59 protein-coding genes (2 of these 59 cut by a window edge) are annotated in these 54,471 nt (G+C 72.5%); 21 read left to right on the plus strand and 38 right to left on the minus strand.

The window, feature by feature from the left end:
* A protein-coding gene (locus tag OG867_RS30635; protein WP_406281429.1) for an ISAs1 family transposase crosses the window boundary here: on the plus strand, positions 1-510 show its final stretch. Its footprint begins 537 nt before the window's first position; the window shows 510 of its 1,047 coding nt (coding positions 538-1,047); the start codon falls outside the window, past its left edge; it ends in the stop codon at positions 508-510.
* On the opposite strand, the gene OG867_RS30640 is transcribed toward OG867_RS30635, so the two are convergent.
* From OG867_RS30640 to OG867_RS30650, 3 genes are all read right to left on the minus strand, one after another.
* Complete coding sequence (locus tag OG867_RS30640) at positions 511-1,434, minus strand: ABC transporter substrate-binding protein (protein ID WP_406290303.1); 924 nt, start codon at positions 1,432-1,434, stop codon at positions 511-513. It abuts the gene before it with no gap.
* Between the two features lie 90 nt (positions 1,435-1,524).
* Positions 1,525-2,544, minus strand: coding sequence for a LacI family DNA-binding transcriptional regulator (locus OG867_RS30645; protein ID WP_328898704.1), 1,020 nt, complete (start codon positions 2,542-2,544; stop codon positions 1,525-1,527).
* Positions 2,545-2,668: 124 nt separating this feature from the next.
* The gene (locus OG867_RS30650; RefSeq protein WP_406290305.1) at positions 2,669-3,349 is read right to left on the minus strand and encodes a ScbR family autoregulator-binding transcription factor; all 681 of its coding nucleotides are present in this window, start codon (positions 3,347-3,349) and stop codon (positions 2,669-2,671) included.
* Between the two features lie 387 nt (positions 3,350-3,736).
* Between OG867_RS30650 and OG867_RS30655 the strand changes: the two genes are divergently transcribed.
* Positions 3,737-4,417, plus strand: a complete 681-nt coding sequence (locus tag OG867_RS30655) for an HAD family phosphatase (protein WP_328898702.1) — start codon at positions 3,737-3,739, stop codon at positions 4,415-4,417.
* Positions 4,418-4,429: 12 nt separating this feature from the next.
* On the opposite strand, the gene dhaL is transcribed toward OG867_RS30655, so the two are convergent.
* On the minus strand, positions 4,430-5,092 hold the full coding sequence (dhaL, locus tag OG867_RS30660; RefSeq protein ID WP_406290307.1) for a dihydroxyacetone kinase subunit DhaL: 663 nt from the start codon (positions 5,090-5,092) through the stop codon (positions 4,430-4,432).
* Between the two features lie 43 nt (positions 5,093-5,135).
* Positions 5,136-6,134, minus strand: a complete 999-nt coding sequence (locus OG867_RS30665) for a dihydroxyacetone kinase subunit DhaK (RefSeq protein ID WP_406290309.1) — start codon at positions 6,132-6,134, stop codon at positions 5,136-5,138.
* A 159-nt stretch (positions 6,135-6,293) separates the two neighbouring features.
* Here OG867_RS30665 and OG867_RS30670 point away from each other — a divergent pair, with 159 nt between their 5' ends.
* Positions 6,294-6,848 (plus strand): hypothetical protein, encoded by a 555-nt coding sequence (locus tag OG867_RS30670; RefSeq protein WP_406290311.1) that lies wholly within the window; start codon positions 6,294-6,296, stop codon positions 6,846-6,848.
* Positions 6,849-6,872: 24 nt separating this feature from the next.
* Positions 6,873-7,385: a tetratricopeptide repeat protein gene (locus tag OG867_RS30675; RefSeq protein ID WP_406290313.1), complete on the plus strand. Its 513-nt coding sequence runs from the start codon at positions 6,873-6,875 to the stop codon at positions 7,383-7,385.
* Between the two features lie 45 nt (positions 7,386-7,430).
* On the opposite strand, the gene OG867_RS30680 is transcribed toward OG867_RS30675, so the two are convergent.
* From OG867_RS30680 to OG867_RS30690, 3 genes are read right to left on the minus strand one after another with little or no spacing between them, the layout of a single operon-like run.
* Entirely contained in the window at positions 7,431-7,985 is a 555-nt protein-coding gene (locus OG867_RS30680; RefSeq protein ID WP_406290315.1) for a cysteine hydrolase family protein, read from the minus strand.
* A complete protein-coding gene (locus OG867_RS30685) occupies positions 7,982-9,424 on the minus strand; it encodes an MFS transporter (protein ID WP_406291229.1) in 1,443 nt (480 codons plus the stop codon). The genes OG867_RS30680 and OG867_RS30685 overlap by 4 nt, the downstream gene beginning before the upstream one ends.
* Before the next feature lie 8 nt (positions 9,425-9,432).
* Complete coding sequence (locus tag OG867_RS30690; RefSeq protein ID WP_406290317.1) at positions 9,433-9,882, minus strand: MarR family winged helix-turn-helix transcriptional regulator; 450 nt, start codon at positions 9,880-9,882, stop codon at positions 9,433-9,435.
* Positions 9,883-9,985: 103 nt separating this feature from the next.
* Between OG867_RS30690 and OG867_RS30695 the strand changes: the two genes are divergently transcribed.
* Entirely contained in the window at positions 9,986-10,492 is a 507-nt protein-coding gene (locus OG867_RS30695; RefSeq protein WP_406290319.1) for an ArsR/SmtB family transcription factor, read from the plus strand.
* 38 nt (positions 10,493-10,530) lie between these two features.
* Positions 10,531-11,385, plus strand: coding sequence for a M23 family metallopeptidase (locus OG867_RS30700; protein ID WP_328898695.1), 855 nt, complete (start codon positions 10,531-10,533; stop codon positions 11,383-11,385).
* Between the two features lie 61 nt (positions 11,386-11,446).
* Here the strand turns inward: OG867_RS30700 and OG867_RS30705 are convergent, their stop codons facing one another.
* The gene (locus OG867_RS30705; protein ID WP_406290321.1) at positions 11,447-11,629 is read right to left on the minus strand and encodes a hypothetical protein; all 183 of its coding nucleotides are present in this window, start codon (positions 11,627-11,629) and stop codon (positions 11,447-11,449) included.
* 482 nt (positions 11,630-12,111) lie between these two features.
* Here OG867_RS30705 and OG867_RS30710 point away from each other — a divergent pair, with 482 nt between their 5' ends.
* Positions 12,112-12,660, plus strand: coding sequence for a YciI family protein (locus OG867_RS30710; protein ID WP_406290323.1), 549 nt, complete (start codon positions 12,112-12,114; stop codon positions 12,658-12,660).
* An 87-nt stretch (positions 12,661-12,747) separates the two neighbouring features.
* On the opposite strand, the gene OG867_RS30715 is transcribed toward OG867_RS30710, so the two are convergent.
* Positions 12,748-14,217 carry an MFS transporter gene (locus tag OG867_RS30715; RefSeq protein ID WP_406290325.1) on the minus strand — a complete coding sequence of 490 codons (1,470 nt, stop codon included), beginning with the start codon at positions 14,215-14,217 and terminating at the stop codon, positions 12,748-12,750.
* A 156-nt stretch (positions 14,218-14,373) separates the two neighbouring features.
* Here OG867_RS30715 and OG867_RS30720 point away from each other — a divergent pair, with 156 nt between their 5' ends.
* The gene (locus OG867_RS30720; protein WP_406291231.1) at positions 14,374-15,021 is read left to right on the plus strand and encodes a TetR/AcrR family transcriptional regulator; all 648 of its coding nucleotides are present in this window, start codon (positions 14,374-14,376) and stop codon (positions 15,019-15,021) included.
* An 11-nt stretch (positions 15,022-15,032) separates the two neighbouring features.
* Here the strand turns inward: OG867_RS30720 and OG867_RS30725 are convergent, their stop codons facing one another.
* The 4 genes from OG867_RS30725 to OG867_RS30740 form a co-directional block, all read right to left on the minus strand.
* Complete coding sequence (locus OG867_RS30725; protein ID WP_406290327.1) at positions 15,033-15,287, minus strand: DUF6332 family protein; 255 nt, start codon at positions 15,285-15,287, stop codon at positions 15,033-15,035.
* A 98-nt stretch (positions 15,288-15,385) separates the two neighbouring features.
* Entirely contained in the window at positions 15,386-16,039 is a 654-nt protein-coding gene (locus tag OG867_RS30730) for a glyoxalase (protein ID WP_406290329.1), read from the minus strand.
* Between the two features lie 5 nt (positions 16,040-16,044).
* A complete protein-coding gene (locus OG867_RS30735) occupies positions 16,045-16,533 on the minus strand; it encodes a helix-turn-helix domain-containing protein (RefSeq protein WP_406290331.1) in 489 nt (162 codons plus the stop codon).
* Between the two features lie 69 nt (positions 16,534-16,602).
* The gene (locus tag OG867_RS30740; protein ID WP_328898688.1) at positions 16,603-17,142 is read right to left on the minus strand and encodes a CGNR zinc finger domain-containing protein; all 540 of its coding nucleotides are present in this window, start codon (positions 17,140-17,142) and stop codon (positions 16,603-16,605) included.
* A gap of 154 nt (positions 17,143-17,296) precedes the next feature.
* Here OG867_RS30740 and OG867_RS30745 point away from each other — a divergent pair, with 154 nt between their 5' ends.
* Positions 17,297-18,568 (plus strand): MFS transporter, encoded by a 1,272-nt coding sequence (locus OG867_RS30745; RefSeq protein WP_406290333.1) that lies wholly within the window; start codon positions 17,297-17,299, stop codon positions 18,566-18,568.
* A gap of 135 nt (positions 18,569-18,703) precedes the next feature.
* On the opposite strand, the gene OG867_RS30750 is transcribed toward OG867_RS30745, so the two are convergent.
* The 3 genes from OG867_RS30750 to OG867_RS30760 form a co-directional block, all read right to left on the minus strand.
* The gene (locus tag OG867_RS30750; protein ID WP_406290335.1) at positions 18,704-19,357 is read right to left on the minus strand and encodes a hypothetical protein; all 654 of its coding nucleotides are present in this window, start codon (positions 19,355-19,357) and stop codon (positions 18,704-18,706) included.
* 118 nt (positions 19,358-19,475) lie between these two features.
* Positions 19,476-20,303: an SDR family NAD(P)-dependent oxidoreductase gene (locus OG867_RS30755; protein WP_406290337.1), complete on the minus strand. Its 828-nt coding sequence runs from the start codon at positions 20,301-20,303 to the stop codon at positions 19,476-19,478.
* Positions 20,300-21,799, minus strand: a complete 1,500-nt coding sequence (locus OG867_RS30760) for a DHA2 family efflux MFS transporter permease subunit (protein WP_406290339.1) — start codon at positions 21,797-21,799, stop codon at positions 20,300-20,302. Before OG867_RS30760 ends, OG867_RS30755 begins: the two co-directional genes overlap by 4 nt.
* Positions 21,800-21,937: 138 nt before the next feature.
* On the opposite strand from OG867_RS30760, the gene OG867_RS30765 reads away from it, so the two are divergent.
* The 3 genes from OG867_RS30765 (at position 21,938) to OG867_RS30775 (ending at position 24,872) form a co-directional block, all read left to right on the plus strand.
* Complete coding sequence (locus tag OG867_RS30765) at positions 21,938-22,621, plus strand: TetR/AcrR family transcriptional regulator (protein ID WP_406290343.1); 684 nt, start codon at positions 21,938-21,940, stop codon at positions 22,619-22,621.
* A gap of 123 nt (positions 22,622-22,744) precedes the next feature.
* Positions 22,745-23,461 carry a response regulator transcription factor gene (locus OG867_RS30770; protein ID WP_406290345.1) on the plus strand — a complete coding sequence of 239 codons (717 nt, stop codon included), beginning with the start codon at positions 22,745-22,747 and terminating at the stop codon, positions 23,459-23,461.
* 187 nt (positions 23,462-23,648) lie between these two features.
* Positions 23,649-24,872, plus strand: coding sequence for a cytochrome P450 (locus tag OG867_RS30775; RefSeq protein WP_406290348.1), 1,224 nt, complete (start codon positions 23,649-23,651; stop codon positions 24,870-24,872).
* 63 nt (positions 24,873-24,935) lie between these two features.
* Here OG867_RS30775 and OG867_RS30780 read toward each other — a convergent pair whose 3' ends face one another.
* The 13 genes from OG867_RS30780 to OG867_RS30840 all read right to left on the minus strand — a co-directional run bounded on the left by OG867_RS30780 (position 24,936) and on the right by OG867_RS30840 (position 37,185).
* Positions 24,936-25,775, minus strand: a complete 840-nt coding sequence (locus OG867_RS30780) for an SDR family oxidoreductase (RefSeq protein ID WP_406290352.1) — start codon at positions 25,773-25,775, stop codon at positions 24,936-24,938.
* Entirely contained in the window at positions 25,772-26,443 is a 672-nt protein-coding gene (locus OG867_RS30785; protein ID WP_406290354.1) for a hypothetical protein, read from the minus strand. The genes OG867_RS30780 and OG867_RS30785 overlap by 4 nt, the downstream gene beginning before the upstream one ends.
* 51 nt (positions 26,444-26,494) lie before the next feature.
* The gene (locus OG867_RS30790; protein WP_406290356.1) at positions 26,495-27,733 is read right to left on the minus strand and encodes an MFS transporter; all 1,239 of its coding nucleotides are present in this window, start codon (positions 27,731-27,733) and stop codon (positions 26,495-26,497) included.
* Positions 27,730-28,695 (minus strand): LLM class flavin-dependent oxidoreductase, encoded by a 966-nt coding sequence (locus OG867_RS30795; protein WP_406290358.1) that lies wholly within the window; start codon positions 28,693-28,695, stop codon positions 27,730-27,732. Before OG867_RS30795 ends, OG867_RS30790 begins: the two co-directional genes overlap by 4 nt.
* A gap of 43 nt (positions 28,696-28,738) precedes the next feature.
* Positions 28,739-29,509, minus strand: a complete 771-nt coding sequence (locus OG867_RS30800; protein WP_406290360.1) for an SDR family NAD(P)-dependent oxidoreductase — start codon at positions 29,507-29,509, stop codon at positions 28,739-28,741.
* Positions 29,510-29,511: 2 nt separating this feature from the next.
* Positions 29,512-30,696 carry an FAD-dependent monooxygenase gene (locus OG867_RS30805; RefSeq protein ID WP_406290363.1) on the minus strand — a complete coding sequence of 395 codons (1,185 nt, stop codon included), beginning with the start codon at positions 30,694-30,696 and terminating at the stop codon, positions 29,512-29,514.
* A complete protein-coding gene (locus tag OG867_RS30810) occupies positions 30,693-31,631 on the minus strand; it encodes an aromatase/cyclase (RefSeq protein WP_406290366.1) in 939 nt (312 codons plus the stop codon). The genes OG867_RS30805 and OG867_RS30810 overlap by 4 nt, the downstream gene beginning before the upstream one ends.
* A gap of 38 nt (positions 31,632-31,669) precedes the next feature.
* Positions 31,670-32,455, minus strand: a complete 786-nt coding sequence (gene fabG / locus OG867_RS30815) for a 3-oxoacyl-ACP reductase FabG (RefSeq protein WP_406290368.1) — start codon at positions 32,453-32,455, stop codon at positions 31,670-31,672.
* Positions 32,456-32,464: 9 nt separating this feature from the next.
* Positions 32,465-32,746 (minus strand): acyl carrier protein, encoded by a 282-nt coding sequence (locus OG867_RS30820; protein WP_406291234.1) that lies wholly within the window; start codon positions 32,744-32,746, stop codon positions 32,465-32,467.
* Between the two features lie 113 nt (positions 32,747-32,859).
* Positions 32,860-34,086 carry a ketosynthase chain-length factor gene (locus OG867_RS30825; protein WP_406290371.1) on the minus strand — a complete coding sequence of 409 codons (1,227 nt, stop codon included), beginning with the start codon at positions 34,084-34,086 and terminating at the stop codon, positions 32,860-32,862.
* Positions 34,083-35,372 carry a beta-ketoacyl-[acyl-carrier-protein] synthase family protein gene (locus OG867_RS30830; RefSeq protein ID WP_406290374.1) on the minus strand — a complete coding sequence of 430 codons (1,290 nt, stop codon included), beginning with the start codon at positions 35,370-35,372 and terminating at the stop codon, positions 34,083-34,085. The genes OG867_RS30825 and OG867_RS30830 overlap by 4 nt, the downstream gene beginning before the upstream one ends.
* Positions 35,369-35,695 (minus strand): TcmI family type II polyketide cyclase, encoded by a 327-nt coding sequence (locus OG867_RS30835; protein WP_406290376.1) that lies wholly within the window; start codon positions 35,693-35,695, stop codon positions 35,369-35,371. Before OG867_RS30835 ends, OG867_RS30830 begins: the two co-directional genes overlap by 4 nt.
* A 26-nt stretch (positions 35,696-35,721) precedes the next feature.
* A complete protein-coding gene (locus tag OG867_RS30840; RefSeq protein WP_406290379.1) occupies positions 35,722-37,185 on the minus strand; it encodes an FAD-dependent monooxygenase in 1,464 nt (487 codons plus the stop codon).
* A gap of 359 nt (positions 37,186-37,544) precedes the next feature.
* Between OG867_RS30840 and OG867_RS30845 the strand changes: the two genes are divergently transcribed.
* The 6 genes from OG867_RS30845 to OG867_RS30870 all read left to right on the plus strand — a co-directional run bounded on the left by OG867_RS30845 (position 37,545) and on the right by OG867_RS30870 (position 43,577).
* Complete coding sequence (locus OG867_RS30845) at positions 37,545-38,228, plus strand: response regulator transcription factor (protein WP_406291237.1); 684 nt, start codon at positions 37,545-37,547, stop codon at positions 38,226-38,228.
* The gene (locus OG867_RS30850) at positions 38,221-38,301 is read left to right on the plus strand and encodes a putative leader peptide (RefSeq protein ID WP_365677897.1); all 81 of its coding nucleotides are present in this window, start codon (positions 38,221-38,223) and stop codon (positions 38,299-38,301) included. Before OG867_RS30845 ends, OG867_RS30850 begins: the two co-directional genes overlap by 8 nt.
* 107 nt (positions 38,302-38,408) lie before the next feature.
* The gene (locus OG867_RS30855) at positions 38,409-40,040 is read left to right on the plus strand and encodes an ABC transporter substrate-binding protein (RefSeq protein ID WP_406290383.1); all 1,632 of its coding nucleotides are present in this window, start codon (positions 38,409-38,411) and stop codon (positions 40,038-40,040) included.
* A gap of 2 nt (positions 40,041-40,042) precedes the next feature.
* Positions 40,043-40,999 (plus strand): ABC transporter permease, encoded by a 957-nt coding sequence (locus OG867_RS30860; RefSeq protein ID WP_406291240.1) that lies wholly within the window; start codon positions 40,043-40,045, stop codon positions 40,997-40,999.
* Positions 40,996-41,907, plus strand: coding sequence for an ABC transporter permease (locus OG867_RS30865; protein ID WP_406290385.1), 912 nt, complete (start codon positions 40,996-40,998; stop codon positions 41,905-41,907). The genes OG867_RS30860 and OG867_RS30865 overlap by 4 nt, the downstream gene beginning before the upstream one ends.
* The gene (locus OG867_RS30870) at positions 41,904-43,577 is read left to right on the plus strand and encodes a dipeptide ABC transporter ATP-binding protein (protein WP_406290387.1); all 1,674 of its coding nucleotides are present in this window, start codon (positions 41,904-41,906) and stop codon (positions 43,575-43,577) included. The genes OG867_RS30865 and OG867_RS30870 overlap by 4 nt, the downstream gene beginning before the upstream one ends.
* Here the strand turns inward: OG867_RS30870 and OG867_RS30875 are convergent.
* From OG867_RS30875 to OG867_RS30900, 6 genes are all read right to left on the minus strand, one after another.
* On the minus strand, positions 43,545-44,219 hold the full coding sequence (locus OG867_RS30875) for a 4'-phosphopantetheinyl transferase family protein (protein ID WP_406290389.1): 675 nt from the start codon (positions 44,217-44,219) through the stop codon (positions 43,545-43,547). The genes OG867_RS30870 and OG867_RS30875 overlap by 33 nt on opposite strands.
* Positions 44,220-44,248: 29 nt before the next feature.
* The gene (locus OG867_RS30880; protein ID WP_406290391.1) at positions 44,249-45,169 is read right to left on the minus strand and encodes an alpha/beta hydrolase; all 921 of its coding nucleotides are present in this window, start codon (positions 45,167-45,169) and stop codon (positions 44,249-44,251) included.
* A gap of 151 nt (positions 45,170-45,320) precedes the next feature.
* Complete coding sequence (locus OG867_RS30885; RefSeq protein ID WP_406290393.1) at positions 45,321-46,151, minus strand: ABC transporter ATP-binding protein; 831 nt, start codon at positions 46,149-46,151, stop codon at positions 45,321-45,323.
* Entirely contained in the window at positions 46,148-47,227 is a 1,080-nt protein-coding gene (locus tag OG867_RS30890) for a FecCD family ABC transporter permease (RefSeq protein ID WP_406290395.1), read from the minus strand. Before OG867_RS30890 ends, OG867_RS30885 begins: the two co-directional genes overlap by 4 nt.
* The gene (locus tag OG867_RS30895) at positions 47,224-48,234 is read right to left on the minus strand and encodes a FecCD family ABC transporter permease (protein ID WP_406290397.1); all 1,011 of its coding nucleotides are present in this window, start codon (positions 48,232-48,234) and stop codon (positions 47,224-47,226) included. Before OG867_RS30895 ends, OG867_RS30890 begins: the two co-directional genes overlap by 4 nt.
* Before the next feature lie 36 nt (positions 48,235-48,270).
* The gene (locus OG867_RS30900) at positions 48,271-49,314 is read right to left on the minus strand and encodes an ABC transporter substrate-binding protein (RefSeq protein ID WP_406290399.1); all 1,044 of its coding nucleotides are present in this window, start codon (positions 49,312-49,314) and stop codon (positions 48,271-48,273) included.
* A 223-nt stretch (positions 49,315-49,537) separates the two neighbouring features.
* Here OG867_RS30900 and OG867_RS30905 point away from each other — a divergent pair, with 223 nt between their 5' ends.
* A complete protein-coding gene (locus OG867_RS30905; RefSeq protein WP_406290401.1) occupies positions 49,538-50,326 on the plus strand; it encodes a hypothetical protein in 789 nt (262 codons plus the stop codon).
* 64 nt (positions 50,327-50,390) lie between these two features.
* Here OG867_RS30905 and OG867_RS30910 read toward each other — a convergent pair whose 3' ends face one another.
* Both OG867_RS30910 and OG867_RS30915 read right to left on the minus strand, forming a co-directional pair.
* Complete coding sequence (locus OG867_RS30910) at positions 50,391-51,107, minus strand: type 1 glutamine amidotransferase (protein WP_406290404.1); 717 nt, start codon at positions 51,105-51,107, stop codon at positions 50,391-50,393.
* Between the two features lie 24 nt (positions 51,108-51,131).
* Entirely contained in the window at positions 51,132-51,341 is a 210-nt protein-coding gene (locus OG867_RS30915; protein WP_328898679.1) for a hypothetical protein, read from the minus strand.
* Positions 51,342-51,539: 198 nt separating this feature from the next.
* Between OG867_RS30915 and OG867_RS30920 the strand changes: the two genes are divergently transcribed.
* Together OG867_RS30920 and OG867_RS30925 are read left to right on the plus strand one after the other, a co-directional pair.
* On the plus strand, positions 51,540-53,654 hold the full coding sequence (locus OG867_RS30920) for a cellulose binding domain-containing protein (protein ID WP_406290407.1): 2,115 nt from the start codon (positions 51,540-51,542) through the stop codon (positions 53,652-53,654).
* Positions 53,655-53,785: 131 nt separating this feature from the next.
* Positions 53,786-54,471, plus strand: the 5' portion of a protein-coding gene (locus OG867_RS30925) for an NAD(P)/FAD-dependent oxidoreductase (RefSeq protein WP_406290409.1). It continues 565 nt past the right edge of the window; only the first 686 of its 1,251 coding nucleotides appear in the window; the start codon lies at positions 53,786-53,788; its stop codon lies beyond the right edge, outside the window.

The raw sequence follows: 54,471 nt of genomic DNA on the forward strand, positions 1-54,471 counted from the left end.
GTGAAGAAGAACCACCCCGGCCTGTATGCGCAGGTCAGGAAGCTTCCCTGGGCGGATATCCCGCTGGACCACCGCACCCGCGACCGTGCCCACCACCGTGACGAGATCCGTCGCCTCAAGGTCGCCGCCTTCCGGCATCTCGACTATCCCGGCGCCTGCCAGGCCGTCCAGATCGTCCGGTGGCGACGGGAGTTGAGCACGGGGAAGCTGACGATCGAGCGGGTCTACGTGATCACGAGTCTGGACGTCTTCGACGCCACCCCGGCCGAACTCGCCTCCTGGATCAGAGGTCACTGGGGCATCGAGAACCTCCTGCACCACGTCCGTGACCGGACCTTCCGCGAGGACGACTCCAAGGTCCGCACCGGACACCTGCCCCGCACCATGGCCGGCCTACGCAACCTCGCCATCAGCATCTTCCGGCAGAACGGCGATACCAACATCGCCGCCGCCCTCCGTCACACCGGCCGCGACTACCGGCGGCCCCTGGCAGCTCTCGGCCTTACGTGATCAACCCGGACAGATCGCGATCACGCAATGGCCTTGGGTCGGCACCGGTGCCACACCGATGTCCACGTTGTCCTTGTACGCGGTGACCGCCCAGGGGCCGACCGTCGCCATGGCGGTCGCGCCGTCGTTGAGCGAGTCGCCCGGGTACGCCTCCTGCGGCGCCAGCTTCTCCGCGTACAGGGTGCGCCAGAAGGCCGCGACCTTCCGGCCGGCCGCCGAGTCGAACTGCGGCTTGCCGTCCTCGATCAGCTGCTTGCCACCGCTCTGCGCGGCGAACGCCGGGTAGAAGTCGTACCAGGGCTGGAAGAAGTCACTGCTCGGCGAGGGCCATATCGCGGCCTTCGCGGCGCCGCTGTGCACGAGCGTCCGAGAGGTTTCGAGGAATTCCTTGTACGTGGCCAGCTTCGGGTGCTCGGGATCGAGACCGGCCTTCGCGAACAGCTTCTTGTTGTAGAGGATCATCACCGGGTTGCTCTTCCACGGCAGCTGGTAGAACTTGCCGTCGGTGGAGCGGTACTGGTCGGTGAGGGAGCCGCCGCGCTCGGTGATGAACTTCTCGCCGTCCGGGAAGTCACTGAGGGAGACGAGGCCGTTCTGCTTCTGGAAGGTCGGCACGGCCGCCGGTGAGGTGTTGAAGGCCAGACACGCCGACGTTCCCGCGATGATCGAGGCGCTGATGGCCTCCTCGGAGGTCTTGCCGGCCGGGATCTGCTGGGCGGTGACGTGCTGCCCGGGATGGTCCTTGTTCCACGCGGCGACCATCGCCCTGCCCCACTGCACCTCCTGCCCGTTGTTGGAAAGCCAGACCGTGATCGGGCCGCGCGCCTCGGCGGCGGTGGCCGGATCGGGAGCCGATCGGCCGCAGGCCGTCGCCGTGCCCGCGAGAGCGAGCACGAGCAGCGCGTACGCCGTTCTCCTCAGCATGATTGATCTCCGAACTGTTCACGCGCGGCCTCGTCGCCGCACGGAATTCCCGGTCGGCGCGAGCACGACCGGTCGATTGCCCCCGTTACGTCACCGGCGGGGTGCCGGCCCCATCGACGCACGGGGCACGAACTGCGCCGGAGGCAGCCGCACATGGTCGGCGGCTCCCTCGGCGACGACCGCGTCGAGCGCGCGGGCCGCCGCCTCGCCCCAGCCCCGGGCGTCCGCCCGTGCGGAGGCGAGCGGCGGGAAGCTGTACCGCGTCAGGGGCGCGTCGTCGTAGCCGACCAGCGACACCTGGTCGGGCACCCGGACACCCAGCTCCTGGGCGACCGAGAGCCCGGCCATCGCGGCGAGGTCGTTGCCGTAGACGATCGCGGTCGGCGGCTCGGCGGAGCCCAGCAGCTGCCGGGTCGCCTGCGCGCCGCCCTCGGGCGTGAACCCGCCGGGCAGCACGGGCCCCTCGGGCAGGCCGAGCACGCGCAGGGTCTGCTCCCACGCCGTCCGGCGCCGGTGGGCGTGCAGCAGCTCCTGCGGCCCCTCGACGTGGGCGATGCGCCGGTGGCCCAGCTCCGCGAGGTGGCGGACGGCGGCCGTGTACGCGGGCTCGTCGTCCAGGCTCACCGCCGTCAGGCCGTCACCCCACTCGGGCTGGCCGACCACGACGGCCGGCAGACCGAGCTCCCGCAGCAGCGCGGGACGCGGGTCGTCGCGGCGCAGGTCGGTGAGGAGGACTCCGTCCACCTGCTGCTCCGACGCGAGGCGCCGGTAGACGCTCTGCTCGTTGTCCGGGGCGGTGATGTGGATCATCAGCCCGTCGCCGCGCTGCCCGATCACCGCCTCGACCCCGGCGATGAACGCCGGGAAGAAGGGGTCGGCCCCGACCTGCTCCGCGTCGCGGGCGAGGACGAGCCCGAAGGCGCCGGCCTTGCCGAGCGAGAGGGCCCGGGCCTGGCGGCTGGGGGTCCAGCCGAGCTCCCGGCTCGCCGCGAGGATCCGCAGCTTCGTCTCCTCGGCGACACCGGGCCGGTCGTTCAGAGCGAAGGAGACCGTGGCGCGTGAAACACCGGCCCGCCGGGCGACATCCGCGATGGTGGGCTTGCGTGCCATGGGCCTGGTCTTCCTTGCCGGCGGGCCGAAGACGGGCGCCTTCAAACCGGTTTGACTGCTCGAACGAGGACAACCAAACCGGTTTGGAAGAAGGGCGTCAAGAGGCAGGGGCCTGTGATGCCCGTCACCGGGGAGGGGCTGGGGCGGCCGCCCGCCCGGCGCGCGAGCCGTCCGCCTGTACGGGGATCCGGGCGCGGGCCCGGGCGAGCAGGCCCGCCGGATCGGGCTCCGCCTGGAGTGAGGCGAGGGCCAGCCGCCACCACTGCTCCAGCCGCTCCGGCCAGCCCCACTTGCCCGGCATCTCGTCGGTCAGGGTGCAGTGCCCGTAGAACCCGCACACCAGGGCCACGGCCGCCGCCGACGGATCGACCCCGTCCGCGAGTTCGCCCCGCGTACGGGCCTGGGCGAGGAGCCGGGCGCACGCGAGCGCCCAGGCGCCGAACGGTGTCGGCACGGGCGCCCCGATGGTGCGGCGCTCCGCCCACAGCCGCGCGCCGGCCCGCGCCACGACGTCCTCGCTGAGCGACTGGGCGACGCGGAAGCTGAGCGCGACCAGCTTCTCCAGCGGAGGGACGCCCGGTGCGGCGTAGGTGGCGGCGAGCTGCGGCCAGGTGGCGAACTGCTCGCGGACGACTGCCAGCGCCAGCTTTTCCTTGCTGGAGTAATGGAAGTAGATCGCGCCGCTGGTCTTTCCCGAGTGGTCACTTATGTCATTGACACTCGTGCCCACATATCCCCGTTCTACGAATAGATGTGCCGCCGATTCCAGCAGCACTTTCCGGGTTGCGCGCGCCCTGTCCTGCACCTGTTCCACCTTCGCTCATACGTGCTAGCTCCACGACGTGAAAGCCCGTCACGTCCCGTGGTGAGGGGCGCAGTCGCATCGCGCGACGATCCTATTATTCATCGCCGGGGCCGCGCAGTCGGCCGGTACTTCTTCATGTATTCCGGTGCACTCGAATTGGTGATTGCGGAATTCGGGGCCGTCGAAATAACGTAATGGTCATGATGTTTCGGACGGGCTGACCCTCGGGGTCGCGAGTCCGTCGCGGCGCCCAGCGGAATCGACCTGGCCGCCGCGCTCACGGAGCGACGCCCGCGTCCGATTCCTCCCTTCCACAGGTGTGCCATCCGGCACATGTCTGCGCCTCGTACCTCACCGGTCGGCGCAGCCTCCGAGAACGGCGGTTACATGACAGCTCATCGCATCCTTTCCTGGTCCCCGTCCGCCCTCGTCTTCGACTGCGACGGCACCCTGATGGATACCGAAAGGCACTGGCAGGAGGCCCGCACCCTCACCTTCCGGCTCTACGGGCTCACCACGCCCGCCGGGTTCGCCGACCGGGCGAAGGGCGTGCACTACACCGAGTGCGGCGCCCTGATGGCCCGGGAGACCGGGAAACCGGACCTGGCCGGCGACTTCGCCGACACCCTCCTGAGCACCTTCACCTCGCTGGTCGAGGAGGACCCGGTCACCATGCCGGGCGCCGCCGCGCTGGTCCGGCTGGCCGCCCGCCACCGCCCGCTCGCGGTGGCCAGCAACTGCCCCCGGGCCACGGTGGAGTCGTGCCTCGACCGAGCCGGGCTCCTCGGCTGCTTCCAGCATGTCGTGGTCGCCGGCGAGGAGGTACGGCCCAAGCCCGAACCGGACGTCTACCGGGCGGCCGCCCGCCTCTGCGGCGTACCTCCCGAGGAGGCCCTGGCCGTGGAGGACTCGCTGACCGGCATGGAGTCGGCGCGCCGGGCGGGCCTCCGGGTGATCGGCATCGGGACGCGCCCGCCGGACCCGGACGGCGAGCAGGCCGACCTGTGGGTGACGAGCCTGGCCGACCCCGAACTGCTCAGCTGGGCCCGCAGCCGCCTCGGCCCCTGAGCGGCGGGCGGGTCAGTCACCGGAGAGGTGGGGCGCCAGCGTCCGCACCGTGTCCGCCGCGGATGCGAAGAACAGCGCCATGCCCACGGCCCCCGGGTCCGGGACACCGGTGGCCCGCTCACCCAGGTAACTGGCCCGCCCCATGCGCGCCACCCGGGACGCCGTCTCCCGCACCCCTCGCCACGCCTCGTCCGCGGCGGCGGCCAGGGCTTCGGCGGGGGGCGCGTCCCCGGCCGCCCGCAGCGCGTCGGTGGCCGGGGCCAGCGCGTCGACCAGCGTCTTGTCACCGGGCGACGCGTCCCCGACGCGGCGGATGGCGGCCAGACCCTCGGCGGCGCCGTCGGCGAGCGCGCCCGTCGTCAGCCCCGGTCCGGAGCCGGCGGCCCGGCCCATCGCCTGGAACAGCAGGCCGAACAGCGGGCCGCTGGTCCCGCCGACCTCGTCCAGGAAGGCGGTGGCCAGGGCGCCGAGGTGTTCGCCGGGGCCGGCCGAGGCCGCCACCCGGTCGAGCAGCGGCCCGGCGGCCCGGACCCCGGCGGCGAGATTGGCGCCGAAGTCGCCGTCGCCCGCCCGCTGGTCCAGCTCCGTCAGCTCGGCCTCCGTGGCGTGGACCGAGTCCGCGAAGCGCCCCGCCCACTCGCGGGTGCGCGTGCCGTCCAGAGCGTCGCTCGTCATGGTGGGCCCTCCTCGTACCTTCGTCCCGCAGGGAAGCGACCGGTCACCACCGCAGTGCCGGGGTGTGCACGGGCGCGTCGTAGAAGGCCAGGGCGGTCCGGTCGGCGGCCATGAGGGTGAGGGAGAACCCCCGCATGTCCAGCGCCGTCACGTACTCGCCCACCAGATGGCGTGCGAGCCGCACCCCTCGGGCGTCGAGCACCCGGACCAACTCCCCGAACACCGCGTACAGTTCGAGCGAGGTGACGGATCCGAGCCCGTTGACGAGAGCGACGACGGACTCCTCGGGCCCGGGCCGCAACGCGTTCAGCAGCGCCCCCGTCATCTCCTCCACCAGCGCGCCCACGGTGCCCTGTTCGCGGGTGTGGGCGGCGCGCTCCCCGTGGATCCCGACGCCGTACTCCAGCTCACCGGGCGGCAGTTCGAACGCGGGCTCGCCGGTGGCCGGCGCGTGGTGCGCGGCCGAGGCGACCGCGAGCGTACGGCACCGGCCCGCGAGGCCCGTACCCAGCTCCACCAGCTCTTCGAGCCCCATCCCCGTGTCGGCGGCGGCGCCCAGGACCTTCTCCAGCAGCACCGTGGCGCCCGTGCCGCGCCGTCCGGCGGCGATGTCCTCCGAGTCGGTGGCCAGGTCGTCGTCCACGAGGACCCGCGCACAGGCGATTCCCGCGTCGGCGAGGCGCTCGGCCGCGATGCCGAAGTTGATCCGGTCGCCCGTGTAGTTCTTCACGAGGTGCAGCACGCCGTCCGGTCCCGCCACCGCGCGCGAGGCGCGGAAGATCTGCCGGTTGTGCGGCGAGGCGAACACCCTCCCCGGGCAGGCCGCGTCGAGCATGCCCGCACCGACGAACCCGGCGTGCAACGGCTCGTGCCCGGACCCGCCGCCCGACAACAGCCCCACCCGCCGCCCGGGCGCGGGGTGCCGGGCGGTCACGAAACCGTCCGCCGCGTCGTACCGCACCAGATCCGCGTGCGCACGGGCGAAGCCGGCCAACGCGTCGGACACGAGTTCCCCGGCGCCGTTCTCGAAGTACCTGGCCATGAGCCGCACCCATCCCGTCCCTGGCGGTGAGGCCGTACGAGCCGACCCGGACGATATTCCCATGGTGCGGGTAACGGTCCGCATGCGGCAACTCGCACAGCGTGGGGGTTCGGGTGGTGGGGGGTGTGCCATAGGGTGCGCCGGAGCGGGGGAGGGCGCATGAGGCGGCTCGACAGAGGGTTTGCGGCCGAGCGCGCCGGGTCGGCGCCGTCGTCCGTCTCCGTCGCGGTCCTGTGCGTGGCCCTCCTCGCCTCCGTTCCGCTGTGGTCCGGCCGGCTGGCAGCGCCCGAGGGGTCCCTCGTGGTGATGCTGGTGGCGGGCGCGCCGCTGCTCTGGGTGCTGAGCACCCTGCTCACCTTCGTCTACGTTCTGCCGCTGGTGGCCGCGGCGCACTGGTTCGGCAGGCGCCGGGGGCGTGGTGAGCGTCGGCGGTACGTGGTGGCGGCCACGCTCCTCGGAGTGCCGGCGGCGGCCGGACTTCCCACGCTGGTCCTGATGGCGCGGGCGGGGCCCGGGGAATGGGGCCGACTCGCCGCGCACGGCGCGCTGGTCGCCGCGGTGCTGTGGGACGTCTCGGCACCGGCGGCCCTGGCCGTCCACCTCACCCTGCGGCGCGAGCGTGCCGGCCGCCCGGTGCGGCCGGTGGTGGACATCCTCCTCTGGGGGACACTGGCGCTCGGCGTCGAGTTCGTCGGCCTGCTGGTGTTCGGGTGATCCGGGTGTTCCACCGTAGGCCGCATGAGCGTGGATGACCATGAGAAGGACCTGGCCCTGGCGCGTGCCGTGCGGCTGCGGGAGCAGGGCGAGGCCGGGGCGGCCCGGGAGCAGTTGCTGGGGCTGGCCGGGCGGTATCCGGAGGACGCCGTGATCGCCTACGAGACCGCCTGGGTGCACGACGTCCTCGGCCTGGAGGCGGAGGCCGTGCCGTTCTACGAGCGGGCGCTGGCGGGGGAGGGCCTGGCCCGCGAGGACCGGCACGGGGCGTTCCTCGGGCTGGGGAGCACGTGCCGGGTCCTGGGGCGTTACGAGGAGGCCGCGCGGACCCTGCGGCGCGGGCTCGACGCCTTCCCGGAGGACCCGGCGCTCCGGGCGTTCCTGGCCATGGCGTTGTACAACCGCGGCGAGGGCCGCGAGGCGGTGGGCCTGCTCCTGAAGACGCTGGCCACCGCCTCCGACGACCCCGGGGTGCGACAGTACCGGCGGGCGATCGAGCACTACGCCGACGATCTGGACGCCGTGGAGCCGGGGTGAGCCGGGGGCGGGGGCCGGATCGCCCGGCCCCGACCCGGACCGGGGTCAGCCCAGGCCCGCGATCCAGCCGTCCACCGTGGTGACCTCGCTCTGGTTCGGGAACACCTTCTCGGTGAGCACCCGGTGCACCTCCGGGTCGCGGTCGGCGCAGCCGTCGGCCAGGACGGTGAGCCGGTAGTCGAGGTCGGCGGCCTGGCGGAGCGTCGAGAGCACGACGCCGCTGGTGGCGAGACCGGTCAGGACCAGATGGTCGACGCCCGCGCCGCGCAGGACGAGATCGAGGTCGCTGCCCGTGAAGGCGCTGACCCGCTTCTTGGTGACGACGGCCTCACCGGGCCGGGGCGCGACGTCGGGGTGGATCTCCGCCCCCGGATCGGCCTCGGTGAAGGCCCCTGCGGGCAGGGCGCCGAAGAGCGGGCTGGACTTGGCCTCGGGACGGCCCGGCCGGAAGCCGACGACGACGTGCACGACGGGCACATCGGCCGTGCGGGCCGCGGCGACGGCACGGGCGAGGCGCGGGGTGAAGCCGGCGTCGAGATCGGCGACACGGTCGACGATGGCCTTCTGCAGGTCCATCACGAGCAGGGCGGGGCGGGTCATGGGCTTTCCTCATCGTTCTGGGAGTCGTTCTCGGAGCTCTCGCCGATACGGCGCAGCGACCGGTCGGCGACGGTGACCGCCAGGAACAGGACGCCGGCGGCGAGCATGAACCAGGCCAGGTGGTGCAGGCCCGGGGTGTCGGCGCGCTGTCCGAAGAAGGCGCCGTTGGCGGCCGACGCGGTGATGGCGCCGAGGTAGCCGAAGGTGCGCAGCAGCCCGGCGGATGAGCCGATGCGGTCGGCGTCGGCCTGGTGGTAGACCGCGTTCTGGAGGGCGAGGCCGTTCAGCCCCTGCGGCACGCCCAGGACGACCACGACGGCCAGCAGCATCCACACGGGGCTGTCGCCGTGCAGGAGGAGCAGCAGGGCGCACGCCGCGATCTGCCCGGCCGCGCCGACCAGGAGCTTCCCGCGCACCGCCTGGCGTCGTCCGGTGAGGGCGGACACGGCGATCCCCGTCGCGAAGAGGGGCAGTTGGACCAGCCCCGCCTGCGAGGCGGACAGCCCGCGCCCCTGCTCGGTCCACTGGGTGAATCCGTACAGGAACGCGTAGGTGACGACGTAACAGAGCAGGGCGCGCCCGTACGTGGCGACCAGCGGCAGATTCCCGCCGAGCACCCGTACGTCGATGAACGGCTCCTCGGCCCGCAGCTCGCGCCAGGTGAATCCGGCCCCGGCCGCGAGGGTGAGCACCAGCAGGTACCAGTCGCCGCTGCCGATGTCCATCAGGAACAGCAGCAGGCACGACAGCGCCACGGCGAACAGCCCCATCCCCGGCAGGTCCAGGCTCCGCACCCAGGGGCGGCCGTCCGTGCGGGCCGTCCCGGGAAGCGCCGGGATGCGGCGTGCCCCGAGGTACAGGCCGAGGAGCGCCAGCGGGATGTTGACGGCGAGAGTGGCGCGCCAGCCGCCGATGCCGACGAGCAGTCCGCCGACGCTCGGGCCGACGACGGCGATGGTCTGCGTGGTGATCGCCAGCGCGGTCAGCACCCCGGCCGGGCTCTTCTCGCCGGTGCGCCGGGCCTCGCTGCGGATCAGGTACATGGCGGACGGATAACCGGCGCAGGTGCCGAACCCGAGCAGCACCCGCGCGGCGACGAGCACGCCGAGGCTGGGCGCCAGCATGCCGAGGACCCCGGCGATCCCGGTCAGCGCGGTCCCGGCGAGGAACAGCCGCCGGGGCCCGAACAGGTCGATCAGCCGGCCCATCACCGGCTGGCCTATCGCGGTCGCGAGATAGAGGGCGGAGATCAGCCAGGCGGTCTGGGCGGGCGGAGCGCCGAAGGCGGCCCCGATCGGGACCAGCGAGACCGAGATGATGGAGGAGTTGACCGGGTTGAGGGCGGCCCCCGTCATCATCGGGGCGAGCAGTCGCCGGTCGAAGCCCTGCGCCGGGCCCTTGTCCCGCTCGGGGCGCCACCGTTTCAGGGCACGCGTCATTCCCGTACTCACGACCGGACGATCCGCTCCAGGACGGTCATCGCCGCCAGGAGCTCGCGCCGCTCCTCCTCCGTGCAGTGATCCTCCAGGGCCCGGGCGAGCCAGCCCTCCCCGGCGAGCCGGCGGTCCTCCAGGAAGGTGTGCCCGCTGTCGGTCACGTACACCAGCTGACGGCGGCCGTCCTCCGGGTCCGGGCGGCGGCCGACCAGACCACGCTCGGCCAGGGCACCGACGGTGCTCGTCACCGACTGGTGCCGTACGCCCTCGGCGGCGGCCAGCTCGACCACCGACGCCTCGCCGTCCTTGTCGAGCCGGCTGAGGACGGAGGTCTGGGAGGGCGTGAGCTCCTCGCGGTCGTACGTCTCCCGCAGGCGCCGCCGCAGCCGGCTGTACACCACACGGATCCCGTGCGCCGCGCGGGCGGCCGTCTCGGAGACGGTCTGCTCGGTCTCGTTCATGTGTACAGCCTAAGGTGCGCAGTCTGGACTGCGCAATTATGCCGTGTGATGTGGGGGCGGATTCACTCTTGCACGTGGCTACGTAATTACGTAATCTCGTTACATGGATTTGGAAGGGCGTGTCACCGAGCTCGAACGACGCCTGGCCGAGCTGGTGGAGGCGGCCCCCGCCGCGCCCGCCGTGGCGGAGGCCGACTTCTGGGCGCTCGACGCGCTGAAGGCGCGGCACCCGGTGACGGAGGAGGCGGACGGCGCCGTGCTGTTCACCGGAGCGGTGCGCGTACCGACCGGACGCCGCTACGAGTGGCAGTACGGGCTGCTGACCGAGACGGTGCTGGACGACGACTGGTCGGACGCCGCCGCGTCGTTCGCCGCACTCGGCAACCCCGTACGACTGACGCTGCTGCGCGAGGTGCTGGGCGGCCTGCGCACCGCGGCCGAGTTGGCCGCGCTCGACGGCGTCGGGACGACGGGCCAGGTCTACCACCATCTGCGTCAGCTGACGGGCGCCGGCTGGCTGCACTCCCCGGAGCGCGGTCGCTACGAGGTACCGGCCGGGCGAGTCGTGCCGCTCCTCGTGGTGCTCACCGCCGCACGCCCCGTGACCTGACCGACGGGGTACACCGATCTACGTTCAAGGGGGAGAACATGTCCGTGAACCGAAGGAAGATCGTCGCGAAGGTTCAGTACGCGCTGTGGGTGGTCTTCTTCGCCCAGATCGTCATCGGGCGCTTCGTGGAACTGCCGTACACCTACTGGTGGAGCTGGCTCCCGGCGCTCGGCGCGATGGGAATCGGCCTGATGGCAGCCCGCTCCGCCCGCCACCGGATCGGGACCCGCTCCCCGGCCGCCGTCGCGGTGGCGCCCCCGGTGACCGGCCGCTGGTCCGCGGTCAACAGCCCCGCCGACAAGGTCCCGAGCCACGGAACGCACAGCCTGGCGCAGACCTACGCCATCGACATCGTGGCCGAGCCGGCGGAGGGACCCGCCCGGCCCGCCCCCGTCTGGTTCTGGCCCGTGGCCCAGCGCAACCGGGACTATCCCGCCTTCGGCGCGCCCTTGTACGCGGTCGCCCGCGCGACTGTCGTGCACGCGGAGGACGTTCAGCGCGACCACCTGAGCCGCAGTTCGCTCGCCGGTGTCCTGTACTTCTGGCTGGTCGAGGGGGCGGGCCGGACCATAGGCGGCAGCCGTCGCATCGTGGGCAACCACATAGTCCTCGACCTGGGCGACGGAACGCACGCCGTGTACGCGCACGTCCAGCGCGGCTCCCTGCGCGTCCGGCCGGGCGACGAGGTGGGGCCCGGCGATCTGCTCGGCCGCTGCGGTAACTCGGGCAACTCCACCCAGCCCCATGTGCACTTCCAGCTGATGGACGGGCCGGACCTGGAGACGGCGAATGGAATCCCGTTCACCTGGCACGGAGTCGGCGTCCCGAGCGGCGGCGAGAGGTTCACCGTCGACACGGACGCCCCGGCGCCGGCACGGCCTCAGGACACCTGACCCGGACCACCCGCACCTTGCCCACCGCCCTCGCCGGGCGGCCCGGGTTGGTCTCCGCCGGCTACCACCGGTGCGGGCGGCGGGTGTTGGTGAGGAGGGCCGCCACCACCGTGACCATGGCCAGGGCGATGGCGAAGTGGGCCGCCCAGGCGCCTGCCGGGGTGGGTCCGCCCCAGGCGTGGGTGGTGTCCTCGCCCGCCGTCGCCAGTGGGTAGAGCAGGCCGCGGGTGAGGAGAAGGGCCACGGAGGGAGCGGCCAGGGCGAAGGCGAGGGCGTTCGCCGGGAGGCCGCGGAGGGACCGGCCGACGATCGTCCTGAAGCGGTCCGGCGCGGGCGGAAGGGGCGCGTCCGCCGGGGACGCGGCCGGCCCGCCGAGGGATGCGAGGCGGCGGACGCTTTGCCGGTCAGGGCCAGCACCAGCGCGAGGACGGTGGCGGGCAGGGCCAGCAGCGCGTGGGCCAGGAGCAGGGCCGCCCGCCGCGGCAGCGGACGGCGGTGCGCGGGGAGGGCGTCGGGCGCGAGCGTCATGGGGAGCCCCTTCTCGGGTTCGGTGCGATGGCCGGAGGGTAGGGGCACGGCCGCACCGACGGCGTCATACCGGGGAGCCAACCCGCCCGTCAGACCTCGGTAGCACTGCCGGTCTTCTGGGGCCTGTTGGTCGGCACCGCGCACCGGTGGCCCGAAACCGGTTGAGCGGGAGCCGTCGACACGGAAGGGTCCGTGGTCATGGAGTACTTCTGCTATCACCGAGACCGGCCGGACTCCCTCGCCCTGCGCGAAGAGTTGCTGGAGGAGCACTGGTCCTACATGGACCGGTACGCGAAGGAGCTGATCGCCCGGGGCCCGACCTTCGCCGCTGACGGTGAGACACCCACCGGAAGCGTGCACATCGTGGACCTCCCCGATGCGGCCACCGCCCGGGCGTTTGCCTTCGATGAGCCCAACTACCAGGCAGGTGCCTATCGGGACGTGCTGATACGTCGTTGGCGCAACGTGCTGGGCCGCACCATGTGGGACTTTCCCGGGGGTTCGGAAGGTGGCAACCGCTACCTGGTGATCGGCTTCGGCGAAGGTCCCGCAGCCGACCCGGGCCTGCCGTCCGTCCAGGACGACCTGATCGCGTACGGGCCGCTGCTGTCCGACGACGGCGGGACATGGCTCGGTACGGCCTGCCTGCTCAGGGCCGCGAGCCCGGACGAGGCACGCGCCGTCCTCACGGCGGACCGGTACGCGGACATCGAGGTCCACGACTGGGAGTTCGGCGGACGCCGGTGAATGCAGGAGCGCCCGGCCGCGTGCGCGGCCGGGCGCTCCTTCGGCAACTGAGCCCGGGACCGACGGGCTCCGCTGCCGGGGCTCACATCAGACGGGTTCCTCGACGGGGTGTTCCTCGACGCTGTGCGAGTCGGTGAGACTCAGCGCGCCGCCGGCCGCGATCAGCCCGACGACGACGGCGAGCAGCGCGTAGGTGATCCGTTCGCCGTGGAAGAAGGACGCGACGAGGTCGCCGCTCCAGACTCCGGCGGGGAGCGACGTGGTGACCAGTGCGGCGATCAGCGTGCCGACCACCGCGGTGCCGACGCTGGAGCCGACCTCCTGGGCGGTGTCGTTCAGGGCGGCGGCGATCGAGGTGCGGTTGCTGGGCATCGCGTCCACCAGGGCCACCGCGCAGATGGTCATCACGGTGCGCAGCCCCACGGTCATGAGCACCATGCACGCCGCGATGACGGCGTACCCGTGCTCGACGCCCCAGGCGAGACCGGCCAGCGACCCCGCCAGGCAGGCCGCGCCCACCAGGCAGGCGATGCGGTGGCCGAACCGGCGGGCGAGCCACTCGGACAGCGGGGTGGCCATGAGCATCGTCACGATGATGGGCAGGTTGGCCAGGCCGGCCCGGACCGGGCTCCACCCGTACGCGTACTGGAAGTGCAGGATCAGCCCGAACATCACACTGGCCATCGCGATGGACGTCCCGATCTGCGCGAGCGCGGCCCCCCGCACCGTGCCGTTCGAGAAGACCCGCAGATCCAGCATGGGCGCCGCACTACGCCGCTCGTGCCGCACGAAGCCGTACCCGGCCGCGACCGCGCCCACGACGGACGCCAGGGTGATCCCGGAGAGCCAGCCGTGCTCGACACCGCTGGTCAGCGAGTAGCAGGCGAGCCCGATGGCGGCGACGCTCAGCAGCGCGCCCGGCACGTCGAGCTTGTCCTTGGTCAGGTCCTCCGGGCGGTCGGCCGGGACGCCGAGCCGGACGCCGATGCAGGCGATCAGCGCGATCGGGGCGTTGACGAGCAGCAGCCACTCCCACCGGACGTGCGCCAGCGCCGTACCGCCGAGCAGCGGACCGAGGACGAAGCCGGACATGCCCACGATGATCATGACGGTCATCGCGCGCATCCGCAGCGCCTTGTCGTCGAACAGGCGGAAGACCAGCGAGTTCGTGATCGGAGCCATCGCGGCGGCCGCCACGCCGAGCGCGGCGCGCAGGGCGATCAGCTCGCCCGCGGTGGAGACGAGCGCGACGCACAGGCTGAGCGCCCCGAACACGGTGAGCCCGATGAGCAGCACCCGGCGGCGGCCGAGCCGGTCCGCCATCGATCCGGCGGTCAGCAGAAGGCCGCCGAACGTCAGCGAGTAGGCGCCGGTGACCCACTGCAACGCGGTCGTGCCGCCGCCCAGGTCGCGGCCGATCGTGGGCAGGGCGATCGACAGCAGGGTGTTGTCGACCATCTCGACGAAGAAGGCCAGGCACAGGGCGGCCAGGGGTATCCACGCCGCGCGCAGCGAGGGATAGGAGCGGGACCCGTTTCCGGGTGGGGCGGTAGTCATGGCGCGGTCCTTTCGATCGAACATCGTTCGGCTATCGAACGCCGTACGATGAGCTACGATAGAACAGCGTTCGATAGGATGCAAAGAGCGAGAGGAAAAGCCATGGCACAGCAGCGGCGCCGGGCCGACGGGGGACGCCGCCGGGCTTCGCACTCGATGGAGTCCGTGCTCACCGAGGCGGTGGCCCTGCTGGACGAGGCCGGCGCGCCCGCGCTGACGTTCCGCGCGCTCGCGCAGCGCCTGGGCGGCGGCGTCGCCAGCATCTACTGGTATGTCGCGAGCAAGGACGAACTGCTCGACCGCGCCACCGACCATGTGATGGGCACGGTGCTCGCCGACATCGAGAAGCTTCCGATCGGCGATGACCCCATCGGCGACCTCCGCGCGATGGCCGTCACGCTGTTCGACGCGGTCGCGGAGAGGCCCTGGCTCGGCGCGTACTTCATGCGGAACACCGATGTGCAGAGCAATTCCCTGCGCGTGTACGAGACGCTGGGCCGGCAGACGCTCCGCCTGAAGCTCGACGCGCGTCAGCGGTTCCACGCCGTCTCCGCGATCGTCGGGGTCGTGGTCGGCTCCGCCGTCGACATGGGGCAGGAGCCGCCGGAGGAGATCCTCGACGGCGCCGTAGACCGCGAGGAATACCTCGGCCGTTTCGCCACGGCCTGGCGGGGCCTCGATCCGGAGGACTATCCCTTCGTCCACGAGATCATTGACGAGTTCGACGGCCACGACGACGTGGACCAGTTCCGCTCCGCGCTGGACCTGACCCTGGCCGGCCTGCGCCTGCAGGCCGGAGCGTAAGCCTCGACGGCTCAGTGGCCCTTGCGGCGCTCCGCGTCGAACCGGCGCAGCACCCGCACCACGCGCCACACCCCGGCCGCCGCTCCGAGCAGCGCACCTCCGGTCAGTGTGCGGTCACGTGCCGGTCCGGTGACGTCGAACGCCAGGGTGACGGCGAAGGGCACCGCGAAGACGGCCGCCCCCAGCACGGCGGCCGACACCAGGGCGAAGGCGATCTCCACCGTCATCGCGTCCTTCTCCCACCGTGACTCACGCCCCATGTCCATGGCGCAAGTCTCACATCGCGGTCAACCCCGGCAGGGGCTGACCGCGGGGGAGTGCGGGGCCTCGGCCCGCCGCTCCCTTCTCCTCGCGCGCCAGCCGGTCAGGCGTGGCCGGCGGAGGGGGCGGACTCCCAGGCGAAGCCGTCCGGGTCGGTGAAGGTGCCGGCGGCGCCGCCGAGGACGATCCGGTGGGCGCCGGCCGCGTCGTCCGGGACGCCGAGGTCCTTGGCGAGGGCGCGCCGCTTGTACAGCGCCAGCTTGACGGCGGAGGACTCGCCGGGCAGGAACTCGGCGTACTTCCCGCCGAAGCTCTTGCCCACGGCCAGCCCCCGGTCCACGTAGAACTGCTTGGTGGCCTTCACGTCCTGCACGCCGAGCAGCAGGATGAACTCGTCGATCTCGCGGGTGGCGGGACCGGTGTCCTTCTTCGACGAGGTCGCGATCTTCCAGATCGTCCCGTCGGGAGCCTGTACGACGCCGCCGTACCCCCACAGCGACTTGGCGGCCGGCTTCAGCACGGTGGCCCCGGCGTCGACCGCGGCGGCCACGAAGCCGTCCACGGTGGCCGGTCCGGACACGGTGAGCGCCAGGGTGAAGCCGCGGAACCCGGTGTCCTGGGCCTCGCGGGCCCTCAGCCGGATGTGCGTGTCCACTCCGAAGGCGGCGTAGAAGCGGCGGGCCTCCTCGACGTCGGCCACCTCAAGGGTGACGGAGGAGAGCGAGCCGGCGGGCTTGGTGTCAGTGGTGGTGTCCATGAACTTCACGTTAGGGGCCGGGCCGGTGCCGGGGCTTCTTGATTCCTGACCGCTCTCGCGACCCGCTGCGCCAGGCACGCCGGCAGCCCCTCGACGCCGCGCGCGGTTGCCGCGTCGGCGGTGTCCGCCCCGTCTTCCGCCAGGCGGCGGAAGCGCTCCGGCGTCAGGCCGACCAGCTCGGTGAAGCGGGCGGTGAATATTTTCGGTGTCGCGCAGCCGACCGCCGCGCCCACGGCGTCGACGCCGAGCTCGCCCCGCAGCAACAGCGTCGCGCGGTCCACCCGACGGGCCGTCAGATAGGCGTACGGGGACTGCCCGTAGACGGTCCGGAATCGCCGGCTGAGGCAGCCCGGCGCCATGTCCGCCCCGCGCGCGAGCTCCACCACGTCCAGCGGCGCGGCGTAGGTCCGGTCGATCAGGTCGCGGACGCGGCGCAGTCGCGCCACGTCCGCCGGGCGCTTCCCCGGGGTGTGTTGCACGGGTGAGATGTCCATGTCGAGCAGGCTAGGGACGCCTCGGCGGCCCCGCTTCTCGATTCCTGATGAGCCCGGCGGGACGCCCCGTCAGACGGCTTGCCGCTTACGGGTGGCGTAGGTACGGGACTTGCTGCGGTTGCCGCACACCTTCATCGAGCACCAGCGGCGGCTGCGGTTCTTCGAGACGTCCCAGAACGCCCAGGCGCAGGTGTGCTCCGCGCAGCGCTTGAGCCGGGCCGCGTCGCCGGTGGTGACCAGCTCGTTCCAGGCGATGGCCAGGGCGGCCAGGGGCCGCCGCTCCGGTGGCAGGTCCGGGGCGGCGGTGAGCGTGCCCCGGGCGGTGACCAGCACCGGATGCGCGGCGAGCACCCGCTCGGCGGCGGCGAGCAGTGCGGGGTCGGGGGCGTCGCCCACGTGCGCGCCCAGCTCCTCCCTGAGGCCCGCGCGCAGGGCGAGGTAGTCGGCGTGCACGTCCGCCGAGAGCTCTGCGGGGGCGTCGAGCAGACCGCGCCCGGCGAGCCAGGCGGACAGCCCGGCGGCGGTGGCGATCTCGTCGCTCGCCTCCTCCACATCGACCGTGTTGGCGAAGGCTTCGACCAGGACGGCCGGGGCCGGCTGCTCCAGCATGAGCGTCACTCCTTTCACACCCCCACCACTCTACCGGCTATCGGTTTTACCGGTTGTGCGGTGTGGGCGGGGTGAGGCACAGTTCACTCACCGTCTAACGCATTAGACGGTGATATGGCGTGCTGCCGAGACGACCAGGGGGATGCACACAACCATGACCACAACAGCGCCCGGACCAACGGGCACCGTGACGGCCCGGCACGACACCCGGACCCGCCTCGGGCGCCGTAACACCGCCGTCCTGGTCGCCTTCACCGCCGCGACCAACCTCGCCGACGGCGTGATGAAGATGGCCCTGCCCCTGCTCGCCGCCCAGCTGACCGGCTCACCCGCACAGGTCACCGCCGTCTCCCTGACCCTCACGCTGCCGTGGCTGCTCATCGCCCTGCACATCGGTGTCCTCGTCGACCGCTTCGACCGCCGCCGGCTGCTCTGGACGGCGAACGGCATGCGCGTGGCCGCCATGGCCTGGCTCACCGTCGCCGCCCTCACCGGCGGCGTCGCGCTTCCCGTGCTCTTCGCCGCCGGCGCGCTCCTCGGCGTCGCCGACGTGGCGGCCTCGACCTCGGCATCCGCCCTGGTCCCGGCCGCGGTGCCGCCCGCCGGACGCGAACGGGCCAACGCCTGGATGGTGGGCGCGGAGACCGTGGGGCAGGAATTCGCCGGGCCCTTCGTCGGAGGGCTGCTCCTGGCCGCCGGAACCGGCCTCGCCCTGGGCGTGACCGGCGCCTCCTACGCCCTCGCCGCCCTGGCCCTGCTGCTGCTCGTGGGCCGCTTCCGCCCCGCCGCACCCGCCCCGGGCACGGCCCCGGCATCGGTCAACAGCCGCATCGCCGAGGGCGTACGTTTCCTCTGGAACGACCGCCTGCTGCGCACCCTGTCCCTGATCGTCGCCGTGCTCTCCGCCGTCTGGGGCGCCTGGCTGGCGCTCATGCCGCTCTACGCCCAGCGGGCCATGGGGCTCGGCTCCCGTGAGTACGGCATCCTGCTCAGCGCCCTCGGTGTCGGCGGCCTGGCCGGGGCGCTGACGGTGACCTGGGTCAACCGGGTCCTCGGCGCCCGGCGCGCGATGTTCGCCGACCTGATCGGCACCCTCGCGATGGTGGCACTGCCCGCGCTCACGACGAGCCTCTGGGCGGTGGCGGCCGGCGCCTTCCTCGGCGGCATGGGCGGCACCCTCTGGTCGGTCAACGCCCGCACCCTCACGCAGCGCAGGGTGCCGGACGAGATGCTCGGCCGCTACGGTGCGGCGTCCCGCCTCTTCAACTTCGGCGCGATGCCCCTGGGTGCGGCCGTGGTGGGCCTCGTGGCCGAACTGGGCGGCATGCGCCTCGCGTTCGGCCTCTTCGCCGCCGCGACCGCCGTCACGCCGGTGCTGTTCATCCGGAACGTGCCCCGGATCCCCGCCGGCCCGGTCGGCCGATGAGGAAGCCCGGCAGACGCTTCCCTTCGCCGATGCCGATGCCGATGCCGATGCCGATGCCGCAGACGTCCGCACCGCCGCGTCGTCATCGTAGTTTCGCGGCAGGACCAGGTGTTCCGCCGCCCCGCGGCGGCCGTTTCATCGCGGAGCGGTGGCGTCCGATGGCAGGAGGGTGCGGTGGTGGCGGTAGAGGGTTCCGGTGCCGCCGAAGTCCTTGAGCACCGGGGCCCACACCGCCTCGATGTGGGCGACGGCCGGCTCTTCCGCGACCCACTCGGAGAAGCTGAGCACCTGGCCGCCGTCCACGGCGATGTGGAGGTGTGCGGCAAGAGCGCCGGGGTAGGCCCGGTCGTCGCCCTCGGTCCGCTCTTCCCCCGCGAGCAGCCCGTCGAGCCAGGCGCGGGCGGCCTGCTCGTTCTCGGTGGGGAAGAACGCCGCCGGGAACGACTCCGGGACGGGCGCCGGCTCCTGCACGGCGGTGCCGCGGACCGTGCGGTAGTGCCGGAACGCCCGGGAGACGGCGCTCGCGCCGTCCGGCGAGCCGGTGGCCGGGATCCGGTCCTCGGTGTCCCACTGGGCGTAGGTGAGCACGGAGTCGTCGTCACCGCTGGTGTACACGGTCAGGGAGAGCAGCCCGCGCGGCCACGGTGCGCGGCGCGCGTCGGCGACGGCCCGCTCGGCGGTCCGCCGGGTGTGGTCCGGTCCGCGGGTGGCGAGGGTGGTGACGAGTACGGCCGCGCTGCGCGGATCGTCGAGGACGGCCCGTACGGGGTCGGCGGACACGTAGGACACGGTGGCGGCTCCTGGGAGTCGGTGGGGGCGGGAGAGGGGGCGGTGCGGGCGCCCCCTCAGTCTCCGTCCGGCGTCGTCCGATTCCCAGGGCCGTCGTTTCAGGTCTTCGTCAGGAGTGTCAACTCCCCGCAAGGAGGCGGTCGGTGAGGCCGCGCAGCCGGCGTGCGGCCGCGGGGTCGAAGGCGGGGGTGCCGACCGGGATGCGACGGCCTTCGACGAAGGCGCTGAGCGCTTCGGCGGGGGGTTTGTCGATGGCGTCGGTGATCGGCGGCAACGCTGCCTCGACGGGTTTCGCGTGCGCTTGCATCGACCGGATGTGAGCGAGTGTCGCGGAGTCGTACTCACCGGAGAAGCCGGTCGCCGTGACCCCGGGGTGGATCAGCACGTAACGGATCCCGGCCGGGCCGTGCTGCTCGGCGTAGGAGACGCCCAGCAGGTCGTTGAGCTTCCCGCCGTGACCGAGCGCGGCCCCGCCGTGGTAGCCGCGGCTGAGCTGGAGATCGTCCCACCGGACGAGGTCGAGCCCGGCGCCCGGACCGGCCACGTTGACGACGACCGGATGCCGGGCCCGGGAGAGCGGCTCGGCGAGCGCCTGGCCCAGCACATGGCGGCTCAGGTAGAAGAGTGCGAAGTTCTCCTCGTATCCCTCCGCGGTCTCCGTGCGCCGGAAACGGTAGTGGCGGGCGCAGAGCACCAGCGCGTCGACCGTCGGGAACGCGGCGCGGATCTCCTCGGCGGCACGGGAGGTCTCCGTCAGCAGGCTGAGGTCGGCCGTGATGAAGAAGGCCCGCCCGGCGGCGCCCGCCGCGGCCGCGGCGTCGAGGAACCGGCGGCCCTTCTCGGGGTTCCGGCCGATGACGACCACCGTGTCGCCCCGGCCCAGGTACAGCTCGGCCAGAGCCTTGCCGATGCCGTCGGTACCACCGGCGATGACCAGTGTGCTCATTCGCCCTCTCCCAGCGTTCGAACGGATGCGGTGGAGATCCCGGCGGACGGGGCCTCCGCGGGCGGGGGCTCCGACGGCGGGGCCTCCGAGGGCGCGGTCGCGGGGCGGCCCGGCAGCAGGGTCGCCGCACCCAGGACGAGGACGAGCACCACGGACACCGTCCAGTACGCGGCGTGGAATCCGCGGACCGGGTCCCCGTCGCCCGCGGTCTGCATCACGAGCGCCACGACGGCGATGCCGATCGACGCCCCGAGTTGGTTGAGCATGTAGAGCACCGAGCTCCCCTGCGGCACCAAGGGCGCGGGCAAGGTGCGGTAGAGGGAGGCGATCGTGGGGGCGCCGACCGCGCCGAGACCCACGCCGATGGCGAACGCGGCGACGGCCGGCCACACTTCGGACGTGTCGGCCCCGATACGGGTGAAGGCCAGCGCGCTCAGCAGCGCGAGAGCGCCGCCCGCCCGTACGAGGCTCCGCGAGCCGACCCGGTCCGAGAGCCGGCCGGTGACCGGCATGGACAGGGCCGACCCGATGCCGAGCGGCGCGAGCAGCAGGGCCGCCTCGAAGGTGCTCCTTCCCTGGACCTGCTGGTGGTAGAGGGGAAGGGCGAAGAGGCTGGCGAACGTGGCGAGGCCGACGAGCGAGCCGACCGTCACACTGGCGGCGAAACTGCCGCGCTGGAACAGGCGCAGGTCGATGAGGGGCGCGGCCGCACCCTCGCCGCGTCGTCGCAGCGCGTGGAACCCGTATCCGCCCAGCAGTACGAGGGAGAACACCAGGGGCACCAGCACCGACGGGACGGCGAACGCGGCCTGTTCAGCGGCCTGCGAGAGCGCGAGGACACCGGCCGCGACGCCCGGTCCGATCAGGGCCAGGCCGAGGATGTCGAGCTTGCCGGCGGCCGATTTTTCGGCGGGGGAGTCCTTGGGCACGAACCTGAGGGCGAGTGCCAGGGCGACGAGGCCGATGGGGACGTTGACCAGGAACATCCAGCGCCAGCCGGTGCCCTGGAGGATGATGCCGCCGACGACCGGCCCGAACACCGGGCCACTGGAGCCGACGATCCCCATCAGCCCCATGACGCGTCCGGCACGGGCGGGCCCGGAGGCGCGGGCGAGCAGCGTGAGCATCAGCGGGTCGAGCAGGCCGGCCCCCAGGCCCTGCACGACGCGGAAGACGATGAGGCTGGGTGCGTTCCAGGCGAGGCCGGAGGCCACCGAGCCGACGAGGAAGACGACGAGGCCGAGCAGCCACAGCCTGCGTCCGCCGAACCGGTCCACCGCCCAGGTGGTGACGGGGATCGAGACGGTGAGCGCGAGCAGATAGCTGGTGGACACCCAGCTGATGGTGGACAGCGAGGTGTCGAAGTCCCGGGCGAGGGTGTCGGCCGCGACGGCGATCATCGAGCCGTCGAGGATTCCCATGATCCCGCCCAACAGGATCACGCCGATCAGCCGCCGCAGGGCGGGATCCAGACGTTCGTCCTGTGCATGCGCCATGACTGTCTCCGGTGAGATCGAGCGAGAATTGCACTGGCGAGTGCAGAGTAGGGCACTCGCGGGTTCGGGTTTAACGCATCGGGGCAGTTGCTTGCACTCGCTGGTGCATTTCTGCGCGCCGGTGGGTACGATGGCGGAGTGAGCGGAACGAGCACCCCCAAGGCCCCGTCGCGAGGCCGCATCGACAAGCGGCAAGCGATCCTCGGCGCCGCATTCACCGTCTTCGCCCAACGGGGCTACGCCCGTGCCTGCATGGAGGAGATCGCCGAGGTCGCGGGGGTCGCCAAGCACACGGTGTACAACCACCTCGGCGACAAGCAGAACGTCTTCCGCAGCGCGATGGAGGCCGCGGCCGACGACGTGATGGCGCAGAACCTCGCCGTCGTCGATCTGTTCACCGCCGAGGTCGGTGCGGGTGCCGAGGTGCGGGAGGGCGAGGAGTCCGCCCGGCTCGAAGACCTGGCGTACCGCTTGCTGCTGCGATGTTGCAACGAGCAGTCCTGGGCGCTGCGGCGCCTGCTCTACGCGGAGATCGGCCAGTTCCCCGATCTGCTGGAGATCGTCTGGGGGCGTGGGGCGAGCCGGCTCAAGGAGGCGCTGGCCGACCGGCTGGCCCGGCTCGCCCTGTCCGGCCGGCTGAGGTCCTGCGATCCGGGGGAGGCGGCCGAGCACTTCCTCGCCCTGCTGACCGGTCCGATGGAGGCCCGGTCCCGGCTCGGCACCCGAGTCGTGCCGGAGGCGGAGGTCCGGCAGGTGGCACGCTCGGCGGTCCACGCCTTCCTGGGAGCTTACGGGGTGTCACATCCCGTTCAAAGTTCATGAGTTGACACGTACTGGCAGGTTCGGGCGGTCGTACGCGAAGCGGTCGTGAACGTCCGTGAACGCTTCTTTAAGACCCTCGACACGTGCCATCGGATCCCGGGCCGCGCGGAGAACATCGTCTGCGTGCGCGCACCCGATCGGATCAAGGGAGACATCGTGCAGATTCTCGTGGTGGAGGACTCACACAACAGCGACGGCGAACTGACCCGGGCACTGGAACGCCACGGGTACGGCGTCGCCTCCGTCAGCAGTGGCACGGCGGCACTGGACGCACATCGTGGTGCGGACTTCGTCCTGCTCGACCTCGACCTGCCCGACATCGACGGCCTGGAAGTCTGCCGGCGCATCCGCGAGGACGCGGAGACACCGGTCATCACGTTCACGGACAGCGGCAGCGAACTCGACCGCGTCCTGGCCCTGCGGACCGGCGCGGACGACTGCCTCGACAAACCCTACGAATTCCGCGAACTGGTGGCGCGCATCGAGGCCGTCACCAGGCGCAGGCACGCCCGGCCGGGATTACGGGAGTCCCTGACGGTCCTCTCGATCGGAACGCTGCGCATCAATGCCGCGTCCCGCGAGGTCCTGTTGCGCGGAAGTCCCGTCGACCTCACCCGCAAGGAATTCGACCTGCTCTACTATCTCGCCCGGCACTCCGAGAGCGTGGTCAGCCGGCAACGGCTGATGACCGAGATCTGGGAGGACCCGATGCCGCACGTGCTCGGGTCCCGGGCGACGCGCACCGTCGACACCCATGTCAGCTCCCTGCGCAGCAAGTTGGGCCGGAGCAGCTGGATAAGGACCGTGCGCGGCGTGGGGTTCAGGGTCGGACACGAGTGACATCCCGTGGTGGGCCGGCGGATTCCGTGACCCGTCGGCCCGTCACCGCTCCCTGCCCCGCCGGTTTTCCTTTTCCTGACAACGAATTGTCGAGATGTGATGAACCGGCTGACCGGGACGGAAAACGGCGGAATCTAGAGTCGGCAGGGTTCGCGCACCGGTTCACCTCACAGACGGAGACCATCCGATGACGACGACCGATTCCGGGAATTCCCTCTCCTCCTGCCCCTATCACGCCTCCGGCTTCACCTCCGAGCGCCTCGAACTCGATCCGGCCTACGCCAGGCTGCGGAGCGAGGAGCCCGTCACACGGGTCACGATGCCGCACGGCGGGGACGCCTGGCTGGTGACCCGGTACGCGGACGTGCGCGCCGCGCTCTCCGACTCCCGGCTGAGCAGGGCTGCCGCCGTCGGCAAGGACGTCCCCCGGTCCAGTCCGCTGATCCAGCAGGCCGATTCCCTCCTCAGCATGGACCCGCCGGAGCACACGCGACTGCGCCGGCTCGCCGCGAAGGCGTTCACCGCACGGCAGGTGGCCGCCGTCCGGCCGCGGGTGCAGGCGGTCATCGACTCCCTCGTGGACGCCCTGGAGGAGTCGGGTCCCCCCGCCGACCTGGCCACCGGGCTGGCCTGGCCCATGGGCATCACGGTCATCTGCGAGACCTTCGGCATCCCGGAGGAGGACCGCGGCCGGTTCCGCGAGTGGACCGACGCGATGATGGCGCTGACGGTCGCCGAGCCCGCGACCATCCAGGCGGCGCGGGACAGCCTCGACGGCTACCTGCGGGAGCTGATCGCGCGCCGGATCGCCGAGCCCGGCGACGATCTGCTCAGCCGTCTGGTCACCTCGCGCGAGGGTGGCGACCGGCTGACCGAGAGCGAACTCGGCGTGTTCGCCGTGGATCTCCTCACGGCGGGGCACGAGACGACCGCCAACCAGACCGGCAACTTCCTCTACACCCTGCTCTCCCGGCCCCCGCTGTGGGAGTCCCTGGTCCAGGACCCGGCGCTGGTTCCCGCTGCGGTCGAGGAACTGCTGCGGTACACCCCCCTGGCCACCAGCGTGGCGCCGTTCTCCCGGATCGCCGTGGAGGACTTCGAGCTCGCCGGCCAACGGGTGCGCGCCGGTGACGCGGTGGTCGCGCAGACCGACTCCGCCAACCGTGACGGGGCCGTGTTCGAGAACCCGGAGGAGCTGGACTTCCACCGGGAGACCAACCCGCACGTGGCGTTCGGGCACGGGGCGCACCACTGCCCCGCGGCCCCGCTCGCCCGGCTCGAACTGCAGACGGTCATCGCGACCCTGGCACGGCGGCTGCCGGGGCTGCGGCTCGCGGTGCCGGCCGACGAGGTGGAGTGGAACACCAACCGGGTGATGCGGGGTGTCACGCGCCTGCCCGTCGAGTGGTAGCACCGGGACGGCCGTGAGCGGCGCCCCCGCGGGGGCGCCGCTCACACGTGGGCCGCGGCCGGTTCAGCGGAAGGCTTCGGCGTTCTCCTCCGCCCACTGCGCGAAGGGGAACGCCGGGCGGCCCAGCACGGCCGCCACGCCGTCGTACGTCCGCTGCGGCCGGCCGTCCCGCGCCGCCTGGTACGCGACGAGGGTGGCGGCGACCGGTTCGGGCACGAAGGCGGTGAGCTGCTTTTGGTACTCCTCGGGCGTGATCAGCCGGACCAGGACGTCCCGGCCCGCTGCCGCCGCCACGAGCTCCGCCTGCCGCCGCGCCGAGAGGGACTGGGGGCCGGTGATACGCAGAGTGGCACCCCGGTGGGCCTCGTCCAGGAGCGCGCGCACCGCGACGGCTGCGATGTCCGACTCGTGGATCGGCTCGCTGTGGGATTCGGGATAGGCGAGCCGCAGCGGACGTCCCTCCCTTATGTCCGGCGCCCACTGGAGGGCGTTGGTGGCGAACCCGCCGGCCCGGACGAACGTCCAGCCGATCCCCGAGGCCCGCAGTACGTCCTCCACGAGCAGGTGCTGCTGCGCGATCGGACTCGTGTCCGCCCCCTGGCTTTCGATGGCGAGAGAGGAGAGCAGCACGATGTGCCCGACTCCGGCCGCCGCCGCGGCCTCGGTCAGACGCGTGGCGCCGGCCGGCTGGGCGTACAGGAAGATCTTCCGCACACCGTGGAGGGCCTCGGGCAGGTCCCGCGGTGAGGCCAGGTCGAGCCGCACCCGCTCCACCTCGTCGGGCAGTGCCGTCAGGGACGCCGGGTCCGCGCTCGCGGCCCGCACCTTCTCGCCGGCGGCGAGGAGTTCGCGTACGACGGCGGCGCCGACCCGGCCGCGCGCTCCGGTCACCAGGATGGTCATGTGTCGCTCCTGTCGGGGGTGATGCCGTGGTGGAGGTGGAAGCGGCGGAAACCGATGGGGCGTACGCCGGGGGTGGCACCGGTGGCCCGGAGGGTGGCCGCGCGGGCCGCGCCCTCCAGGAAGGCCGAGTGTGCCTCGTCACTGGTCCACTCCGCGTAGTTGAGGACCCGGCTGCCGTCCGTGCTCGCGTGGAAGTGGGCGCTGAGCATGCCTTCGCGCTGCTCCGCCGGTGCGTCGGTGACGGCGCGCGCCACGGACCCGATGATCCGCTCCTGCGCGTCGGCTCCGTCGACGTCGAAGGTGGCGACGACGACGGCTCCGGGGGGTGGTGCTCCGGTGCCGTCCAGGACGACGCTGGTGTGCAGCCGGTACGAGACGGCCGCGGCCGCCGCCGGCCCCCGAAGCGTCCGGACGAGGTCGTGGTGGGCGGTGGGCCGCGCGGCCTGGACGTAGGTGAGGACGGTGTCGCCGCCCGTATCCAGATAGGCGTGGAACGAGAGCAGGCCGTCGGGCCACACGGCTCCGACCCACCGGTCGGACACCTCGTCCAGCAGGGCGCGGGCGGCGTCACGTCCGGGGGCATGCCAGTGGGTGATGTGGACCGAGGTGGCGTCCGGGCGCGCGAGGTCGGGGCCGCGGCGGGCGGCGGCCCGGGGCTCAGTGCCCATGGGGCTGCGCGGAGATGGTGACGGTGAGCGGGAGCGGTGGTGCGGAGCAGGTCATGCGGGTTCCTTACGTGAGGGTGGGCCGGGACGTCCGTCGCGGAGTCCGGGAAGAGCGGCGGCCAGGCCCGCGGCCGCTGCGACGGCCAGCACGGCGAGGGCCGGGCGCCGGTCGTCGGAGGCGGTCAGGAGCCAGGCGGTGAGCGGGAGGAGCAGGACCGCGCCGAGTTGCACGGCCATCTGGTAAAGCGGGATCGCCGTGGCGCGTCGCGACGGCGGTACGGACCCGGCGGCCCGCATGTTGAGCGCGGCGAAGGACAGCACGAACCCCGCGCCGACGAGGAGCAGCACCGGCAGCGTGCGGGTGAGGTACGCGTCCGAGGGGGGCCGCCACACGGCGAGCAGGTATCCCAGCAGCGGCGCCGCGGCGCCCAGCGCGATCAGCCGGCCCGTTCCGTGGCGACGGACCAGGGAGCCGGCGAACGGCACGGACACGGCGAGCGGCACGCAGGCGGGCAGCAGCGCCAGCGCACTCGTCCAGGGCGACAGGGCGAGCCGGCCCTGCATCTGGAAGGTGAGCAGGAACAGCAGCCCCTGGTACGTGCCGTTCAGCGTGGCCGCCCCCAGACCGGTGCGCAGCAGTACGCGGTCGCGCCCCGACGGCCCCGGCGCGGGGGGCCCGGCGCGGTCCGAGGCCGAGGCCGGCGGCCGGACGGTCGCCTCGTGGGGGACGAGCCGCAGCCCCCACAGCAGGAGGACGAGCGTGACGGGGGCCGGCAGGAGGAAGATCCAGCGCCACCCCGCTTCCAGGAGCGCTCCGGACACGAGGAGCCCGGCCGTGAACCCCGCGGCCCCGAAGGCGGAATACACCGAGACAGCACGGCGCCGCTCCGGCCCCTCGGGGTAGGCCGTGCCGATGATGGCGAGCCCCATCGGCGCCGTGAGGGCGGCGCACGCGCCCTTGACCACCCGGGTCGCGATGAGCAGGGCGGGCCCGTCCGCCAGCCCGCCCGCGACCGACGCGAGCGCGAAGCCGAGCATCGCGGCGAAGTAGACGCGCCGCCTGCCGAACCGGGCGGCGAGCCGGGGCCCGGTGGTCAGCAGGGCCGCGAACCCGAGGGCGAAGCCGCTCATGAGCCCTTGCACGGTCAGCAGCGACAGGCCCAGGTCGTTCCCGATGGCCGGCAGGGCGACCAGGACGAGCGACACCTCCGTCGCGTCCAGCACCATGTTGCCGGAGAGGACGAGGAGCAGGGCCCACGTGTGCCCGGCGGAAGCGCGTTCGGTCGTGGTCACGGCAGGAGGCGCGGCAGCTGTTCGGTGACCAGCTCCAGGTTCTCGGCGACCAGGTCGTCCGGCATGCCGGCGATGCTCGCCCAGAAGATGAGGTGCTTCACGGGCAGGCCCGCGGTCAGCTCCTTGATGCGGACGGCGGCGTCCTCGGGGGTGAGGATGTCGAGCAGTCCGCGCCGGTCCTCGGCGTCAGGGTCGCGCAGATCATCGAGGGTCAGGGGCGGCGGGCCGTCGAAAGCGGTTCCCTGGAGGGCCCCCTGACGGTAGGAGTTCACCTGGTGGACCAGGTGGGGGCCGATGCGGTGCCAGGCGGCCTCCGGGTCCCGGGAGAGCAGGAGGGGGAGCAGGTCGCTCACGCGAGCGGTCTCCGGGTCGTGGCCGCCTTCGATCAGTCCCTCGCGGTACTGCCCGAAGCGTTCGCGTGAGATGTGCAGCAGCCCGATGCCCAGCCGGCCGGCCAGCCGGGCGCCCCGCGGCCCGTAGAAGCCGCCCCACACCGGTGGCGGGTCCTGGATCGGCAGGGGAGTGATCTCCCGCTCGCGCCAGAGCCGGAGGATCTCCCTCATGCGTTCCTCGGTCCGTGCGAAACGATGACCGAAGTCGGCGTCGAAGAGCGCGTACTCGGGGACTCGGTAGCCGGCGCCGAGGCCCAGTTCGAGCCGGCCGCCGCTCAACAGGTCCACGATCGCGGCCTGTTCGGCGATGTCGACGGGGTGGTGCAGCGCCGGCAGGACGACGGAGGTGCCGATGCGCGCGCGGCGGGTGCGTGCGGCGACGGCCGCCGCGAAGGTGAGCGGCTGGGGCAGGTAGCCGTCCTCGAAGCGGTGGTGTTCGGTGAACCACAGACCGCCCACGCCCCGGTGGTCCGCTTCCTCGCAGAACTCCAGGGTCCGCGCGTAGTGGTCTGCCCAGGGCCGGTGCCACTGGTCGGGGTTGCGCAGGTCGAAGAGGAGTCCGACGTCCATGACAGATGCCTTTCGAAAGGGGGGACGGGCGGCAGGACACCCCTCAGCCGAGGAGGGTGCCGCCGGTGGCGTCGACGAAGGAGCCGGTGATCCAGCGGGCCTCGTCGGTGGCGAGGAAGGTGACGACGTCGGCGACGTCCCCGGCCTCTCCCACGCGCTGGAAGGCGGACAGCTTGGCCATCTCCGCCACCGCTTCCGGGATGTCGAAGACGGGACTCCCGTTGTCGGTGATCCCGGGCGCCACGCTGTTGATGGTGATGCCGCGAGGGGCGAGCTGCCGTGCCAGGTGAAGGGTGAGCTGCTCGATGGCTCCCTTGGTCATGGCGTACGCCACCTGCTCGGGGTTGGCGACCCGGGTCAGGCCCGAGGAGATGTTGACGATCCTGCCCCCCTCGGGAATCGACGGCAGGGCGCGCTGCACCAGGAAGTAGGGCGCCCTGGCGTTGACGGCGAAGAGGCGGTCGAACTGCTCCGGGGTGACGTCCTCGGGGGCGACGCCGTTCTGGGTGGTCTCACCCGCGTTGTTGACGAGGATGTCGAGGGTGGTCTCGCCGGTCCGCTCCTTCAGCCCGCGTTCCAGGCCGAGGAAGAGTTCGTGGACGTCGCCCGGGGCGCCGAGTTCGGCGCGGACGGTGAAGCCGTGGCCGCCCTCCGCCTCGATGGTCGCCAGGGTCGCGTCGGCCGACTTCCGGTCGTGCGCGTAGTGGACGGCGACGAGGGCGCCCTCGCGGGCCAGCCGGATCGCGATGGCGCGTCCGATGCCCCGGCTCGACCCGGTGACGAGTGCGGTCTTTCCTTCGAGCCTGTTGCTCATGGTCAGCTCCCTGTGGATGCGGGCGGTCGGGGGGTGTCGAGCCCGGTGACGACCCGGGCGAGATGACGGCGTACGGTGCCCAGGCGCAGGAGTCCGGCGATGACCTCACGCACGCCGTCCACCTCGGGGCCGCCGAGCAGCAGCCGTGCCTGGGCCCGGATTCCGGTGAGGGCGTGGGCGGTCACCGGGTGCCGTTCGCGGTGGTACGCGTCGAGCTCGTCGTCGTCGGCGCGGCCGGTGACGCGGGCGGCGAGGCGGGGACCGAGGGCGGCGGCGTCCTGGAGGCCCAGGTTGAGCGCCTGGCCGCCCACCGGCATCTGGACGTGGGCGGCGTCACCGGCGAGCAGGACCCGGCCGCGCCGGTAGGCGGTGACCTGCCGGCTGGTGTTGTCGAACGCGTTCAGCCACAACGGCGTGCCGTGACCGATGTCCTCGCCGGTGACCTCGGCCCAGGCGGCGGTGACCTCCGCGAAGGACGGCGGACCGGTGCGCCGGGCCGGTGGCGCACCGAAGAGGTGGACCATCACCCGGGTGGAGCCGTCGGGCCAGCGGTGCGCGGTGGCCAGCCCGTGCGGGTGACGTTCGAAGCGGCGGTCGGGTACGGCGATGCCGGCCACGTCGGCCCGCAGCATCTCCAGCGTCCCGTCCTCGCCGCTGAGTTCGAAGCCGCCGAGCCGCCGGACCGTGCTGTGCTCGCCGTCGCAGCCGACGACGAACGCGGCCGTGGTGCTGTGCGCGGTGCCGTCGGCGCCGTTGTGGGCGACCTCCACGCGGTGGGGATGGACGGTGAGCCCCGTGACCCGGTGTCCGCGCCGGACGTGGGCCCCGAGGCCGGTGGCCCAGAGCTGCAGGACGGCCTCCAACCGGGTCTGGGGGCACTTCCACTGTCCGGCGTGCGGGTGGCCGGGCTCCGCTTCGGCGAGATCGAGGCGGAGCCCGCCGAAATGGCCGGGCCCGCCGTCCGGCAGGGCGCCCAGGCGCCGCAGCACGCCGCGGTCCTCCAGGATCTCCAGGGTGCGGCTGTGCAGGGTGGACGCCCGGGACTCCGTGGCGGGTTCGAGGAGCCGCTCCAGGACGGTCACCCGGGCACCGCCCAGGCGCAGTTCTCCGGCGAGGAGGAGCCCGACGGGCCCGGCGCCGACCACGACCACGTCGGCCGCCGGGACCTCGGCCGCCGGCCCGGTCAACGCCGGTCTTCCGCGTACTGCTTGGCGTGGCCCAGCGTGGCGCGGCTGTTGCCGCCGAGGGCGTCGCGGATGAAGGCGCGGGCCTCGGGGACACCGGCGTCCTCGCCGAGGATCTCGGTGATCCTCTCCGCGTTCAGGACGACGGTGTGCTGGGAGGTGGCGGTGGTGACTCCGTCGGCGTCCTCGTCGAGCTGCCAGTAGCCGGTGTGCAGGGTGAGCAGTCCGGGCAGCGTCGTCTGCTTGTACGCGATCCGGCGGTACGGGAAGCAGACCCGGACGGACTCGGTGGTGTGGGTCGACCCGTCGTTGGTACGGGTGTCGAGCCGCAGGATCTGGAGGCCGGGGGTTTCCTCCGTGAGCCGGACCCCGGCGACGTGCGGGAGCCGCTCGGACCAGAGCGTGGCCTCGTTGAGGAAGTCGTACACGTCCTTGGCGGAGCCCTCGACGCGCACGGAGTCCTCGAAGGAGAGGGACAGTTCGGCGTCCGTGGCACCCAGTTCGAGGTTTGCCTTCAGCCCGGGCAGCTCGGCCCGGCTGTTGCGGTCGACGGCCTGGTCGATCCAGACCAGCTTCTCCGGGTCGTCGTCCACGGCCCGGTACTCGTGGAGGAGGCGGACGCGGGTCTCGCCCTCGGCGAGCGGCTCGATGATCCACGTCCCGGTCATCTCGGCGACGGGATGGGCGGGAATCTCCTGCCAGAAGCGGATCCGCAGGCCCTCGGGGTCGAGGACCCGGATGGAGGTCCAGCTCTTGGCCTCGCCGTTGGCGGTGGCCCAGATCCGTATGCGCTCCCGGTCGCCGTCGGCCTCCAGCTGCTCCACGTAGACGGAGGGCGGGAAGAGGCGGGGCCAGTTCTCGACCTCGGCGAGCAGCCGGTAGACCTCGGAGGCGGCGGCTCGGACAGTGATTTCGTGCTCGACCTCGCGGGTCGTCATGGTGAAGTCTCCTGTGGGTGAAATGATGTGATAAGGCGTCAGAAGTTTCCGAGGCCGCCGCAGACGTTGAGGGCCTGCGCGGTGATGGAGGCGGCGGTGTCGGACACCAGATAGCCGACGAGTCCGGCGACCTCCTCGGGGGTGGAGTAGCGTCCGAGCGGGATCTTGGCGTTGAACCTCTCCAGGACCGCGTCCTCGGTGGTGTCGTAGGCGGCCGCGTAGCCCTCGCGCACGCGCTGGGCCATCGGCGTCTCCACATACCCGGGGCAGACGGCGTTGACCGTGATCCCGGTCGGCGCCAGTTCGTTGCCGAGCGCCTTGGTGAAGCCGACCACTCCGTGCTTGGAGGCCGAGTAGGGGGCGCCGAGGACGACGCCCTGCTTGCCCGCGGTGGAGGCGATGTTGATGATCCGGCCCCGTTCCTTCTGCCGCAGGCCACCGGTGTTCAGGACTTCCCGGGTGACGCGGAAGACGCTGGTGAGGTTGGTGTCGATGACGTCGTCCCAGAGGTCGTCGGCGATGTCCGCGGTCACGCCTCCGCCGCTCCGGCCGGCGTTGTTGACGAGGACGTCGACCGTGCCGTAGCGGTCCACGGCGGCTCCGACGAACGTGCGCACGTCGTCGGCGGACCGGACGTCCAGGGTGCTGCCGTCGACGTCCAGCCCCTCCGCCCGCAGTTCCTTGACGGTGGCGGCGACGTTGTCACCGTTACGGGCTCCGATGAAGACCCGGTGGCCCTGGCCGGCGAGCAGCCGGGCGACGGCGAGGCCGATGCCGCTGGTGGCGCCGGTGACGAGGGCCACGGGGCCCGTGTGCTGGCTCATGAGGTCTCCTCAGGCGGTGCGGGTCGCGGTCAGCTGCGCGTTGACCACGTCGATCAGCGCGCGGGGGGTGTCGGCGTCGGTCAGGGCGTCGTCGTCCAGCGTGATGCCGTACTCCCGCTCGATCCGGCCGCCCGTCTCCAGCAGGGCGAGCGACTCGTAGCCGAGGGCGTCGAAGGTGGTGTCGAGGATGTCGGCGTCGAGGTCGACCCCCTCCTCGGCGCCGGCGGCCTCCCGGAGGATGCGGCGCAGGTCGTCCAGGACGAAGACGGTGTGGGTGCCGGGCACGGACATGGCGAAGCCTTTCGTGGAGTGGAGGGCGTGGGAGGTGTTACGGACGGTGGCGCGGCGCGCGCCCGCGGGCGGGCCGGTCGTCGGGGGCGTGGGAGTCGCGGTGTACGGGCGTGTCACCCCGGTTCGCCGGCGCGGCGCACGACGAGGGCGGAGTTGAAGCCGCCCTGTCCACGGGCCAGGACCAGCGCGGTGCGCAGCGCGGCGGGGCGGGGGTCGGGCCCGACGAGGTCGATCTCGTACCCCTCCGCGGGGGTGGAACCGACGGTCGGCGGGATGACGCCGCCCCGCAGGGAGAGCAGGGCGGTGGCGACATCGAGCGGCGCCGCGCCGGAGTACAGCCGCCCGGTCATCGTCTTGGGGGCGGTGACCGGCACCCCGCGCGGCCCGAAGACGTGGGTGAGGGCCTCGGCCTCCGCCCGGTCGAGTTCCGGCACCGCGGCGGCGTCGGCGAACACGACGTCGATGTCGGCCGGTTCGCTTCCGGCGTCGGCCAGGGCCAGTTCGATCGCGCGCTGGAGTCCGGGTGCCCGTCTGCTGCCGGGCCGCGGGTCCATCGTGGCGGCGTGGCCGGTGATCTCCCCGTACACCCGGGGGGCGCCCCGGCGGCGGGCGTGCTCGGCGTCCTCGACCACGAGGATGGCACCCCCCTCGCCCGGCACGTGTCCGGAGGCTTCGCTGTCGAAGGGGAGGTAGGCGCGCTCGGGGTTGTCGGAGGTGGTGAGCCGGCCGCCGGCGATCTGCGCCACCCACCCCCAGGAGCACAGGGAGGCGTCCACGGCGCCGGTGATGAGGACGGGGGTCCCCTTACGGACCTGGCGCCGGGCCTGGGCGAGGGCGTCGAGGCCGCCGGCCTGGTCGCTGACGACGACGCTGCTCGGTCCCCGGGCACCGGTGCGGATGGAGATCTGCCCGCTGTTGACCGCGTAGAACCAGGCGAACGACTGGTAGGCCGAGACGTGGGTGCCGCCCTTGCTCCACAGGGCCTTGAGCTCGTTCTGGCCGAACTCGAAGCCGCCCGAGTGGCCGGCGGTGATCACGCCGACGTCGTAGTCGGGCAGATCGGCGGGGGTGACGTCCGCGTCCGCCAGGGCCCAGTCGGCTCCGACGAGCGAGATCCGCGTCATCCGGTCGGTCTGCGGCAGGAGCCGTCCCGGCAGCAGTTCGGCGGCTTCGAAGCCGCTGATCTCGCCGGCCAGCCGGGAGGGGTAGGACGTGGGGTCGAACCGGGTCAGCGGGGCGATGGCCCGCCGCCCCGCGAGGGTGGCCCGCCAGTAGGCTTCCAGGCCGAGTCCGTTGGGGGCGGCGACGCCGATTCCGGTGATGACCGTCCGGGCGCTCATCGGGTGCTCCGATCGGGGCGGGCGAGGACGACCGCGCTCTGGAAGCCGCCGAAGCCGCTGCCGACGGACAGCACCGCGTCGGTCCGCCGGTCGCGGGCGGTCAGGGGCACGTAGTCGAGGTCGCATTCGGGGTCGGGGTTGTGGAGGTTGGCCGTGGGCGGGACGACGTGGTGCTCCATCGCGAGCACGGACGCGGCGACCTCGATCGATCCGATGGCACCGAGCGAGTGGCCGACCATCGACTTGATGGAGGAGACCGGAGTCCGGTAGGCGTGCTCGCCGAGGCTCCGCTTGAACGCCGCGGTCTCATGGCGGTCGTTCTGCTTCGTACCGGAACCGTGGGCGTTGATGTAGTCGATGTCCTCGGCGTCCAGTCGTGCCTCGTCCAGGGCCACCCGGATCGCCTCGGCCATCTCCTTGCCGTCGGGCCGCAGCCCGGTCATGTGGAAGGCGTTGGACCGGGTGGCGTAGCCCGCCACCTCGGCATAGATGTGGGCCCCTCGCCGCCGTGCGCCGGAAAGCTCCTCCAGGACGAAGACGGCGGCGCCCTCACCGAGGACGAAACCGTTGCGGCTGGAGTCGAAGGGACGGGAAGCGTGTTCGGGGTCGTCGTTGCGGGGGGTGGTGGCCTTGATGGCGTCGAAGCAGGCCACCGTGATGGGGGAGATGGGGGCGTCGGTGGCACCGGCCACCATCACGTCGGCGAGACCGTCCCTGATGACGCCGGCGGCATGGCCGACGGCGTCGAGGCCGGAGGTGCATCCGGTGGAGACGACCGTGCCCGGGCCCTCGGCGCCGACGGCCCAGGCGACCTCCGTGGCGAAGGAGCTCGGGACCAGGAAGTTGTAGAGGTGCGGCACGGCGTAGCGGTGGTCGACCAGGTCGAGCCTGCCGCCGTCGCTGACCGTGCGGTACTCCTGGTCGAGGCCGGTGGTGGCGCCGACGGCGCTGCCGATGGTGACCCCGGTGCGCACGGCGTCCAGAGCCGTGAAGTCGAGCCCGCTGTCGTGGACGGCCTCGCGGGCGGTGACGACGGCGAACTGGGCGGCCCGGTCCATCCGCCGGACCTCCTGCGGGCCGAGACCGGCGAGCTCCGGGTCGAAGTCGACCTCCGCCGCGACCTGGGAGCGGAACGGCGAGGGGTCGAAGAGGGAGATACGCCGCGTCGCGGTCCGGCCGTCGGAGATCAGCCGCCAGAAGTCCTTGGTGCCGAGGGCGCCGGGAGCGGTGACGCCCACCCCGGTGATGACGACACGGCGTTCCTGCCCGGGCGGGGTGGCGGTCACGTGGCGCTCCAATGGTAGAAGCGCTGGGCCAGGGCATCGGCCGGCGAGCGCCAGGTGGCGGGGTCGTAGGCCGCGATGTGGGGCTTGAGGTCGTCGCTGATGCCGATGAACCGGCTGTCCGACTTGGCGGCCTCGATGCGCTCGCCGCCGTCCTCGCCGTCGAAGTCCTGCAGGTGGAAGTAGAGCCCGCGGTACGCGAACAGCTGGCGGCGGCGGGTGCCCATCCGGTGGGGCATGTCGGTGGTGTCGAACTCGCCGAAGAGACGGGCGACTTCGACGGCGCTTCCGATCTCCATCCGGGCGACGATGAGGTTGCTGTGCATGGTGGCCTCTCTGAGAGCGGTCGGGGTCAGGCCGGTCCGAACCAGCGGTCCAGCGCGGTGGGCAGGTCGTGGTGGCTGCCGGGGGCGGCCCAGGCGACGTAGCCGTCCGGGCGGAGCAGGACCGCGGTGGTGCCGGCGAGCCCGGCGGGCACGGAGCCGTGCGGGGCGCCGGTGACCACGTCGATCCGGTCCCGCCAGCGGGCGGCCCTGCGGCGTGGCCAGGGGTTGTCCGTGAGGTCGAGCAACACCCCGCGGCCGGAGCGGAGCAGGGCGGTGGAGCTGGTGCGGCCGGCCCGGGTGGTCAGTTCCAGACGGGGCAGGCGGGCGCCGAGCAACGGATGCGAGCCCGTGCCGACGTCGTACCGGATGTCGGTCCCGCTCACCTTGGCGGCGAGGTGGCGGGCCACCTCCTCGTACGGGAGGAGTTCGGACAGGACGTCCCGCAGCGGTTGCACGTCGTCGCCGCCGAGGATGAGGAGGCTCTGTGCGCGGGTGTTGGCCAGGAGCTGCCGCCCCACCCGGTGGCGTTCCGCGTGATAGGTGTCGAGCAGGGTGGCGGGAGCCGTCCCGCGCAGGACGGCGGCGAGCTTCCAGCCGAGGTTGAACGAGTCCTGGATGGAGGTGTTCATGCCCTGTCCGCCGGCCGGCAGGTGGATGTGGGCCGCGTCCCCGGTCAGCAGGACGCGGCCCCGCCGGTACTCGGACGCCTGCCGGGTGGCGTCGGTGAACGCGGACACCCACACGGCCTCGGCCCCCGAGATGTCGCCGCCCGTGAGCCGCTTCCACACGTCGGCGACCTCGTGGAAGGAGGGCGGCCCGGTGCGCCGCTCCGGCAGGGCACCGCGCTCGCCCACGATGACGCGGTGCAGCCCGTCGCCCAGTGGGGCGGCCATGACCATCCCGCCGGCGAGGCTCTGCCCGGTCGCCCGGGGATCCACGTCCACGCCCCTGATGTCGGCGAGAAGCAGCTCCGTGGTGGCCTCGGTGCCGGGGAAGTCGAAACCGGCTGCTTTGCGGACCGCGCTGCGTCCGCCGTCCGCCGCGACGAGATAGCGCGCGGTGAGCGTGGTTTCCCGGTCGCCCGCCCTGACGCGTACGGAGACCGCGTCGCCGGTGTCCTGGAGCGACAGGAACTCATGGCCGCGCCTGATGTCGGCGCCCAGTTCCCGCGCCCAGCTCTCCAGGACCGTCTCGGTGACGGACTGCGGGATGCCGCGGGCGGCGGGATGCGCGCCGCCGAGAACGGCCAGGTCCAGCGGGATGCCGCCGAAGTGGCCCCGGGTGCTGGTGTCGAGTTCGCCGAACCGGGACAACAGGCCACGCTGGTCGAGACTTTCCGTCGTACGGATGGTGAAACCCAGTCCCCGCGATTCCCCGGTACGCCGGGAAAGGCGTTCGACCACGATCACATCGATTCCGGCCAGACGTAATTCGCCGGCGAGTACGAGTCCTGCCGGTCCCGCTCCGACAATGATGACCGAAGCATCCATGGAGTCTCCCGACTGAAGGTCCGTTCGATTCCTGCTGACGTGGAACATCCTCGGCCGTCGCACTTTTTGTTTTCAAGGCGGAAACGTCAAGGTCCTGCGCAAGGAGATGTCAAGCGATCGTCAAGTCGCCGGAGCGGATGTCCGACATTCCCGAGGCCGGGAAAAGCTGGGCGCCGGGTCGACTGCGCGCCGGGCGCCAAGGAAATGTCAGGGGAAGTACAAATCCCTGTTGAGGAAGGCGCAGGACACCCCCTCGGACCGCTTCCTGTGACCCCGCTCACAGTCAGGTGCACGGCCGGGTGTCTAGCCTGAGGCCCGTAACTTCGGTGCTGCGCCCGCACCATGGAACGGGGGAATTGATGCGCGTCCTGGTCGTTGATTCCGACAGGTCGAACGGAAACACGTTGAGTACCCAGCTGAAGCGTCACGGGTACGACGTGGAGATCTGCACGACGGGCACCGAAGCTCTGGAAAAGCACGAGAAGTTCGACCTTTTTCTGATCGATCTCCTCCTTCCCGACATCGATGGCCTGGAGGTCTGCCGGGCCGTCCGGGCGAACAGCGATATTCCTGTCATCGCTTTCACGGATGCCGGGATGAAACTCGACCGCATCCTGTGTCTGCAGGCGGGCTGCGACGACTGCATGGCGAAGCCGTACGGGTTCCGTGAGCTCCTCGCCCGCATCGACGCCGTACTCCGGCGGTCCCGCCCGGTGACGGCACGGAGTACGCGGGCGGAGGCGATCGCGCACGGTTCGCTGTGCATCGATCCGGAGACGCGTGAGGTGCGGCTCAACGGCCGGCTGATCGGCCTCACCCTCAAGGAGTTCGACCTGCTCCACCGGCTCGCGTCGGAGCCGCACACCGTGCACTCCAGGGCCTCGCTGATGACCGCGGTGTGGGGGTTCCCGGGGCGTCATGTCCCCGGCGGCCGGGCCAGCCGGACGATCGACACCCATGTGAGCGCGGTCCGCTCCAAACTCGGCTCACCCGACTGGATCATCACCGTCCGCGGTGTCGGCTTCAGGATGGGCCGTGTCTGAGCGGGTACCGCTGACGACCCGTCGGCACATCGATCTGCAACGCCTCGCCGGCTTCCTCTGTCCGGGGCACTGACCCCACCTCCCGCACGACGTACGGGCACGCGTGTCCCACGACGCGGGCCCGCGACGCGCCCGTGCCCCTCCTCACGTCCACTCTCGCTCACCCGGAGTCGTACCTTCATGTCCAGACGTCCCACGCCCTCGCGCCTCTTCACGAGCCCCCCGACGGCCGCCCTCGCCGCCGCGCTCGTCCTCTCGCTCACCGCGACGGCCTGCTCCGGAGCGTCCGGGTCCTCCGGCCGGGCGGCGTCCACGCCGCGGTCCGGCGGCCACCTCAGGTTCGCGATGGCGGCCGACCCCGGCTGCGTCGACCCGCACCAGGCCACGACCACCGACGCCCTGTACGGGGCCCGCGCCTTCGTGGACTCGCTCACCGACCAGGACCCGAAGACCGGCCAGATCGTGCCGTGGATCGCGCGCTCGTGGCAGGTATCGTCCGACGCCTCGCAGTTCACCTTCAGCCTGCGCACGGACGTCACCTTCGCCGACGGCACCCCGCTCGACGCCAAGGCGGTCAAGGCCAACCTGGACGCCGTCGCCGCCCTGGGCGCCAAGTCGATGCTGGGCGCCGGCTACCTCCAGGGCTACCGCAGCACCGAGGTCGTCGACCGGTACACGGCCAAGGTCACCTTCAAGGGACCCAACGAGCAGTTCCTCCAGGCGACTTCGACAGCGACCCTGGGGCTCCTCGCCCCCGCGAGCCTGAAACTCCCCGCAGACCGGCGCTGCACCGCGAAACTGATCGGCTCCGGGCCGTTCACCCTCGACGGCTACACCCCGAACACCTCGGTGGAACTGACCAGGCGCGACGGCTACACATGGGGCTCCCCGCTCTGGAAGCACTCCGGAGCCGCCTATCTGGACAAGCTCACCTTCAGAGTCGTCCCCGAGGCCGGTGTACGCGGCGGGAGCCTGAACTCCGGACAGGTCGACGCGATCGCCGGCGTCGCGCCGCAGGACCAGGAGACCCTCGCCGGGCGAGGGCCGAGCGTCCTCGACCGGCCCAACCCCGGGGTTCCCGTCGCGCTCAGCGTCAACACCGCACGGCCGCTGACGAAGGAACCGGCCGTGCGGCGCGCCCTCCAGTCGGCCGTGGACCGGGACGAGGTCGTGAAGACCGTCCTCAGCCCCAGCTACCTCCCCGCGACCAGCGCGCTGTCCAGCAGCACGGGCGCGTACGCCGACAACAGCGCGCTGCTCGCCCACGACCCCGGGAAGACCCGGAAGACGCTCGACGCGGCCGGCTGGGTACCCGGCCCGGACGGCATCCGGGTGAAGAACGGCAAGAAGCTGAACCTGAAGGTGATCCTGGGCGCGAACTTCGGGCCCAACCAGACGGTTCTGGAACTGATCCAGCAGCAGCTGCGCAAGACCGGGATCGGCCTCACCCTCACGCTGCTCTCCCTGCCGGACTACCAGCAGGCGCGCGGCGCGGGCGACTACGACCTCGCCTGGGGCAACGGCACCCGCAACGACCCGGACATCCTGCGCACCGCGTTCTCCGGCAAACTGCTCAACCTCGGCCGCATCGACGACCCCCGGCTGGAAGGCTCACTGGACGCGCAGGCCGCCGCGAGCGACCCGGAGAAGCGGGCCGCCCTGGTCGCGACCGCGCAGCGCCGGGTGCTGGAACAGGGCTACCAGATCCCCGTGTTCGAGATGGCGAGCGTCTACGGAATCGGCGAGAAGGTGCACGGCCTGACCCTGGACTCGACGTCCTACCCGCTGTTCCACGACGCGTGGCTGTCCTGACCATGACCACGTACGTCGTACGCCGGCTCGCCCAGGCCGTGTTCGTCCTCTGGGCCGCCTACACCCTGTCCTTCGGCGTGCTGTACCTGCTGCCCGGCGACCCCGTGACCGTCATGGCCGCCGGGGGCGGGGACAGCACCTCCGTGACCCCGGAACAACTCGCGTCACTGCGCACCCGGTACGGTCTCGACCGGCCGGTGGCGGAGCAGTACGCGACCCGGCTCGGGCACGCCCTGCACGGGGACTTCGGCGCCTCCGTCCACACCGGCGAACCGGTCGGAAGGATGATCGCGGACGCGACTCCCGCGACGCTGGAGCTCACGGCGGCCACGCTGGCCCTGGCCCTGCCGCTGGGGGCCGGGGTCGCCCTGGCCGGCACGTACACCCGCCGACGGTGGCCGGCGCAGTTCCTGCTGTCGCTCCCGTCGGCGGGGGTGGCCGCCCCTACCTTCTGGGTCGGCCTGGTGCTCATCCAGTTCCTCTCCTTCCGCTGGGGGCTGTTACCGGCCTTCGGGGACGGGAGCGCCGCCTCGCTGCTGCTGCCGGCGGTGACGCTGTCGCTGCCGGCGGCCGCGCTGATCGCCCAGGTCTTCGCGAAGAGCCTGCGCACCGCACTCGCCGAGCCGTACATCGGCACGGCCGTCGCCAAGGGGGCGAGCCGGCTCCGGGTCCACTTCTCCCACGCGGCCCGCAACGCGGCGCTCACACCGCTGACCGTCGTCGGGGTGCTGGTCGGCCATGTGCTGGCGGGCTCCGTGGTGGTGGAGACCGTCTTCTCCCGCAACGGGATCGGCCGGCTGACGGCGACCGCCGTGACCGCGCAGGACATTCCCGTCGTCCAGGGGCTCGTGGTGTTCGGGGCGTGCGCGTTCGTCCTGGTGAACCTGGCCGTGGACCTCCTGCACCCGGTGCTCGACCCGCGGCTCACGGCGACCGGCCCGACGGCGGTGGCCACGTGAGCGCCCTCGGTACGTCCCCCGACGGCGGGGCCCCCGTCACCGCGTCCTTCGACGGCGCGCGGCGCGAGGCGCCCGCGCGGCTGCGCCGGACCGCCGGGTTCTGGCTCGCCCGGCCCGGCCTCGTCCTGTCCGTCGTGTTCCTCGCCCTGGTCCTGCTCGCCGCGCTGCACCCCGCCCTGTTCACCGGCCGCGATCCGCTGGCCGGGGTGCCCGCCGACCGGCTCCGGCCGCCCGGCGGGGACCACCTCCTGGGCACCGACCAGCTCGGCCGCGATCTCTTCACCCGGCTGGTGCACGGCAGCTCCCTCACCCTGCGGGCGACGGCGCTCGCCGTCTTCGTCGGCCTGGTGGCGGGGTCGCTGACCGGGCTGGTGGCCGGTGCGGCCGGCGGGTGGGCCGACAGTGTGCTGATGCGGCTCACCGACGTACTCCTCGCCGTGCCGGGACTGCTGCTCTCGCTCGCCCTGGTCACCGCCCTCGGCTTCGGAACGGTGCAGGTCGCCGTGGCCGTCGGGGTGACGAGCGTGGCCATGTTCGCCCGGATCATGCGGGCCGAGGTCCTGCGGGTCGCCCGGTCCACGTACGTGGAGGCCGCCCGGGCGAGCGGCACCCGGTGGTACGCGGTGCTGCTCCGGCACGTCCTGCCGAACGCGGCCGGGCCCGTCCTCGTCTACGCGGCGGTGGACTTCGGCGGCGTCGTGCTCCAGGTGTCGTCGTTGTCGTTCCTCGGTTACGGGGCGCGCCCGCCGGCCCCCGAGTGGGGGTCGCTGGTCGCCGGCGGCCGTGACTACCTGGCCACCGCCTGGTGGCTGACCACCCTGCCCGGACTCGCCCTGGCGGCGACGGTCCTGGCCGCCAACCGCATCGCCCGCGCCCTCGACGGCGAGGCGAAGGAGAGCACCCCATGACGAAACCCCTGACGGCGCCGGCCGGACGGGCCGGGGAATCCGGCCCCCTGCTCGGCATAGAAGGGCTGAGGATCTCCTACCGCACACGCACGGGCCGGGTGGACGCGGTGCGCGGGGTCTCCCTCACCGTCGCACCGGGCGAAGTCGTGGCCCTGGTCGGGGAGTCGGGCTCGGGCAAGTCCACGACGGCCCACGCCGTCGTCGGCCTGCTGCCGCCCGGGGCGACGGTCACGGCGGGCCGCGTCCTCTTCGGCGCGACCGACCTCGCCGCGGCCGGCGAACCGGAGCTGCGCCGCCACCGCGGCCGGGACATCGGCTTCGTCCCGCAGGACCCCATGGTGTCGCTGAACCCGGTGCGCCGCATCGGCCCGCAGATCGGAGAGGTGCTCCTGATCCACAAGCTGGCCTCCGGCCGGCGCGAGGCCGCGGAACGCGCCGTCGAACTGCTCGCCGAGGCGGGCCTGCCCCAGCCGCACCTGCGGGCCCGGCAGTACCCCCACGAACTGTCCGGCGGAATGCGCCAGCGGGCGCTCATCGCGATCGCGCTCGCCGCCCGGCCGAAGCTGCTGATCGCCGACGAGCCGACCAGCGCGCTCGACGTCACCGTGCAGCGCGCTCTCCTGGACCACGTGGACGAACTCGTCGCCCGCACGGGCACGGCGGTGCTGCTCATCACCCACGATCTGGGTGTCGCCGCCGACCGCGCCCAGCGTGTGGGGGTGATGTCCCAGGGCGAGATCGTCGAATCGGGGACGGTCGGCGAGGTGCTGGGCGATCCCCGGCACACGGTCACCCGGCAACTGCTGCGCTCCGCGCCCAGTCTCGGCTCGGTGCGGGAGAGGACCCCGCCGGTCCGGCCCGCCGGGGCCGCGCCGGACCTGGTCGTGGCCCGGGGACTGGTGAAGGAGTTCACCCGGGGCCGTCGCGGCCGGGCGCCGGTCCGGGCGGTCGACTCGGTGGACCTGACCATCCGGCGGGGGGAGACACTCGCCCTGGTCGGGGAGTCGGGATCGGGCAAGTCCACCACCGCCCGGCTGCTGGTCCGCCTCGCCGACCCGACGTCCGGCACGGTCCACTTCGACGGCGAGGACATCACCTCGCTGCGCGGGGAGGCGCTGCGGCGGCTGCGGCGCCGCATGCAGATCGTCTACCAGAGCCCCTACGCCTCCCTCGACCCGCGCCTGACGGTGGGGGACATCATCACCGAGCCCCTGCGCGCGTACCGGGTGGGCGACCGGGCCGGGCGCTCCCGGGAGGCGGCGGCCCTCCTGGACCGCGTGCATCTCCCGGCCGGTACCCTCCGGCGGCGACCGCAGGAGCTGTCGGGCGGGCAGCGGCAGCGGGTGGCCATCGCCCGCGCGCTGGCGCTGCGACCGGATCTGGTGGTGTGCGACGAACCGGTCTCGGCGCTCGACGTCGCGGTGCAGGCGCGCATCCTGGAACTGCTCACCGAGCTCCAGGACGAGTCGGGGCTGAGCTGCCTGTTCATCTCGCACGACCTCGCCGTGGTCCGGGGCATCGCCCACCACGTCGGCGTGATGCGGGGCGGCCGGCTGGTCGAATCGGGTTCGGTGGCGCAGGTGTTCGCCAAGCCCTCCCACCCGTACACGAGGGAACTGCTCGCCTCGGTGGCCGGTTCACGCCGTGCCGGGGCGATGGACGCCGGGTAGCGGTACGGGGTACGCGACGGCGGTCGCCGCCGCGTACCCGGGAGGAGCGGCCAGATCGCGGACGCGCCAGCCGGCCGGCTGCGTCCCGTCCAGCAGGCAGTCGGTGGCCAGGCCGCGCGCGAGGCCCGTGCCGAGGCCCTTCAGATACGCCTCCTTCCGCGTCCACAGCCGGGCGAAGGCGGCCGCCCGCGCGGCCCGGGGGACGCGCAAGAGGCCCTCGCGCTCCGCCGGGTGCAGCCGGGGCAGCAGCGCGTCGACCGTGCCGGTCCGCGGCACGCGCTGCACGTCGACGCCCACAGGCACGGCGGCGACGGCGATCACGATCAGGTCGTGGCTGTGCGAGAGGGAGAAGTGCGGCCCCTCCGGGAAGCCGAGCAGCACCGGCCGCCCTCCCGGACCGCTGCCCGTGCCGCCGGGCCGCTCGCGCCCGAACCTCAGCCGTGCCGCGTCCGTACCGGTGTACTCGGCGAGGACCTCGCGCAGCGCGACATGGGCGGTGACATAGCGGAGCCGGGCGCGCCGGCCGGCGAAACCGGCGGCACGGGCCCGCTCGGTCTCGTCCAGGCAGTCAGGGACGGGGAACCGCGAACCCGGGGCGGGCAGCGACAGCGTCCGCAGCCGGACCCGAGGCGGAACGCTCACGCGGGAGGAACGGGCCGGGGCGGCGGCGGTCACCGTGCGGCGGCCCGGTCGCCCGCGTCGAGGCACTCGTCGAGAAAGGCCAGGGCACGCAGGTGGTACGCCCGCGCGGCGGAACCCAGGCTGACGTTGTGCCCGGCTGCGGGAAGCCGGTCGACCAGCACCCGGGGCGCCGCCGAGAACTGCGCGGCGAGGTCCGCCAGATCGGCGTCGTCGTGACGCCACCACGCCTCGTGCTCGGCGAAGGTGAAGCGCACCGGCACCCGCACCCGGGACAGCAGACGGGCGGACAGCGCGTCCCACTCCGCCGCCGACTCGACCTCCCGTCGTGGCATCGGGGCGACGACCGCCTCGCTCTCGCGGAAGGTCCCGGCCGGATACAGCCGCAGCGGACCCCAGTTGAGCCGCCGCAGCCCGGCAGCCGTGGTGCGGCCGAGCGGCCCGGCGGAGGCGGCCGGCCGGTGCCCGCACCCGGAGACGTCCAGGCCGACGTAGGCACCGGGCGGGGCGTCGGCGGCGAGAGTGAGGGCGAGCTTGCCGCCGAAGGAGTGGGCGAGCAGGAAGAGCGGCGCGGACACATGGCGTTCCCGGGCGTCGGCGAGCGCCGCACGGACGGTCGCCGCCTGCTCCAGCAACGACTGCCCGGCGGGCAGATACGGGGCCGACGCGCCGTATCCGGGCCGGTCCAGTGCGAGCACGGCGCAGCCGAGGCGGGCGCCGAGCGTCAGCAGGGAGACGTCCGGATGGGCCTGTCCGTCGAAGTACCCGGCGCTCATCCCGCCGCCGTGCAGGGCGACGACGGTCGCCCGCGCCGGACGCCCGTCCAGGGGCTCGCTCAGCAGCGCGGACAGGGGGATGCCCGCCGCGTCGAGGGTGATCCTGCGGACCCCTGGCGACAGACGGCCGGGGGCGCCGGTCTCCGGTGCAGGGCGTGCCGTGGTCGTCAGCATCATGCGTTCCCGTTCTGGTCGAGGTCCACCGCGGGCTCCTCTCCAGCATCGGGCGCGCCCGACGGACGGGACAAGGCATGCCGGTTCAGGACTCCCGCAGAACTCCGCCTCCGCCCGGTCAGGGGAATGTCAGGGTTTCGACGTCCCGGCCCGGTCAGCGCGTGATCGTCTTCTCCGCCGCCGTCGGCTGCCAGCTGTACCCCGGGACGACCAGGCGGCCGCCCGTGAGGGGATCCGGGATGATGACCGACGACAGCCCGAAGACCTCCTGCACCATCTCCGTGGTGACCACCTCGTCCGGCGCCCCCTGCGCCACGATGCGCCCGTCCTTCATCGCGACGAGGTGATCGGCGTAGCGGATGGCCTGGTTCAGGTCGTGCAGCACGGCGACGACGGTGCGCCCCCGCTCCAGGTTGAGACGGCGCACCAGGTCCAGGACCTCCACCTGATGGGCGACGTCCAGATACGTCGTGGGCTCGTCCAGCAGCAGGAGTTCGGTGTCCTGCGCCAGGGCCATCGCGATCCACACGCGCTGGCGCTGACCCCCGGAGAGTTCGTCCACCGGACGGTCGGCGAGGGACGCCGTGTTCGTACGCTCCAGCGCCTCGCTCACGGCGCGCTCGTCGGCCTCCGACCACTGCTGCCACCACTTCTGGTGCGGCTGCCGGCCGCGCGCCACGAGGTCGGCGACGGTGATGCCGTCGGGCGGCGTGGGGGACTGCGGGAGCACGCCGACGGTCCGCGCGATCTCCTTGGCGGGGAGGCCGGCCAGTTCGGCGCCGTCCAGCAGTACGGCACCGCGGCGCGGCTTGAGGAGACGGCCGAGCGCCCGCAGGAGCGTCGACTTTCCGCAGGCGTTGGGCCCGACGACGATGGTCACCCTGGCGTCGGGTATCTCCAGGTCCAGGCCCTCGACCACGGTGCGGTCCTCATAGGCGAGGGTCAGGTCGTGCGCCGAGAGGCGGCTGGCGGACGGGCGGCTCATGACGAGATGCCTCCGGATCGGCTACGGGTACGGACGATGAGCCACATCAGGTACGGCGCCCCCACCACGGCGGTGAGGACACCGGTCGGCAGCTCGACCGGGGAGAACAGGCGGCGGGCCAGCAGGTCCGCGACCACGACGATCAGCGCCCCGGCGAGCGCCGACGACAGCAGCGGGGTCTGCGCGGTGCGGGTGAGGCGGCGCGCGATCTGCGGGGCGAGCAGTGCCACGAAGTCGACCGGCCCCACCGCGCCGGTCGCCACCGACGCCAGGACCACCCCGAGCACGGTCAGCCCGAGCCGGACCCGGCCGAGGCGCAGGCCGAGCGCGGTCGCGGTGTCGTCGTCGAACGACGCGCCGCGCTGGGCCCGCGCCGCCCACAGGGCCGCCGGCAGGCCGACGAGCAGGACGACGACGAGCGGTCCCGCCTCCTCGTAACCGCGGCTGTTGAGCGAGCCGGTGAGCCAGACCTTGGCCTGCTGGGCCACCAGATAGTCGCCCTTGGTCAGCAGCAGCTGGGTCAGCGAGCCGAGCGCGACCGACACCCCGATGCCGACCAGGACGAAGCGGGAGGAGTGCAGCCCGCCCCGCCACGCGCACACGTACACGAGCAGGGCCGCCGCCAGGCCACCGGCCACGGAGACATAGGGCAGCGCGTCGGCGGCGACGGCGTTGAAACTCAGTGCGGCCACCGTGGCCGCACCCGCCCCGTGCGTGACGCCGATGACGTCGGGGCTGGCCAGCGGGTTGCGGGCGACGGTCTGCACCAGCGCCCCCGCGACACCGAACGCCACCCCCGCGAGGAGCCCCACGACCAGCCGCGGCAACCGCAGCGTGCCCACCACGAGTTCGTCGGGACTGGGGCGGCCGAGCAGGACGCGTACGACCTCGGACGGCGCCACGAACGATTCGCCGACGCACAGATACGCCACCACCGCGCACGCCAGCAGCACCGCGAGCACCAGGGCGACGACGGCCGCCCGGCGGTGTACGAGGAAACTCGCCCGCCCGCGCCGCAGCACGGCATGCCCGGCGGGGCGCAGACGCGGGGTGACGGTGGCTTCGAGGTTGCTCACGCCGCCACCACCTTCCGGCGCCGCACCAGCGCGACCAGGAACGGCACACCGATCAGGGCGGTCATGACCGCCACCGGCACCTCCGAAGGCGGGAAGAGAACGCGTCCGAGCACGTCGGAGCCGAGGATCATCACCGGACCCAGCAGGGCCGCCAGCGGCAGCACCCAGCGGTGTGCCGTGCCCACCAGCGCGCGGGCGATATGCGGAACGGCCAGACCGGTGAAGGCGATCGGGCCCACCGACGCCACGGCCGCCCCGGTGAGCACGAGCGCGCCGAGGGCACCGAGCGCCCGCAGCCGCCCGACGTTGTTGCCGAGGTTCCGCGCGGCGTCGTCGCCCAGCGCGAGCGCGTCCAGACCGCGGGCGATCATCGCGACCAGGACCATCCCGGCCAGGACGAACGGCCACACCTGGCCGATCACCTCGCCGTCGCGCCCCCCGATCGAGCCGACCTGCCAGAACCGGAACTCGTCCAGGGCCCGCGCGTCGGTGGTGGCGATCCCGGACACCAGCGAGGCGAGGAACGCGTTCATCGCGGCCCCCGCCAGGGCGAGTTTGACCGGCGAGGCCCCGCCGCGCCCGCCGCTGGCGACCGCGTACACACCCACCCCGGCCAGCGCCGCTCCGGCGAACGCGAACCACACGTAGCCGTTCAGCGAGTGCACCCCGAAGAACGCGATCGCGGTCACCACGCCGACCGAAGCGCCCTGGCTCACGCCGAGGATGCCCGGTTCAGCGATGGGGTTGCGGGTGATCCCCTGCATGACCGTTCCCGCGAGAGCGAGCGCGGCGCCCGCGAGCACACCGATCACCGTCCGGGGCACCCGCAGCGCGCGTACCACTTGGGCGTCGTCGCTGCCGCCGTCGTGGAACAGCGCCTGCAGCGCGTCCCCCGGCGCGATCTGGCGGCTGCCGACGGTGAGGCTCAGCAGGACGGCGACCAGCAGCATCGCCGCCCCGGCCAGCAGCCAGCCCGCCCGTCGGCGGGTGAGGTCGGTTGGCGACATGCGCCGTGCTCACTCTCTCTTCTCGGTCCGCGGCCCTCAGGCCGTCAGGTACTTCTCGAGGTCGCCGAGGACCTCGTCGGCGGCGGTCACACCGAGGCCCAGGTACCAGGTCTCGTCCGGCACGTCGAAGGCGTGGCCGTCCTTGACCGCCTTCAGGTTCTTCCAGAGCGGGTTGGCCTGCGCCTTGCTCTTGTCGGTCGCCTTGGCATCGCCGTACACGCCCGTGAAGATGAAGTCGGCGTCGGCCTGGTCGATGTTCTCGGCGCTCACCTCGGCCGCCAGGTCCGCGATGTCCTGGTTCTTGGGGCGCGGGATGCCGACGTCCTTGAGGATGGTGCCGATGAAGGAGTCGTTGGCGTAGAGCCGGATCAGGCCGTCGGGCAGGTAGCGGACCATCGACACGGTCGGCTTGTCCGTCCCCAGCTTGTCCCCGAGGGCCTTGGTCTTCTTCTTGTACGCGGCGAGGTTCGCCTCGGCCCGCGCCGTCTTGTCCAGCGCGGCGGCGTTGAGGAGGTAGTTCTCCTTCCAGGTGAACCCGGGCCGGATGGAGAAGACGGTCGGCGCGATCTTCGACAGCTCGTCGTAGGAGTTGGCGGCGCGCAGCTGGCTGCCCAGGATCAGGTCGGGCTTGAGCGCGGCGATCGCCTCCAGGTTGAGGCTGTTGATCGTGCCGATGTTCTTCGGGGTGCCCGCGTCCTTCTTGAGATACGAGGGCAGCTCCGGCGAACCCTCGGTCGGCGCGAGACCGACCGGCTTCACGCCGAGCGACACGACGTTGTCGAGCTCACCGACGTCGAGCACGACCACGCGCTTCGGCTGCTCCTTGATCTCGGTGCTGCCCATGGCGTGCTTGACCGTACGCGGCCACTGGCCGGGCTTCGCGTCCGTGCCGAGCGCCGCGGTCTTCGCCGCCGCGTCGCCGAAGTTCTTGCCGCCCTTGGCGACCGACTTCGAGTCCTTGGACCCCTGGGAGGACGAGCCGCCGTCCTTCCCGGAGGAGTCGGCGCCGCACGCAGCCAGGGACAGCGCGGCAGCGACGGCGAGAGCGACTGCGGCTGTACCACGGCGCCGATGTGACATGAACGTGCTCCTCGTTTTGTTCACCATTAAATGATTAGGTGAGGCTCACCTTACGCCAACGTTATCCATGGGGTGTACACGGGCAGGGGCGCTCGCGAGCGTCGGGTGCACCGCGTGCGCGGTGCCGGGGAAGACCGGTGGCCATCGGCCCGGTGTACGAACGTGATCTCGGGGAACGACTTTGAAGCGGAACCGCGAGGGGAGCCGATTCGGGAGAACAGGTGTGACTGACGATCAGGACGACGCTCAGCAGGTGAGGGACGACCTCGAATCCGCCATCGGGCACTACATGACGGCCGTCGGGAGCCAACTCCTCGACGAAGGTCTGCCCGTGGCCGGGATCTCGGCGTACGGGGCCTACGACGACGACGGTCAGGACGACTTCGGCGCAGACGTGGAAGGAAGCGTGGAGTTCACCTGCGGCTTCCGGCGCACGGAGTTCGGCGAGGGCAGGGACGCGGGGCTTCTGTGGTGCGGGGTGTCGGGCTGGTGCTTCTTCTGCATACCCGAGGGCTCGGGCCAGGGCCTGCACGAGTCGGCCCGCTGGATGGGCGGCGGCCTGACGCCCGACCCCGGCCGGGTCGCCGCGTTCTTCTCCGACGCCCGACTGGCCCCGGACTTCGCGGGCAGCGGGGACCGGCCCTTCTACCGCACGTCGCACACAGAACCGGACGCGCTGCTGGAGCGGCTCGCGGTCTTCGACGCGGACGACGGCGCGGCCCAGCCGTGGGACTTCGCGCACCGGTTCGCGAGCCGGCGCGCCGACGCGTACGGGAAGCGCGCGCTGAGTGCCCTGACGGCGTCGGAACAGGACGTCGTCGAAGTGGCTGTACGCAGAGGTGAGTTGCGCGCCTTGCGGACGCTGCTGGAGTACGTGGAGGGCTCGGTGCCGAAGGGCGAGGCCCAGGAGCTCGCACGGCGGCTGGCCTCGGACCTGTCGCTGCGGGCCCGGCGCGGTGGGAGGGGCGTGGACGAGCACTGCGAAGCGTTCGTCTACGCGAGCGAACGGTAGGCGCCGGTCGGGTGCTCCCGGGCTCATGCGCCACGATTCCGTGTCGTCCGACCGGCGCTTCCCGCTACGGCTGACGCGCCGGCCCCACGGAACGGCAGGCGCCCGCGAACCGTTCGGCGAAGACGGACCACGCGGCCACGGTCGCCTTCTCGTCGGCCACCGCCTGTGCGTGGAGCCGGTCGCGGTCGAAGCCTTGTGCGGTCAGCCGGTCGCGGTCCCACGCGGTGATGTTCCGGGCCCCCGCCTCGGGGTGGAACTGCACGCCCCAGGCCCGGTTCCCCACGCGGAACGCCTGGTGCGGGCAGCCGTCGCTGGAGGCGAGCCACACCGCCCCCGCCGGAAGCCGGGTGATCGCGTCGACGTGCCGTTCGATCGCGGGCACCGTCTCGCCCAACCCCGAGAACAGCGGATCGTCCGCCGCTTCGGGCCGCAGCCGGATGGTCGTGCTGCCGTACTCCGGCTCCCCGTGCGCGGCACGCACCGTCCCGCCCGCCACCTGGGCGAGCATCTGCCCGCCCAGGCAGATCCCCAGCATTGGTGTGCCGTCCGCCAGCGCCTGCCCCACCAGGCGGCGGGTGGCGGCGAGCCAGGGCGCGCGGGCGTCGTCGTCGGGGAGGAATCCGCCGCCGAGCACGACGAGCGGGCGGCCACCGAGTGCGGAGGGCAGCGCCTCACCGGCGTACGGACGCAGCACCCGCAGGCCGAGCCCCGCCGCGCTCAGCCAGGCACCGAGCCGCCCGGGGCCCCCACGTGCGGTGTTCTGTACGACCAGGACGGACACAGGGCGTCCACCTCCTCGTAGGCGTCAGGGCGCCGGGATGCGGATGACGGGATTGAACGGGCGCTTGACGTATCCGCTGCGGACATTGCGGCACTCCGGCGCCTCGCACATGAAGAACTCGTCCACCTTCATGCGCCCCGTTTTACCTCTCAGCCAGGACTTCTCGTCGTCCGCGAGGGGCCGGTGCATCTCGCGGGAATCGCACGTATAGCAGAACAAGGTCTGAGCCTTCATGTGATCTCCCAGCAGTTCCGGATGAGCCGGTCATCGACAGTAGAGAAGACCGGGGCCGCTCCGGAAGCCCCCATTCGGCTCGGTTCCCTTGCGTGCCGCGGCCGTTGACAGGGCGTCACACCCCTCCCCATCATGGGAGCGCTCCCATGCTTCTGTCCCACTCCACCCGTGCCGCCGAGATCCCAGGAAGGATCCCCCATGGCGCCAACGCACAGATCCCCGCAAGGCCCCCGCCACCTCGCACGCGCCGCCGCCGTCCTGGCCGCCTCGCTCGCCGTGGTGGCCTCGCTGACCGGCGCGGCCCCCGCCGCACCGCAGGCCGCCGCCGACGCGGACGTTGACGTACAGGTGAACGCCCAGGCGGCGCTGGGCACGCTGACCGGAGCCGCCCGCGGGGTGAACACCGCCATCTGGGACGCGCACATGAACGACCCCGAGGTGGCGGACCTGATGACGGCGGCCGACGTCGGGGTGATGCGCTACCCGGGAGGTTCGTACGCGGACATCTACCACTGGGAGACGCACACGGCACCTGGCGGCTACGTCGCCCCCGGCACCGGCTTCGACGCCTTCATGGGCACCGTCCGCGACGCCGGGGCGCAGCCGATCCTCATCGCCAACTACGGCTCCGGCACCCCGGAGGAGGCGGCCGGCTGGGTCAGGTACGCGAACGTCACCAAGAAGTACGGCGCGAAGTACTGGGAGATCGGCAACGAGATCTACGGCAACGGCCACTACGGCAGCGGCTGGGAGAACGACGAGCACGCGGACAAGAGCCCGCAGGAGTACGCGCGCGAGGTGCGCGCCTACGCGGCGGCGATGAAGGCCGTCGACCCCACGGTCAAGATCGGCGCGGTCCTCACCAGCCCGGGGGAGTGGCCGGACGCAGTCGTCGGAGACGGCGATTCCGGCGACTGGAACCACACCGTGCTCCCGGCGGTGGCCGACGTCATCGACTTCGTCAGCGTGCACTGGTACGCGGGCGGCTCGGACACCACCGCCGACGCGGCCCTGTCGAAGCTGGCCAAGCTGCCCGGTGAACTCCGGGAGGTACGCAACCAGATCGACCGGGTCGCGGGCGCGCACTCACCCGACATCGGGATCGCGCTCACCGAGATCAACACCAACACCGGTGGCGCCCGGCTCACCGCCCGCCCCAACGGCCTGTTCGCCGCCGACGCGTTCATGACGGCGCTGGAGAACGGCGTGTTCAACGTCGACTGGTGGAACACCCACAACGGCGCCGGGGAGATCACCACCGTCGACGGGGAGACCGACTACGGCGACATGGGCATGCTGTCCAGCGGCGCCTGCACCGGCGACATCTGCGAACCGGCACCGAACACACCCTTCCCCCCGTACTACGGGATGAAGATGACCGCCGAACTGGGCACCGCGGGCGACACGATGGTCGCCGCCGAGTCCTCCGCGCAGGACATTTCGGCGCACGCCGTGCTCCGCGACGACGGACGGCTGAGCGTCATGCTCGTCAACAAGGACCCGGACACCGCACGGACCGTCGCCCTCGACTACGACGGCTTCACCCCGTCCGCCACCGCGCCTGCGGTCAGCCGCTACGCACGCGGCGACAGCGACATCACCGAGGTCACCGACGGCGACGCGTCCGCGGCCCGGGTCACCGTGCCCCCGTACGCACTGCTCACCGTGACCCTCGAACCGAAGGCCGGTACGGGGCCGGCCGCCTCGGCCGCGAGCACCCCGGGCACCCCGCGCCCGGACGCGGTCACCGACACCACCGCGCGCCTCACCTGGGACGGCGCGACGGGCGCGACCCGTTACCTGGTCCAGGAGCGCGACGGCGCCCACACCCGCCTGGTCGGCGAGACCACCGGCACCTCCGTCACCCTGCGGAACCTGCCACCGGGCAGCACCCACACGGTCAACGTGCTGGCCGCCGACTCGGCGGGGCGGCTCTCCGGCCCGTCCTCGCCCCTGACCTTCAGCACCGGCACCCCGGCGGACGCGGTCTGCTCGGTGACGTACCACCGGGACTCCAGCTGGGGCAACGGCTTCGTGACCACCGTGAACGTGCGGAATCTGGCGGACACGCCGATCACGGGCTGGACGGTGGACTGGGACTGGCCGACCACGGGCCAGTCGGTGGACTCCGGCTGGAACGCCACGTTCCACCAGACCGGTTCCCATGTGCGGGTGACCGCTCCGGACGGCGCGGGCCCGCTGGCGCCGGACGGCGGTTCGACCGCCTCCTTCGGGTTCGTCGGCGCCAACGACGGCCCCAACCCCGACCCGGCCGTCTTCCGCCTGAACGGCGCGGTCTGCTCGGGCGGCTGACGCCCGCGCACGGGGAGCTCCCTCGGTCCGGGGCTCCCCGTACGTCACCCGGTCCGCACGTGCGTGGCTCCTCGCATCGGCCCGCGGAACGTGGTCCGCTGGACCGAACGACCGCCGGGGCGAGGAGCAGCATGACCGACGAGCACCGCCGGCCCACGGACGCCGTCGTCGTCGGAGCCGGACTGGCCGGACTGGCCTGCGCGCTGGATCTCTGCCGCTCCGGACTGAAGGTCGCCCTCCTTGAGGCGTCCGACTCGGTGGGCGGCCGGATGCGCACGGACCGCCGGGACGGATTCCTGCTCGACCGCGGCTTCCAGGTGTTCAACACCTCGTATCCGCAGGTGAAACGGCGCCTGGATCTGAGGAGCCTGCGCCTGCGGCCGTTCACCGCGGGCATCATCGCGCACACCCGGACGGGCCCCGTCCGCCTCGCCGACCCGACGCGGGAACAGGGCGCGGTGGGGGCCCTGTTCCCGGGCCGGGTCCTCTCCGCCCGCGATCTGGGCGTCCTGGCGGCACTCACGGCACGCGACGCCATGCTCCCCGCCTCCTCGGTCAGGCGCCGCCGCGACGAAACCACCTCGGCGGCGCTGTTCCGGGCCGGCCTGTCGGACGACGTGATCACCGGCGTACTGCGGCCGTTCCTGGCAGGGGTGTTCCTGGAGGACGGCCTGGAGACCTCCGCCCGCTTCTTCCACCTGGTCTGGCGGAGCATGGTGCGCGGGACGCTGTGCCTGCCCGCGCAGGGCATCGGCGCCGTCCCCCACCAGCTCGCCCAGCGGCTCCCCGACGGCGTCCTCAGGCTCGGCGCCCCCGT

It is taken from the genome of Streptomyces sp. NBC_00209 (assembly GCF_045206345.1).
Classification (GTDB): Bacteria; Actinomycetota; Actinomycetes; order Streptomycetales; family Streptomycetaceae; genus Streptomyces.

Bases quoted from the DNA above. Each gene is read 5' to 3' on its own strand.
- OG867_RS30920 (WP_406290407.1), top strand. From the start codon at position 51,540: ATGGCGCCAACGCACAGATCCCCGCAAGGCCCCCGCCACCTCGCACGC.
- OG867_RS30700 (WP_328898695.1), top strand. From the start codon at position 10,531: ATGTCCGTGAACCGAAGGAAGATCGTCGCGAAGGTTCAGTACGCGCTG.
- OG867_RS30670 (WP_406290311.1), top strand. From the start codon at position 6,294: ATGAGGCGGCTCGACAGAGGGTTTGCGGCCGAGCGCGCCGGGTCGGCG.
- OG867_RS30665 (WP_406290309.1), bottom strand. From the start codon at position 6,134: ATGGCCAGGTACTTCGAGAACGGCGCCGGGGAACTCGTGTCCGACGCG.
- OG867_RS30845 (WP_406291237.1), top strand. From the start codon at position 37,545: ATGCGCGTCCTGGTCGTTGATTCCGACAGGTCGAACGGAAACACGTTG.
- OG867_RS30880 (WP_406290391.1), bottom strand. From the start codon at position 45,169: ATGATGCTGACGACCACGGCACGCCCTGCACCGGAGACCGGCGCCCCC.
- OG867_RS30680 (WP_406290315.1), bottom strand. From the start codon at position 7,985: ATGACCCGCCCCGCCCTGCTCGTGATGGACCTGCAGAAGGCCATCGTC.
- OG867_RS30860 (WP_406291240.1), top strand. From the start codon at position 40,043: ATGACCACGTACGTCGTACGCCGGCTCGCCCAGGCCGTGTTCGTCCTC.
- OG867_RS30675 (WP_406290313.1), top strand. From the start codon at position 6,873: ATGAGCGTGGATGACCATGAGAAGGACCTGGCCCTGGCGCGTGCCGTG.
- OG867_RS30895 (WP_406290397.1), bottom strand. From the start codon at position 48,234: ATGTCGCCAACCGACCTCACCCGCCGACGGGCGGGCTGGCTGCTGGCC.
- OG867_RS30825 (WP_406290371.1), bottom strand. From the start codon at position 34,086: ATGAGCGCCCGGACGGTCATCACCGGAATCGGCGTCGCCGCCCCCAAC.
- OG867_RS30755 (WP_406290337.1), bottom strand. From the start codon at position 20,303: ATGAGCACACTGGTCATCGCCGGTGGTACCGACGGCATCGGCAAGGCT.
- OG867_RS30725 (WP_406290327.1), bottom strand. From the start codon at position 15,287: ATGGACATGGGGCGTGAGTCACGGTGGGAGAAGGACGCGATGACGGTG.
- OG867_RS30760 (WP_406290339.1), bottom strand. From the start codon at position 21,799: ATGGCGCATGCACAGGACGAACGTCTGGATCCCGCCCTGCGGCGGCTG.
- OG867_RS30695 (WP_406290319.1), top strand. From the start codon at position 9,986: ATGGATTTGGAAGGGCGTGTCACCGAGCTCGAACGACGCCTGGCCGAG.
- OG867_RS30795 (WP_406290358.1), bottom strand. From the start codon at position 28,695: ATGGACGTCGGACTCCTCTTCGACCTGCGCAACCCCGACCAGTGGCAC.
- OG867_RS30780 (WP_406290352.1), bottom strand. From the start codon at position 25,775: ATGACCATCCTGGTGACCGGAGCGCGCGGCCGGGTCGGCGCCGCCGTC.
- dhaL (WP_406290307.1), bottom strand. From the start codon at position 5,092: ATGACGAGCGACGCTCTGGACGGCACGCGCACCCGCGAGTGGGCGGGG.
- OG867_RS30840 (WP_406290379.1), bottom strand. From the start codon at position 37,185: ATGGATGCTTCGGTCATCATTGTCGGAGCGGGACCGGCAGGACTCGTA.
- OG867_RS30690 (WP_406290317.1), bottom strand. From the start codon at position 9,882: ATGAACGAGACCGAGCAGACCGTCTCCGAGACGGCCGCCCGCGCGGCG.
- OG867_RS30685 (WP_406291229.1), bottom strand. From the start codon at position 9,424: ATGACGCGTGCCCTGAAACGGTGGCGCCCCGAGCGGGACAAGGGCCCG.
- OG867_RS30710 (WP_406290323.1), top strand. From the start codon at position 12,112: ATGGAGTACTTCTGCTATCACCGAGACCGGCCGGACTCCCTCGCCCTG.
- OG867_RS30715 (WP_406290325.1), bottom strand. From the start codon at position 14,217: ATGACTACCGCCCCACCCGGAAACGGGTCCCGCTCCTATCCCTCGCTG.
- OG867_RS30645 (WP_328898704.1), bottom strand. From the start codon at position 2,544: ATGGCACGCAAGCCCACCATCGCGGATGTCGCCCGGCGGGCCGGTGTT.
- OG867_RS30915 (WP_328898679.1), bottom strand. From the start codon at position 51,341: ATGAAGGCTCAGACCTTGTTCTGCTATACGTGCGATTCCCGCGAGATG.
- OG867_RS30740 (WP_328898688.1), bottom strand. From the start codon at position 17,142: ATGCTGGAGCAGCCGGCCCCGGCCGTCCTGGTCGAAGCCTTCGCCAAC.
- OG867_RS30800 (WP_406290360.1), bottom strand. From the start codon at position 29,509: ATGAGCAACAGGCTCGAAGGAAAGACCGCACTCGTCACCGGGTCGAGC.
- OG867_RS30640 (WP_406290303.1), bottom strand. From the start codon at position 1,434: ATGCTGAGGAGAACGGCGTACGCGCTGCTCGTGCTCGCTCTCGCGGGC.
- OG867_RS30720 (WP_406291231.1), top strand. From the start codon at position 14,374: ATGGAGTCCGTGCTCACCGAGGCGGTGGCCCTGCTGGACGAGGCCGGC.
- OG867_RS30810 (WP_406290366.1), bottom strand. From the start codon at position 31,631: ATGACGACCCGCGAGGTCGAGCACGAAATCACTGTCCGAGCCGCCGCC.
- OG867_RS30735 (WP_406290331.1), bottom strand. From the start codon at position 16,533: ATGGACATCTCACCCGTGCAACACACCCCGGGGAAGCGCCCGGCGGAC.
- OG867_RS30870 (WP_406290387.1), top strand. From the start codon at position 41,904: ATGACGAAACCCCTGACGGCGCCGGCCGGACGGGCCGGGGAATCCGGC.
- OG867_RS30745 (WP_406290333.1), top strand. From the start codon at position 17,297: ATGACCACAACAGCGCCCGGACCAACGGGCACCGTGACGGCCCGGCAC.
- OG867_RS30775 (WP_406290348.1), top strand. From the start codon at position 23,649: ATGACGACGACCGATTCCGGGAATTCCCTCTCCTCCTGCCCCTATCAC.
- fabG (WP_406290368.1), bottom strand. From the start codon at position 32,455: ATGAGCCAGCACACGGGCCCCGTGGCCCTCGTCACCGGCGCCACCAGC.
- OG867_RS30900 (WP_406290399.1), bottom strand. From the start codon at position 49,314: ATGTCACATCGGCGCCGTGGTACAGCCGCAGTCGCTCTCGCCGTCGCT.
- OG867_RS30655 (WP_328898702.1), top strand. From the start codon at position 3,737: ATGACAGCTCATCGCATCCTTTCCTGGTCCCCGTCCGCCCTCGTCTTC.
- OG867_RS30885 (WP_406290393.1), bottom strand. From the start codon at position 46,151: ATGAGCCGCCCGTCCGCCAGCCGCCTCTCGGCGCACGACCTGACCCTC.
- OG867_RS30820 (WP_406291234.1), bottom strand. From the start codon at position 32,746: ATGTCCGTGCCCGGCACCCACACCGTCTTCGTCCTGGACGACCTGCGC.
- OG867_RS30855 (WP_406290383.1), top strand. From the start codon at position 38,409: ATGTCCAGACGTCCCACGCCCTCGCGCCTCTTCACGAGCCCCCCGACG.
- OG867_RS30835 (WP_406290376.1), bottom strand. From the start codon at position 35,695: ATGCACAGCAACCTCATCGTCGCCCGGATGGAGATCGGAAGCGCCGTC.
- OG867_RS30785 (WP_406290354.1), bottom strand. From the start codon at position 26,443: ATGGGCACTGAGCCCCGGGCCGCCGCCCGCCGCGGCCCCGACCTCGCG.
- OG867_RS30730 (WP_406290329.1), bottom strand. From the start codon at position 16,039: ATGGACACCACCACTGACACCAAGCCCGCCGGCTCGCTCTCCTCCGTC.